This is a genomic window from Acetatifactor aquisgranensis, from assembly GCF_943193215.1.
Taxonomy (GTDB): Bacteria; Bacillota; Clostridia; order Lachnospirales; family Lachnospiraceae; genus Acetatifactor; species Acetatifactor aquisgranensis.
Map to the genome: position 1 here is coordinate 115,127 of NZ_CALPDH010000004.1, position 57,671 is coordinate 172,797.

A 57,671-nucleotide genomic window follows, 5' to 3' on the forward strand; every position below is an offset into this window, starting at 1 on the left:
GTCCCTGAAGGCGGAGGAGGGCTACCGGAGGAACCTGGTCCGTTATATCCGGGAGTGTAGGGAAAGGGGCGCTTTTCCGGTGCTGGTGACGCCGCTTGCCAGAAATACCTGGAAGGGCAGCGATGGAAGCTATAATGACCTGCTGGAGGAATATGCGGCAGTCTGCGTCTCTATCGGGCATCAGGAGGATGTGCCCGTCCTTGACCTTCATAAAAGGAGTATGGACTTTATCAGGGAGATGGGGCTGGAGGCTTCCAAAGCCTGCTTTTTCCCGGGAGACTATACCCACAGCAATGACTACGGCGGGTATTTCATGGCAGGGCTGGTTGCGCAGGAGATTCGGGAGGTTTGCGGCAGGCGGAAAGAAGCGGAATATCGTTTTTTGGCGGACTGCGTGACGGATGGCTTCGGGGCATGGCGGCCTGGGGAGCGCATTGTGCCGCTGACGAGACCGGCGGAGTGCGGGGAGACGCCCGAAGCGAAAGAGTTGCCCATTCTTTCCGATGGAAGAGACTTGTCGGAGCCCTTGGACAGGGTATCTGCCCTGGAGCTGGTAATCAGGACGGCCGGTTTTTTCCCCACCAATGTCTACAATGACATGTTTACCGATGTAGTGGGGCATGAGTGGTATGCGGGAACGGTGGAGTGCGCTTACCAGAACGGGATAATCGACATGGGACTGGTCGAGGACGGGAGGTTCCGGCCATTGCAGCCTGTCACGCTGGAGGAGTTCCTGGTCTTTGCGGTGAACGGATACAGGAGCCGGAAGGCGATTCCTGAGAATGGGAGTATCGGGAAAACATGTGACGGGGAAAGCTGTCGGATACAGACAGACATTTCGGAACCCAGGACCGAAAAAGAGATGTGGGAGCGCGGCCGCGCCTATGACGGGAGATGCAGGGAGGCTGCGCTGCCCTATATACAGGCCGCCTGCAGGCTGGGGTTGATTCCTTGTGATGGCAGTGCAGAGCTGGGGCAGGGAATCACCAGAGGCGCTGCCGTGGAGCTTTGCAGGAAACTGGGAATATAAAATATGAGGGGAAAAAGAGGCTGAAAAGCAGTGCTTTCAGCCTCTTATAATGCGCAGGCCCAAACGGAGGACGCCGCCAAGGCGGTGTGTGGGCTGTATGCCAATCTTTTTCGAAAGAATATGTATGTGAATAAGTATGCGTGAAAAATGTCATGCAAAAAATGTCATGAATGTCTCGCACAGGAACACCACCCCGCAGCACAGCACGGCGATTCCGATCATCTTCATGCCCTTCCAGGCGGCGATGACGCCGACGGCCAGCGCCAGGATCCCGGCCAGGGGCGCCTGGGGCGCGGCGAGGATGGCGGGAAAGGTCATCACCGCCAATGTCACATACGGCACATAGTATAAAAAGGAACGTATGAACGGATTCCTGATCTTCCTGCGGATCAGGGTCAGCGGCAGGATGCGGATCAGGCCGGACACCGCCGCGGCTACCAGTATGTACAGATAAATGTTATGCGTCATGTCCCTTCACCTCCCCTTCCTGCCTCTCGTCTGTCCTGTCCCCTGCCCCGTCCTTTTCCTTTATGGGAAAGAGGAGGGCCGCCGCCCCCGCGATCAGCACAGTGAGCAGGCTGATCTTCATGCTGTCGGAGAGCCTGTCGAATAAGGGGATCCTGGACATGATGAAGCTGGCCAGGAAGCTTGCGGCGACCACGCCCCCCACGACCCGGCTGGCCTTTGCGGCAGGGATGATGATGGCGATGAACATGCCGTACAGGGCTACGCTCAATGCGCTGACCAAGGACACCGGCAGGACATTGCCCGCCACCACGCCCATGGCCGTGCCAAAAGCCCAGCTTGGCAGGGCGATCGTCATGGCCCCGTAGGTGTAGAAGGGGTTCAGCGTGCCCGGCTTGCCGATGCTGATGCCGAAGATTTCGTCCGTGATGCCGAAGCCTACCAGCAGGCGGTGGCCGCAGCGGGCGGCGGAGTCGAATTTCTGGCTCAGGGCGCAGCTCATGAGGAGGTAGCGCATATTGGTGATCAGGATGACGAAAGCCATCTCCAGATAGGGCGCGCCTGCGGAGATGACCGTGAATTCCGCGTATTCCCCGGCGGAGGCGTGGTTCAGTATGCTGGAGAGAAAGCCCTGGAAAGGGGTCAGCCCGGCCTTTCTGGCCACGATGCCCAGGGAAAAGGCCACCGCCAGATAACCCAGGGCGATGGGGATGCCGTCCCGCAGGCCGTTTGTGAAAGCATTTCTATCATAGAATCCAAGAGAGGATTCTGTGATTATGTTTCTATTATGGTTCATGTTCCGGTTCCGTCCTGTGTATTAAAATTCATTAGAGTCAATGCTGGTATTATATCCTTTCTCAGGGCAGGATTCAAGAGGCCGATCCGGAAAAGTCAGGAAAAGCCAGAGAACATAATTTATTTTGGTCCGGGGTCTTTGCCATGATGTATTTCCCGAACCTGGTGGCGAACATAACCAAGGCGGCGGAATTCCTGAAATACATCACGCCTTTCGGCTATGCCGAGGGCGCGGATATCATAGAAGCGGGGCGGCTGGACGGAAAGATGGCGGCCATAGGCCTGGCTTTCGGGGCGGCAGGCATCGCGGCGGCTTATCTGCAATATTGCAGGAAAGATGTACAATGAGATTTTGCCCGTTATGACAGAGAGGGGCAGAGAAAAGCTGATGCGCCGCGCGTTCAGGCCCCGGCACCGGGAAAGGCGATACGGATGCTCAGCCTGTTGCCCTCATACTCCGCCGAAACCGTGCCGCCCATCTGCTCTACGAGGGCTTTCGTGATTGCCAGGCCAAGGCCTGTGGATTTCCTGGCGGCCTCCACGGTGAAGAAGCGGTTGAACAGCCTGCCCACCTGCACCTCGTCCAGTCCCGCGGCAGTGTTGACGAAGATGATTTCCCCGGTTTTGCGGAGAATAATATCCAAATCACCGTCACTGTAATTGATCGCATTGTTCAGGAGATTGGAAAATACCCGGGATAAGGCGGAGCGGTCAAGAATCCGGACGATTCTTTCCTCAGGTATCCGCAGGCCGGGGGTGATATGCCGCTCCTGCAGGGCAGCATAGAACGCCGCGATGCTCTCTTCCAGCACATGGTTGATGACCACGGGCTCTCTGCCCGGGTCCTTTTCGCCGGAGAGAATCACCGAATATCGGAACAGCTCCTCCGTGAGATGCGTCAGCATTTCGGAGCGGTTCCGGATGATGTCGAGATAACGCTCGACATCATCCGGCTTCTCCACCTGCTCCAGCAGGTCCAGATAGCCGCAGATGGCAGTCAGCGGAGTCCTGATATCATGCGAGATATTCGTGACGGCATTCTTCAGCTCGGTGTCTCCCTGCTGGAACCGGTGACGTTCAGAGCGGAGCCTGCGAAGCTGGGTATTGATCGCGGCGGCCAGGCTGCGCATATATCTGTCGTTGCAGGAAATACCGATGGGGGTATTGGTGGAGGTCTGGAGCCTGTCGGCAAAGGCCTCTTCGATTTCCCTGGCGGCTTTTCTCAGAATGTGGATTTTGGTGAGCGCAGCGATGACAATCAATGTCAGGATACCGACTAAGGCCCATAACCATACAACCATGACAGACTCCTTATCTCAAATCTTTATCTTAAATCTTTTTTCTGAAACAGCACACATCCCCCGCCCGTGGCCAGCACAATGATCGCCAGGGAGTAGAGGGGGAGCCTCAGAGGGTGCACAGCCGTCATAATGGCGCATTGGATGGCCTGCCCGCCGGGGAGGATATCGTAAAGAGTCTGGACGATTTCCCGCCTGGTCCCCTCCAGATATTTGGGATTGGCTTCTTCCGTGGAGGCCATGTTGCCGTCTTTGTCCAGGAAATAGACCATATGGGTGGGCGGCGCCTCCAGCATCTGGTTCAATATGGCCGCCGTCATCAATAAGCCAAAGGCGAGCAATATGCAGATTATGTTGGCGGCGGATTTGCTCTGGCATATCATGGCGATGAATGTAAACAGAGAGGAAAAAGCAACCATCAGAAGCAGCGCCGTGACCACCGTCAGCAGAATCAGCTTCCCGTCAGCCGCGAAGAATCCAAACAGCGGTATCCCCACGCAGAGGTAAGGGATAAGGTACGCGGCGCAAATGACAATGCCCGCTGCGGAAGAGACGATGAGATTTGCCAGATAAATCGTCCCGCGCTTCTGCCCCGCCACAATCTTGTTCCGGATGGTCCCATCGCTGTACTCCGTACCGATGAAGCAGCTGCAGAACACTGCCATGATGACGCCGATGAACAGGGTCCAGGCGAAAAATCCGCTGTCCAGGTTCTCGATGTAGTGCGACTGTAAGGTATCCAGATATTTTCTCACGGGGAAAAATACCCCCAGCGCAGCCATGAGGATGACCGCTGCCCAGAAGAGTTTATCCTTTTTCAGGCGCAGAAAATTCGCCGATAATAGTTTAACCATTCTCATTCCCTCCTACCAGACTGATATAATAGCTCTCCAGACTCTCATTCCGCTCCTGCATGGAAAGGACTTCGCAGCTTTCCTCTGCCAGGGCAAGGGTCAGCCTGGACACATGGACCTTTGCGTACACGTCCGCGGCCCTGTCCGAAAGGATGTTGTACTCCACGCCCATCCCGTCCAGCACGCGGGACAGGGCCTGCACATTGGTCACTTCCAGGCGGACGCATTTGCGGCAGGCGGCTTCCAGATCCCCGGCGCTGATCTCCCGGACGATGTGCCCCTTGTCGATAAAGCCGTAATGGGTAGCCAGCCGGGACAGCTCGTCGAGGATATGGCTGGAGATCAGGACCGTAATCTGCTCTTCCCGGTTCAGCTTCAGTATCAGCTCCCGGATCTCGATGATTCCCTGGGGGTCAAGCCCGTTCACGGGTTCATCCAGCACCAGAAAATCCGGCGAGCCCACAAGGGCGATGGCGATCCCCAGCCTCTGGCGCATGCCTAAGGAGAAATTTCGGGCTTTCTTCTTCCCGGCATCTTCCAGCCCCACCAGCTTCAGAATCTCCCCCAGACCGTCATAGGAGGGAAGCCCCAGAATGCGGTACTGCTGTCTTAAATTATCCTCTGCCGTCATGTTCAGGTAGATGGAGGGGGTCTCCACCACGGCTCCCATCCTCCTGCGGGAGTTCATGATTTCCCTTTCCGTGTTCTTCCTGCCGTACAGGGTGTAGTCGCCGGACGTGGGCTCCTGCAGGCCGCAGATCAGCCGGATCAGCGTGGTCTTGCCCGCACCGTTTTTCCCCACGAAGCCATAGATCGCTCCCCTGGGGACATTCATGGACAGCCCGTCCAGTGCTTTATAATGCTTGTAATTTTTGGTTAAAGCGTTTGCTTTCAGAACATAATCCATAAAGCAGCCTCCTTTTGCTTGATGCTGACATTTTAACCGCAAACGGTAAAGAAAGCGGTAAAGGAAGCGGTAAAGAAAGGGTAAAGATTCAATTTGCCCGCATTTTGAAGCCGATGCCCCAGACTGCCTCAATGTAGTCTTTCCCCCCGGCTTCCCGCAGCTTTCTGCGCAGATTGCTGATGTGCATCTTCAGAGAACTGTCCGTGCAGTCCGGCGTATCTTCGCTGATACGTTCCAAAATCACCGATTTGGCGATGACCTGGGAGGGGTTCTGCAGGAGCAGCTTTAAAATGGCATACTCCGTCCGGGTCAGTTTTACCTCTGTGCCGCCGACTGCTGCCACATGTGTATCGGTATTGAGGGTGATATCGTCATAGACCAGTTCGGAAACCACGGGCGCGGCACCCCGCAGATGCACGGCGATTCTGGCCAGGAGCTCTTTCATGGAAAAGGGCTTCGTCACATAATCCACGGCGCCGCCCAGCAGCAGCTCCACCTTGTGGCTGATATCCGCTCTGGCGCTGACCACGATGATGGGAATCCCCTTTATTTTGGGCAGAAGCTCTTCGCCGCTAAGCCCGGGCAGCATCAAATCCAGCAGCACCAGGTCCGGCTTCTCCCCGGACAGCACCAGCAAAGCTTCCGTGCCGGAGTAGGCGCGCCTGACGCCGTAGTTTTCCTTTCGCAGGGCTTCTTCCAACATGTTTCCGATATGCATATCATCGTCGATGATCAGGATATTTTTCATAGAATCAGACAAAGGCCTCCTTATTGCGAACACTGATAACAGTATAGTCAGTCAGGGCAAAAAATGCAATAAAACAGGATGGATTTCAAGAATAGTTAATGACTTAATCTAAAAAATAAGTAAAATAAAGTTACAGGGCAAGAGGAGCCATTGACGAATCCCCGAATGAGGTGTAGCATGAAATGGAAAAAGCTGCCTTGCCCAATAGAAGCGGAAACGGAGAAATGCCATGACAAAAGTGAGGATGCAGGATATAGCCAACCGGGTGGGAGTCAGCACTGTGACCGTACACAACGCGTTGGCAGGACGCAAGGGCGTCAGCGATGAAGTCCGGGAAAAGATTCTGAATACGGCCAGGGAGATGGGGTATTTCCAGGGCCGGAAAAAGGGCGGTCTGAGGAATATCGGCGTGGTGATTTCGGAGAAGTACCTGGCGGACTATATCACGTTCTACTGGAAGATATATATGGAAATCGCCATGGCGGCGCCGGAGAAGAACTGCGCCGTGATGGCCGAGGTCCTGAAGCATGAGACGGAAAAGGAGCGGGAACTTCCCTGCTTTGTGGAGGAGAATGCCATCGAGGCCCTGATTGTCATGGGGGAAGTGGGCAGGGAGTACATCAGTTTCCTGAAAGCCAACGCAGGGATGCCCGTGATATTCCTTGATTTCTATTACAAGGAGATAGCCGGGGACGCGGTGGTCACGGACGGTTTCTACGGGATGTACCTGATGACGGAATATCTCTATGAGCGGGGCCTGCGCCGGATGGCTTATGTGGGATCCGTCCATGCTACCAGCAGTATTATGGACCGGTACTGCGGTTTCCGGCGGTCTCTTCTGGAACACGGCCTCCCGTTTCGGGAGGAGTGGCTGATAGAGGATCGGGACGAGGCAGGGGAGATTATTCTGGAGCTGCCGGAGGAACTGCCGGAGGCTTTTGTGTGTAACTGCGATTTGGTGGCCTACATGCTGATTGATGAGCTGGAAAAGCGGGGCTGCCGGGTGCCGGGGGACTGCTCGGTGGTGGGATTTGACAATTATCTCTATCCGGGGCTGCTGGACCGGGGGATCACCACTTACGAGGTGGATATGAAAGGAATGGCAGAGGCTGCTCTGCGGAAAGTGCTGGAGAGGCTGGACGACTCCGGCGGGGTGAAGCGGATCGATCTGGTGGCGGGACATATCGTGGAGAAATCCAGCGTCAGGGCTTTATAGGGGGTTATGGTATGGCAAAGATTACGATAACCGGGCGTATGCTTGACTTAATAAGGGCTTGCCGGATAAACTCGGCTTGGCTCATTTTGCAGAGGGTGACACGCTCGGAAAACCCGGCGTATTCTTCCTCGGTCAAGCGTGTCTTGATTACCCGGTGGCGGTGGGGCGTGTTGTATCTTTTCATGGCTTTCAGCTCCTTTCTTTTTATGGTTTGCCCTCTCACCAATAGGAGAAAAACAGGGGGCAAAGCGGAAGTGTTTTTTGAAAAATCCGAAAATATTTTTTCGGGGATTTTTCAAGCGGCGCAAGCCGCAAAAAGGCGGGCTTGGGGTGGCAACCCCAACAAGATTCCCATAGGACAAAATGAGCGATTAGCGAAATTTGGTACTGTGGTAGAATCTTGCTCTAAGAAAGTAGCGGCTTCCGCTGTGTGGGCTTCTGCTGATACCCTCGACGGAGAGGGCGGGGTTTCTGGCAACTTTGCGGCGGTATTTCGCTCTCAATATCTTTAGGAACTGCCGGAAAATAATCTACGCATTTTGTTTAGAGTAAACCTGATAAAATCTGTAAATTTTGCAACAGGCTTGCGTAGGTTATTTGGAGGCATTTCCTTAGTGCCGCAAGCGGGGATTTTGCCAAAGCAGCGGCGATATTTCTCCCTCTAATACTTCAAACCAGCAAAAAGCAAAATGAACGTTAATTTGCGGAAATTTCCCCTCATTCCTTACAAAACCACGCAAGCCGGAATAGGCGGGAATTTTCAGAAATTTCTTTCTATCCCCTTTGCACGGCATAATACCGACGATTTTTGAAAATGCCAAAAATGGGCGCAAAAAAACAGGAAACCTTTTCTTGATTTCCTGTCTTGGTGTGCCGTTTTATGTAGCGGCGGTTATTCAGTTTTTAGCTGGCTACAATTCTACAAACTGGAAGTTGTGCAAGGGATTTTTGAAAATGCGCAGAAAACTAGCAACAAAGCCAAACTTTGTTGTCCCCAATCAAACACACCATTGATTATAGCATTAGCAGGTAAAACGGTTGCAACCATAATTGAAATTCCCATAAACAAAAGCGGATTTATCAGCACCCATCTTTTCTTTCCCCATGTTCCTTTTATCGCAACACAAAATATAATAATTGATAAAATTATAAAACTTATTGCAGCCAAAAATGCAACACAGATGAATGTAGTAAAAAAGCGTTCACTAATCCGCTTAGCTAATACTATATTCTCTTCTGCTAGTTGATTATATAGCCACGCGGATATTGCGAATACACAATGGTATAATGTTCCTACAGAGACAAATACAATGGATGCTATAAAAAACAGTTTATCATATTTACCGACTTTTTCTTTGAGTAAAACAGATATAGCGTAAAACCCGCAAAACATTAAAAGAAGTGCAATCACGCCCAATAATCCGCCTATAATGAACCTAATAGACGTAGCATTTGACCATTCTTCTGAAAATGCAGGAAAAAGATGAAAAATCCCCACTTTTTCCATAGGGTAAAAGCAACCCAATAACATATCTCCGCAGAAGCAAAGTACGCTTCCTGCGATTGCAATATAGAACAGCTTTTTTATTGTCATAGCGCCTCCGTTTTTTTAACAAAAATTCATGTTCATCGGATTACTCTGTTTTTTCTTCCTTTTGACTTTTCTTCCTTTGAACCAAAATGTGAAATTAACGTTCCATGCTGAACTTTGTCACTTTGTTAATTACTCCCACTTTATCTGTGCTTTATTATATATCCGTTTTCCCAAAAATGAAAGCGATTTCTTATACTTCCTGTTCATCAAAACGGAACTTGAATAATGCGGCAACAAGCCGGGATTTTATGTTGTCCTCCGTATCTCTGTTGATATGCCCGTTTTCAATGGCGGCAATTCGGATTCGCTTGCTGTAATGACGTAAAACCTCGTCCACGGCTTCCGGCTCTCCGCTGGTCGCCCGGACAATCGTTTCATAGGGTAAAAGATTCGGATTCCCCATGTGAAAGCACCATTTCTTTGTGCAGAAGCTGTAAAGTCCTGCGTATCTGATACCCGGTCGTACTCCGGCAGCGTCCGTACATTTCCCCGATTTCCCGCTGCGTATAATGCCCGAAAAAATAAAGGAAAATGATTTCCCGGTTCTTCTCCGGCAGAGATAACAGGGCGGCGGCAAGCTCCCCATTGGTGAGGATAACTGTCTGACCGCATATCGTAATGGGGTATTCTTCATAAGGTGCTTCAAAATATTCGTCTGTTGTGCCTAAAGGGTAAAACTTTTCTTCTGTGAGGTATTCAGGGGATATTTCTTTTTGCCGCCGCCTGCTCCTGTCACGCCATGCGTTGATAGCCGCAAAGCGTATGACGGTCTTGCAATAGCCATTGAAAGTATACATGATGTGTTCTCTGTATGCTTCTGTGCAAGGCATAGATGATTCCCCCTTTCTCCCACATAGGGCGGTGCATGGTTTACAGTTACATTGTTATAATTCAAAGGACATTTTAATCTATTGTTCCTTGATTATCATTTCCATGTTGCGCTCTTTTATTTTTTTGTTTGGAATAGTGTGATGCTGGTGGTCTATCTTTTGCTTTCTATTTACGCATCTTTACTGTATATATAATTTATAAATTATTATTTAATTTGGCATATACATACGTATCTTTCCAAATTGCATTTCCAGTTTCATCTCTCCAAAAATATACATTCTTTCTAAAATGAGCTTCACGCTGAAATTCTAATGCTTCAAGTAATTTCCATGAATTCTTATTGTTGGGGTCACATTCTGCGTATATCCTATGAACCCCATTTGAAAATGCCTGTTTAATTAAGGCTTTGCAACTTTCAGCAGCATAACCATTTCCCCAATAATTTTGATTAAATACATATCCTATTTCCAGTGCTTCAAAATCACGTTTTCCCATATAAACGTTTCCAATCATTTTGTGCGAATTTTTCAACTCGACAGCAATCATTTCATCTGTACCTATGCGCCATTCAAGATTTTCTTTTGTTTCGTCAAAAGATAGCGGTTTATATGGTTCATATTTCACAACTTCTTTATCAGATAAATATTCAAACAAGTCCTGTATATCTTCTTTTATGTATCTTCTTAAAATCAATCTTTCTGATTCGGCTACGATTATTTTGTTCTCCATGTCATTCTCTCCTTACGCTCCTTATATTGTTCTGTGAAAGTTATAGAAATTTCTATATTCTCCACATGAAATAGTATAATCTATTTTATTACTGATAGGGGAACGATTTGAATTTATAATAAAAGATGTGCCACATTTTTACATGGCACATCTTTTTGTTATAAGTTCTTTGTTTTTTCCTGTCTTACAATTCTTTGAATACTTTTTTCTACAAGAAAATACTTTTGGGAGAGTTGCTTAATTGAAAGCCCGCTAATATATTCCATGTAGATATTTGTATTTCGTATAGATAGTTCTCTTTTTGCCAAAGTATCCACTTTTCGTCCTTTTCTCTTAGGTTCCGATTTAGGGATATAGATAATCTGACCATCTACATAGCATTGTATCTGCTTAATTATCTCCATTGGCAATACATCTTTTGCACTTATATAGTTCATGTGTTGCACCTCCTAAAGAAATTATTTAGGATAAGCATGAACTATCACTTTTTAGTTTTTTGCAATAGCTCATGCTATGCAACTTTTGTTCTACTCATAAATTAATCTTACCTCCCTTGCTGAAAAATATTATATATCTAAAGGCAGTTAAAATCAATGCTCAATTTGTTATACTATCTATCAACATCTGATATATAAAGAATTGGGTGATTCCGTAGTAGTCGGCATTGTGGAAAAATCCCAAAGTTTTGATTTTTCCATAATGCTTGTCTTTGGTTTCTTTGGTTCGGAATAGTGCGGTGCTGGCGGTCTATCTCTTGTTTTCGGTTGCTTGCTTCTTTACCGTACATGAGCATTATCAAAGGGCATATCATCCGCGGAAAGTATAAGGATAAAAAGAGGCCGGTTCTGATTAACAACTGGGAGGCCACCTATTTTGCTTTTGATACGGAAAAGCTGCTGGCCATCGCAAGAGAGGCCTCCGGGCTTGGAATCGAGATGCTGGTGATGGATGACGGGTGGTTCGGCAGGCGGAAGAACGAGTACAGCTCCCTGGGGGACTGGTATGTGAATGAGGAGAAGCTGCGGGGCGGCCTGGGCTATCTGGTAGAGGAAGTCAACAAGCTGGGGATGAAATTCGGCATCTGGTTCGAGCCAGAGATGATTTCGCCGGATTCGGACCTCTACCGCGCCCATCCGGATTGGGCCATCGCGGTGCCGGGGCGGACGCCCTCCATGGCCAGGGGCCAGTATGTGCTGGACTTCTCCCGCAGGGAAGTGGTGGACGGTGTCTGGGAGCAGATGAGAGCGGTGCTGGAAAGCGCAAATATTGAATACGTGAAATGGGATATGAACCGGCCGCTGTGCGATATGGGGAGCTTTGGGCTGCCCCCTGAGCGTCAGGGGCAGGTTCGACGCGGGGATGCTGTACTACAGCCCCCAGATATGGTGCTCGGACGACACGGACGCCATAGAGCGGCTGGCCATCCAGGAGGGGACGGCGCTGATTTATCCTCTTTCCGCCATGGGGGCCCATGTCAGCGACTGCCCCAACCATGCGGTGGGCAGATCTACGCCTTTTGAGACCAGAGGGTATGTGGCGCTGGCGGGGACATTTGGGTACGAGCTGGACGTGACGCGGATTCCGGAGGAAGACAGGGGGATGATACCGGAGCAGGTGGCTCTTTATCATAAATACAATGACCTGGTTCGGGAGGGGGATTATTACCGCATTGCCTCCGCGGCGGAGAACCATCTGTATGATTGCTGGCAGGTGGTGTCCGGGGACAGGAAAGAGAGCCTGGTGACCTGGGTTCAGGTGATGTGCGGGCCGGGGAGGCAGAGCCATATGGTCCGCCTGAAAGGGCTGGACGAAAACGCGGTTTACCGGGTCGAGGGAGCCGAGGGGACGGAGGGGGAGACGGAACTTTTGCTCTCGGGAGACTGCCTGATGTACGCGGGACTTCGGATTCCTGACAGGAAAGGGGATTTCGTGGGGCAGATGTTCCATCTGATTCGGACGGAAGAGGACTGACAGAGAGGATTATGGCGCGGGTTCCTGTTTAATGGGGACCGCGCTGTTTTAATCTCATTGCATGGATATCTTCCAGTCTATTCTATGCTGGAACAGGGATTTATTTCTTTGAACAAAGTTGAATATTTGTTCCGGATTCTCCTTCCGCGTTATTGCGTGCTTTTTTTGTATGTATTAAGATAAAGAAAGGACAGCGATAGAGAAGTGCCATTCATAAATTTTTTGCTTATATGGAAAGCGCATATAAAAAGTCAAGAGGGAGGAAATCTAGTGGAGCAAAAGAAAGAAGATTCTAAACTTACCATTGTCCTCTGGAGTTTGAAAAAAGCCTGGAAAATCTGCCCCGGGAAGCTGGTTTTCTGGGTGCTTATCAATGCCTGTAGTGCGTTGCTGGTCCCCGGTTATCTGGTGCTGTCCTCGTACCTGATTGACGCTGCCACATCTGGCATCGGCGTGGAGGCTTCGGTGGTGTATTTATTGTTTCCCGTTGGCGCGATGACTGCATTTCTGTTTCTGCGGGGCAGTTACAGGCTGCTGATTCAGGTGACAAAGCAGTTGTTTGTCAACGACATGCAGATGGAAGTATCCCGTGAGATAATGAATCAGAATGCCCGTATCCCGGTGGCCACCTTTAATGATGATGAGTTCGTGAAGATGCTGTATCTGTGCGCGGACAGTAATAACGCGGTGAATGTGGCGGTGGTGGCCCAGGGGTTTGTCACGGCGCTGGGGCAGATTGCATCCGTCATTACGCTTCTGGCGATGGCGGCCCGGCTGTCTTTGCTATTCTTGCTGGCGGCCCTGGCCCTGGTGGTCATCAGCGTTGCCCTGTGCATGTGGATGGCAGGCACGCGGTACCGCATTGAGAAAGAAACCATTGTGGACGCGCGATGGAAAAGCTATTATTTCTCCTGTCCCTGCACGCAGGAAAACGGACGAGAGATTCGGACCCTGGGCCTGGAGGATTTTTTTGTAAAAAAATGGCGTAGCGTGGCCGACTCCTTAAGGAAGAGGCTGCTCAGGGTGGAACATGCGAAAAATAACGGAAGCAGACTGATAGATGCGCTGAGCATCCTGCTGTCTGTGGGCATGCTGGTCGGCGGCATCCGGATGCTGGGCAGCGGCATAATTACCCTGGGGACCATGTACCTCATCTGGCAGCTCAGCAACGAATTGCAGAGCTGCGTTCGGAGCTTTGCGAATGAGCTGGTGGAGCCCTATGCGGCGATTCCTAAGGTGCGTGACACAAAGGAATACTTAGGGCTTGCGCTGGAGAATGATTTGGCTTTGTGCGGGAAAGAAGATGAGGTGCCACCCGGTGGGAGTGTGCTGGCTGGCATGGACACCCGGGTGCCTGTCTATCAGCTGAAAGATATCTCTTTCGGCTATAAGGAAAGAAAGGAAATCCTCCATCAGCTTTCCCTGACGCTGAGGCCCGGGGAGATTGTAGCGCTCTGCGGTCCAAATGGCTGCGGCAAGAGCACGTTGATTAATCTTCTGACAGGTCTATATAAAACGAATGAGGGAAGCATTTCCTTTGGCGGTGTGCCTTTCCATAGCATGACGCCTAAGCGGCTTTCCACAGCCATGGGGGTGGCATTTCAGTATACCTGTACTTTCGGTTTCCCGCTGAAAGAGGAGGTGGCCCTGGGGCAGATTGAACGGCTCTCCATGGAAGATGAGATACAACAGGCTGTCAGACGCGGCGGTGCAGAGAAGATACGGGACAGAATCGGACTGGACGGCTATGTGGGTACGGACTTTGACGTAAGCGGATACCGGCTGTCCGGCGGTGAGAAACAGCGGATTGGGGTCAGCCGGGCGTTCATGGGGGACAAACAGGTCCTGATTCTGGATGAGCCTGCCGCAATGCTGGACCCCATTGCCGAATACCAGCAGTTCCAGGAGATCCGGGGCCAGATTGCAGGCCAGACGGCGATTCTCATTTCCCACCGGATTGGGTTCGCCCGTCTGGCAGACCGGATTCTGGTCATGGAGGCAGGACGGATAGTGGAGGACGGCACCCATGAAGAGCTGATGGGGCAAAACAGCGTTTATCGGCGGATGTTTGAGGCCCAGAAAGAATGGTATGACGATGTCGAGGGGGAGGTGCAGGTACATGGGTAGGAAAGTGGAAGCGCAGCAAAGCGGGGGACGCCAGTCCCATATGCGGATTCATGAGGTGCTGGGAGCCTGCATGTCTATCTTGCGGGAGACATTGTCCAGGGGTAAGATGGCGGCGCTGCTTTTGTTTTCCTTGGCTGGTTCCCTGATGCCGGCCGTTGTGGTATACGTGAACAAGTGGATTATCGATGCAGCGGAGGGCTTTTCGCGGCAGGAGGTTTCCATGGAGGGTGTTCTTTGGTGCATCACTCTGTTTGCGGTTATGGGTCTTCTGCTGGCAGGAATTGTTAATGTGAGGGACCGCCTGGCGGCTGCCTGTTTTTCAGGGGTTGCGGATCAGCTTCAGGAGAACATCATGCGCAAGTCTTCTCGAATTCGGCTGGCCTATTATGATGACATCGCCTATCGGAACAAGGTCAGCTTCTCGTCCAGCGATCTGCCGCTGCGCCTGCGGGAGCTGATTGTGTCCTGTGTGTTGCTGGTGCAGGACATGCTGACGATTCTTTCCCTGGTGGCAACGGTGCTGTCCATAAACGGCTGGGTGACTTTGCTTGTGTTTCTGGGATTTCTCCCCATGGTGTGGGTCATTCTGCAGCAGGGACGTGCCAATTTCCGCTTTCTGCAGGAGATTTTTGCCCAGGATAACCAGCGGTATTATCTGCACACGGTCACATACCGGCGGCGCCATCTGGAAAATATGCGCTATTACGGGCTGCGCCAGTTCGTGGAGGACAAATGGGAGGGGATTTCCGGGGAGCTGAATGAAAAGCGGGCCCGGATTGTGATGAAGTTTTTCCGCCTGCGCCTGCTGGCTAACGGAGTGCTGTATCTTAGCGTGGGGGCCGGAATCGTCTTAGTTCTATCCGATATTCTGGAGGGAAAGAACTCCATCGGAAGCATTGCCCTGGTTCTTACTGTCGTCATTTCGCTGACAGGGACGGTGACTGCCTTTTTCGAACGGCTGGGCATCCTGGAGGAGAATGGCCAGTATGTGGAAAGCTACAGGGAACTGATGTTCTTTGAGGATGAGGCACCTGGGATGACGCCCCTAGCGCAGGATATGGAAATCCAGTTTGAACATGTCAGTTTCACTTATCCCTATTCTGACCGGGAGGTGCTGCATGACCTGAACCTGACCATACGCCAGGGGGAGCGCATTGCCATTGTGGGGGAGAACGGCAGCGGGAAATCCACCTTTGTATCTTTGCTATCCGGCTTTTATCCGATTCAGTGCGGACATGTCACGGTGAATGGGGTGACTCTGGAGGAATGCCTGGCGGATTTCCGGGACAAGACCTCCTGCCTGCACCAGTTCAGTGAAAGCTATATCATGACAGTCAAGGAAAATATAGAAATCGGCGACACCAAAAGAGAGATTTCCCGGCAGGAATTAGAGGAACTGGGCCGGAAAGCGGGTGTGCACAGTTTCATCGACACCTTGGAAAATGGTTACGACACTCTGATTGGGAATTTAAGCAACAATAACACCTTTGACTTATCAGGGGGGCAGAGACAGAAGATGTTCCTGGCCAGGGCACTGGCCCGCAGGGACGCCAGGCTGCTTATCCTCGACGAGCCCACCAGCGCCCTGGATCCAATGCCGGAAGCGGAATTGTACCGCAATTTTTCCGAACTTGCCGGGGACAGGACATGTATCCTGATTTCCCACAGGCTGGGAGCCACAAAGCTGGCAGACAGAATTCTGGTGTTCCGGGATGGGCGGATTATTGAGGAGGGTACCCACGAGAGCCTCATTGCCCGGAACGGCTATTACAGGCAGATGTATGCTGCCCAGGCCCAGTGGTATAGGTAAATGGATTTATGTATGACAATGCAGGAAAACCTCGAAGAAGTTATGGTGCATTGCATTGAGGATACTGGTGCAGTATGTGGCTTTTAAGCTATGCTGCACCAGCAGTCTCTTTATGAAAGATCTGTGATTGTACAGAGATGTTCCTTTTTGCCGGTGTCATAGCTTAAGCCCACGGCAAGAATATTTGTGACATTCTCTTTTCTCAGCTTTTCGCAGTATTCCTTGTTTTTTATCTGAGCAATCGCATCCTGGGGCGTGCTGTCTGCTTTTAACTCCAGTATGATTCCCGGCAGGTTATTGCGCCTTGGGTGGAAAATGAAATCCGCAAAGCCTTTGCCGCTTTTTTCTTCCCGCTCTATCCTGTATTTATTTCTTGCGGACAGATAGGCAAGCGTTACCACGCAGGATAAGCTGTTTTCATCGTTATATTTCAGGATGGGCAGCTCGCTGTTATGGATGTCATGGAGATATGATGCTACGGTATCTCCTTTTTTCTCCAATGTGGCATTCAGGATTTGGTCTGAGTTGCGCACCAACTCTGCAACATAGCCGAAATCATCGTCTTCCAGCGCCTCTTCAAATTCCAGCATAAGCTCTTTGTTCGGTATTCTGAGTTCCCCATCATGATACGACAGCAGCCCATATATGATCATTGCGGAATAAATGTCTTTTCTGTTGGCGGGGCTTTTCTGACCGGCATAGTATTCTTTTTTGATATCGATTCTGACAGGGATGTCGTTTACCAGCCTGATGACATCATCCCGCACTTCGCCGATGTTGTATTTCAGGAAAAACAGTACCTCGTCCATTTTTCCTGTTCTGGTCCAGTAGCTTTGGCACATGGAGTCTTCCAGGGCACACACTACGGATCTCGGATTATACAGCCGCGTCCCACCCCCTGCCTGATACCCGTTGTACCAGTCGCTGATTTCATCCATTGTCAACGCAGATTGTCTTTCGCAGAGGGCTTTGACCTCGTTTTCTGTAAAGCCGAAATATTCCTCAAAAAAAGGATCCCTGAGCATGGTGTATTCTTTGAACATATTCAGCGCAGAGCCGGTACTGTATTTCTTGATTGGCAGCACCCCCGTCATGTAAGCCAGAGCCACATAAGGGCGGTCTTTCAGAAGATTTCTCAGAAACTCCAGAAATGCGCTGTGATGTTCCGGGAAAAGTTCATGGCTGAATATATAATCCCATTCATCGATTATAAATATGAACTGATCGCCTGTGGCATCCAGCAATTCGGATATCGTGCGGAATTTCCGGTTCTTAAGCTCCGGATAAGCCTCTTTTATATCATCTGCGATGGACTCTCTTATCAGGCTGATATAATCCTCATAAGTGCTGCCCGCATCCGGCAGATTGTTCAGGCATAAATTGATTACATTATATTGATTCAGGTGGGTCGGATAGGTGCTGCTGTGGTGGATTTTCAGATGGTCAAATAGCTCCTTTGCGTCGTATGCCCTGCAATAGTAGGTTCCGAGCATGTTGAGGACGGATGTCTTGCCGAAACGCCGCGGTTTCGTGATACAGATATATCGGTTTGGCGTATTGATTCTCGCATTTATGATTTCGATTATGTGGGTTTTATCGACAAAATATTTATCATGGGCCAGCATGCTGAAATTTTTATTTGCAGAGCCTGTGTTTAAACAGATAGCCATGGGAGCCTCCTTTTTGCATAATGAGAAACGTTATATCGAATTGTGGCTGCCGGTGCCGCCGTTATGCTTCCCGGAACGCTTCTATTTGGCAGGTATACTTCTTGCTCTTTGCGTCATAATTGATTCCCACCAGGAGCATGTCCCCGCCTTATGGGCTTCTTCGATTGCCGCCGCCACTGCCTCTTCGTCCCCGTTCAGGGTGGCTTCCAGGAGCTGTTCCGAGTCTTGGATGAGCTTGGCGATTTCTCTGTGCTTTCCCGCGTTCACTGCCCGGATCCCTGATATTGGAGGCCCGTGATATGAACAGCGTGATATCCAGGTAAATCACGTTATATCTGTTCAGATACTGCTCGAAAGAGGCATCCCCGGAAATCTCCAGCCTTTCGAACAGCTCCCGGGAGTCGCAGCTCTTGTCATAATACGCGCACAGCATCTGCGCGGCGATGGACTTCCCGAACCTGCGGGGCCTGCTGACGCAGATGAGCTTATCTTTTGTGCCCAATATGCGGTTGGTAAAGGCGATCATCCCGGTCTTGTCCACGTAGGTTCCTTTTCTGACGGACGCAAAGCCGGCGTTGCCGATGTTCAGGTAGTTTCCCGTATTCTGCACGCTCCTATGGTTCTATTTTACTGTACTTTCCCCGAAAGAGCAAGGGACTTCCGCGGGATTGGCCGGATTTAGCGGACGCGTACCTGGCCTTCTGCAAGCCCCCCTAACAATGCCATCAGTTCTGCGTAAAGCGCCGGACAGTTCTTCTTTACCTGCACCACGAAGTCCCCGCCTCCATGATGTCTCCTGTCGCCCCGGCGGCGTAGACAGTCACGGTGCTCCTTTCCATGTCGAGCATCTCCACGAGCATGGGGATTGTGGCCGCCTCGTTCGTCTTCTCCCGGTTGGCAACCTGTCCTGCCACCAGCCTTGATGCAGCGCCTACGGCGATATGGATGTCCCTAGTGTTGGATATTTCCCCTATCCATTGAATATAGTATATTCTACTTGATAGAAAAAAGCCAGCTTTTGGAGATGTATTACTACAAATTCTAAACTGACTTTTGAGCAGAACTCTATTTCATTTTCATGCTTCTTCGTGAAACAGCCCTGTAAAGTAGCAAAAAACACTTTTCAACTACATCTTTTCAGGCTATAATACCCATATAGCCTTAGTATACTATTTACATAGCCTTGGCATCACAATATTGCTCTCGCCACCGGAACATCTGTAGACGATGGCATACATCGGTTATTCGTAAACTGTGCAGTAAATGATGGATCTGATATTGCGGAGCTGATGCAATACTTTAAAAACAGTACTGGTAAAAACAACAAATTTCCCAAGTTATCAGAGCGGGTATTTTATTTTAAGGAATCAAAGGAGGGAGCTGAAGTTATGACACAGGTTGTTGAAGAATATGCAAACAAAAAGGTTCTTGAGCGAGACAAAGAAACGGCCAAATCACTTTTACAGAACGGGGCATCTGTAGAACTGATAAAGAAATCCATTCCAACCCTTTCCGTAGAATTCATTGAAAAAATAAGTCGGCAGCTGACATCTGTAGAACAATAAAAAAGCTTGCGTTTGCCATGAGATATCCTCTTTAACATATTGAAAAGTTGTGGTGAATCTGCTATGATAGGTTAAAATAAATCTGTTTTGGCAGATAGACGAAAGGAGAAATATAAGATGACTGTTTTGTGCGAGGTAATGGAGAGGTAAAACTGAATAGCCGTTTTTAAGTAACCTTTCGTGAATACTATAACTTTCGGTTGCAGCACGCTTTAGGGGTGTGTTATTTTTGTATCCAGAATCAGCCGTAGGAAGTACCTGCCAATAAGGGTTGCTTGCTACGGCATTTTTGTGTCCATTTTTGGATGATGAAAAAACGGAGGTAATAAGCATTGAATATCAATATTAGGAAAGAGACACCTGCGGATTACCGTATTGTAGAGGAATTGACGCGGGAAGCTTTTTATATTCTACAGCTGGCGGAACTGGGAGTGCGCAATCCGGTTTGTTCGCTGATTCGCTCGAAAGCCGGAATCTCTTTGTATCGTGTGGAATGCGTGGAACATGTGGAATCGGAAAGGAAAAATCTTATCCTGAAAGTGTTTGAGAATCAGGAAGATGCGCGGGAAATTGGCAACTACCTGATGCTGTCAGAGCTTGAAATACCGACTTTGCCCCTGTTGGGTTTCACCAAAAACGCAATCCTTTTGCCGGATGTGGAGTCAGGCGATGAATACCGGCTTGGCAGAGAAAGTGATTTAAACAACCCAAAGACGGCAAGAGCCATTGCCAAATGGTACAGAATGCTTCATGAAAAGGGCCGCGGGTATCTTTCCGGCCGCGAGGCTCCTATGTATGATGAATCCGATATGCTCACTGTGGACAATATGGGAATGGTGGCTGAAAAGACCGGCACCGCGGAAAACATGCTTTGGCAGGCAATCGCGGATGACTACAGCACGATTCGCGGCCGGATAGACGCTCTGCCGCGGACGCTGGTCTACAATGATTTTTACTGGACGAATCTGATTGTATCAAAAAACGGCGAAAGCGCTTTCATGTTCGATTACAATTTGCTGGGCAAAGGCACTGCTTATGGCGACATCCGTAATGTGACCAGTTCGCTTTCCCGCGAGGCGGCGGAGGCATTCATGCGAGAATACGGTGATGACATCGATGACGGGCAGAAAAAGGCAGATGCCTTTATTGCGCCTCTTGTCACACTGGTCAGCGCCTGTGGGTATGATGCTTTCCCGTCTTGGGCAAAATCCGCGCTTGAGGAATTGAAGAATGGCGATATATTAAGGCATCTGAAAGAATGGCTGGATATGGAAGCGGATGGATGAATTCGTCTCCGGAATCTGGAAAGCGATATACGCGGGCAGCAACTCAATAAAGGCTTTACGCTTTGAGCATGGATTGTTATAATAAAGATATAGATACAAGTAACCGGTTCCCATAGAAAGCAGGTGGTTATAAGGCGTTATACCGCTTTAAAAGTGATTCTTACGGCTTCTGGTATTAATCTTACAGAAATCGACATTATTAAAGAATAGCCCTGCATCTGAACCGCAGATGAAATGAAAGCGCAAAGCCCTTATTGGATTATCAAGGGTTTTGCGTTTTTTGATGGAGGTAAAGACTTTCATGCGTTTGGCATCTTTTGTTGTAAGCCCCTTGACAGCGGCGCATCGCTTATTGTAAGATAAATACATATAGCAGAGCCTGCCAGCCAGGCTTCTGCTAAATCTTGGAAAGGCGGTACCCTGATGATTATTATTATTCGATAACTTTTAACTGATGAGTCGGCAATCATGCCGGAGGCGCAGGGGGATTTCTGCGCTTGTCAGAGAGATTATCGGATAAGAAAAGGGGCAGGCCTTTTTTGCGTTGCAGGATTTTTTGCCGCGGGAAAATACGGTTTGAACGACTGCTTTGCAGGCGCTTTCTTATGTGCCCGGGGCGCATGTGAAGCCCTCCGGTTCCGGTAATCTCTCCCTTTGGAAATATGGAAAGGAGAGATTTTTTTATGCAGGCAAGACAGCTTATTTTAGCGGAAAACATAGAGATGAAATTCGGGGAGCGGGAGATATTCCGCTTTGACAGAATGACAGTGTACGAGGGAGAGAAGATTGGGCTGGTGGGCGCCAACGGCGCGGGAAAGACCACGCTGCTCAAGGTGCTGGCGGGAGAGCTGGAGCCTACGGACGGCAGGGTGAAGATAGCGGGCGATGCGGCCTTTTTCCGGCAGTTTGCGGAAAGCGGGGAGGACCGTTTTTTGGAGGAAGACCTCTGGGAGCTGAGCGGCAAGGAAGTCAGCGATATGGGGATACAGGACAAGGTCTGGGAGGCATCCGTCAGCGGCGGAGAGGAGACCCGCATCCGGCTGGCCCGGATGTTTTCCAGCGATAAGGCCATTGTCTTTCTGGACGAGCCCACATCGAATCTGGATTACAAGGGAATCGCTGTCCTGAAGCGCAAGTTAGCTGCCCTGGAGACTCTGGTGATTGTCAGCCATGACCGGGCCCTGCTCAATGAGCTTTGCACCCGCATCATAGAGATTGAGGGCGGAAAGCTGACGGAATATGACGGCGGCTATGACGACTATCTGGAGCAGAAGCAGGCTGCCGTGGCCCGGCAATGGACGGAATACGAGAATTACACAGCTGAGAAAAAGCGGCTGGAGAAAGTGTTCCAGGAGAAAAAGGAACATGCCAGACAGATTGAAAAGCGGCCGAAGAACATGTCGCCCCGGGAGGCAGGGCTGCGCAATTTCCTTTCAAAGCATCCCAAGGACGCCAAGGCGCGGAAGATGGAAAAATCGGCAAAAAATGTACGGCAGCGCATAGATGCCATGGAGGTAAAGGAAAGGCCCCGGGAACTGCCGAAAATCCGCCCGGATTTCCGCCTGACAGACCCGCCGGAGAATCGTTTCGTCATCCGGGGCGAGGGAATCCGCTTTGCCTATGAGGGCGGCCCGGAGCTTTTCCGGGATGCCTCGTTTCAGATTGCGAACCACAGCCGCGTGGCCATAGTGGGGGAGAACGGGGCGGGCAAGACTACGCTGCTGCATCTGATTTGCGCTGCAGGAGACGCTCCGCCCGCCTTGGGCGCCGGCGCGATATCCGTGGTGCCCAAGGCCAGAATCGGGCTGTTCGAGCAAAATCTGTCCACAATTGACTACGACCGCACCGTATTGGAGAATGTGATGGAAGTCAGCATCCAGCAGGAGTCGGTGGCGCGCACGGTTCTGGCGAGACTGCTGTTTTTTGAAAAAGATATGAAGAAACCGGCCGGCGTGCTCTCCGGCGGGGAGCGCATCAAGCTTGCTTTCGCCAAGCTGTTCGTGTCCCGGGTAAACCTCCTGATACTGGACGAACCCACGAACTACCTGGACATCCCCTCCATAGAGGCGCTGGAGGCGATGTTTTCCGAGTATGAGGGTACTTTGGTGTTCGTGTCCCACGATGAAGCTTTTATCCGCAGAGTGGCCACGGATGTGCTGGAAGTGGCGGATGGGAAAATCATACATCATGACATGCCGTCCGGGACGCCTCCATGGCGGACGGCACTTTGGCAGTCTATCTGACCTTGGAGGATATCATCGGCAGTGACCGGCTGGCGGAGGGCGCGGACTTCTGCCACAGCTGCCAGGCCGGCAGGCCGGGCGGGACGGATGAGACATCCTATCGGTACCAGTCTCTGGGCTATCACGGGGAAAGCGGCACTTACGGATTCCTGGTCACCATCACACCCGCCAATGAAGACAAATCGGGCGCTTCTAAGGCTGTTTTGCTGGTAAAGTATTCTGTTGACGCTGACAGTTCCGATATCATTCAATACTAACACGGAATCATGCGTGATGAATGAATTTTTCTTGAAATTCCAGGTTTACACAGAACAAATGTTCTGATATAATGAAGCCATGGCACAGGAGGGACATTTGCATGGACGACAGAACAATCTTTCATATTGATGTGAACAGCGCATTTCTTTCCTGGGAGGCGGTGCACCGTCTGCGGGATCTGGGAGAGACGCTGGACTTGCGGACGATTCCATCCGCGGTAGGCGGGGATATGTCCAAGCGGCATGGCGTCATACTGGCGAAATCGATTCCGGCGAAGAAATATAATGTGCGGACAGGGGAGCCTATCGTGGACGCTCTCAGGAAATGCCCGAATCTGACACTGGTGTCACCTGATCGGGAGCTGTACTCCACAAATTCCGCGGCTTTCATGGAAATCCTGCGCAGATACTCCGATGTGGTGGAGCAGTACAGCATCGACGAGGCTTTCGTGGACATGACAGGGACCCGGGCCCTGTTCGGAAGCCCCATGGAGGCGGCTTACAGGCTGAAAGATGAAATCAGAGACACCCTGGGCTTTACGGTGAACGTAGGGATTTCCAGCAATAAGCTGCTGGCGAAGATGGCAGGGGAGTTCGAGAAACCGGACAAGGTGCACACGCTTTTTCCGTATGAGATTCAGGAGAAGATGTGGCCTCTTCCGGTGGGAGAGCTTTTTTCTGTGGGCGGCGCCTCGGAGCAGAAACTGAGACGCCTTGGCATCAATACCATCGGAGATCTGGCCCGGGCGGATTTGGGCACTCTCCGGGCGGCTCTGAAGAAACACGGAGAGGCCATCTGGAATTTCGCCAATGGCAGAGATCTGTCTTTGGTGGAGGCGGAGAGCGCGGATAATAAGGGATACGGGAATTCCACTACCCTTGCTTTTGATGTGACAGATGCAGATACAGCGAAGATGATACTTCTGTCCCTGGCGGAGACTGTGGGCAGGAGGCTGCGCAGGGATGGGGCATGGATAGAGACCGTGTCCGTGGCGCTTCGCTTTTTCGACCTGTCCCGGGCATCCCATCAGTGCGTGCTGGACTATGCCACGAATATCACAGACGAAATCTATCAGGCAGCCTGCAGGCTTTTTGACGAATTCTGGGACGGGACTCCCATCCGCCTGATTGGCATCCAGACCGGGAAAGTGACGAAAGATGGGGACAACAGGCAGATGTCGCTCTTTGACGACACGGACTATGAGAAGCTGGAGCGGCTGGACAAGGCCATGGACAGCATTCGGGAGAAATTCGGCGAGAACGCTGTCAGGCGGGCTTCTCTGACATCGCTTTAGGGGCATTTATAATCAGATGGCCCCGGAGTACATCTTCGTATATTTGCAGGTGTTGCGCATTCCGGAGCCGTGCCGGGGCCAGGGCTGTGATTACCATTCGGACAAAAGCCACATAATGGAATCGTATCTGGGCTGCATTATCCATTTCCTTTTCTGCGGGCGCTTCTGCGCATCAGCCTGCGCGCCAGCTTTATGAGCAGCCAGAGCAAAAGGACGATCAGTGCCAAGAGCAGCAGAATGACACCCAGGATGATGAACGCGAATTTGTTAGGGCTTTTCAGCAAATCTCCGATGGCCCTGCTGTCCTCCACTACCTTGCGGCCCTGGGGGGAGGCATAATATTCCGGCACGTTTGAAATGCCGTCCCCATCCGTATCCTCCAGAGAATCCAGGAAGCCTGCAATAGCGGCCCAGGCCTTTACCTCCCGCCCTCCGTCAGTGATGATGGCATCCTCGATATTCTCGATAGGGGTGCCGTCCGCGAATTTGGGCTGGACAGACAGGATGCCGTAGGACACATCCGTGACGGCCCCCAGCATCTGCCCGCTGTAGAGATCGCATACCACGCGGTAGAGCTTGTCGTCCTCAATCTCCGTGCGGCTGCCCTTTTCATCGGTCATATAGCAGTCAGTGACCTTGTTCAGGATAATCCTGTGGGGATTGTAGGTAAAGTGCAGTCCGCTGATATACAGTCTGGCGGATTTCATGATATCTGACATGGAGGCGTCGATTTCCGCGCCGGTCTTTAACTCCGCGCCGGTCAGATACATGCTGATCAGCGGGTATCCCGGGATACCGTCCGGGCCTATCCCCAGGGAATAGGCGTTGAACACATCCGTCACGGTGATGTCCCCCGTGGCAAAGGTGTCGCGCACGCAGCCGGAGGGCACGATGGCCACATCTACCGGATGGGTGTCAGGGTTGTCCGCATGTTCCGCCGCGTAAGTGAAAGAGTCGGACAGAAGATTGCCCAGATTGTGCTCCGTGTGGATTTCATACAGGTCATCGGAGGCGGCGAATTCCACTGCGTTCTGGGCCAGCACCTGATTCCTGGTGTAGCCGAACTGAGTCAGGTAGGCGGAATCCACTTTTTCCATCAGGCTGTCGATTTTGGCCTGGGCGGTGTCATCCGGTTCGATATCCGGCGTGATGGGCAGCAGGTCATAGGAATCCATGTGCCAGCGTCCGTCAGACTGCCTGGTCATGGACAGGCTGCCCAGACTCCTGCCGTAGGAGCCGCAGGACACGATATAGGTGTTTCCATGCTGGATGGGCTCATAGAGGGAGGTGTGGGTGTGGCCGCTGATGATTAGGTCAAGCTGGGGCACTGCCTTTGCCAGGATTTCGTCCTCGGACTTGTCCGGGTTCTCGCTGGTGCCGCTGTGGGAGACGCAGACGATTATGTCGGCATCTTCCTTTTCCTGAATCACTTTTACCGTGGCGGCCGCAGCCTCGGAGGCATCCTTGAACTTCAGGACACAGGTAGGGGCGCAGGCCAGGGAATCCTCCCCGAAGACGCCCAGCACGGCAATTTTCACGCCGCCTTTATCCAGCATGATATAATCTCTCACGCCGTAGGCGGCGAAAGCATCCTCTAAGAGCTGCTGGTCCGCAGTGAGGCCCTCCGCTTTCATGGTCTCCCAGTCCACGTTGCACAGCGCCAGAGCGGGCATGGGCTCTCCGCTCTGCACGGCTGCCTCCAGGGCCCCGGCCAGCCCCGAAGAGCGGTAGTCGAATTCATGATTTCCCAAAGTGGTGACCTCGCATTCCAAAGCGCCCAGCATCCGAAGCTCCGAAGCGTCCGTGTGGAAGATAGTCTGCACTAATGTCCCCATGGAGAAGTCCCCCGCGTCCAGGACCAGGGCATCCGGGTTTTCCTCTTTCGCCTGGTCGATCAGCGTCTTGATGCGGGCAAAGCCGCCCAGGGTCACATTCGCTCCGTTTTCCACTGTGGGAAAGCTGTCCAGATGGGAATGGGTGTCATGGAGGAACAGGATGTCCACCTGCTGCCCATCTGCCTGCGCGGCAGAAGCGGTGAGGTGAAACAGGGGAAATGAGAGCATGGCCGCCAGACAGAGCGCCGCAAATCGTTTGAAATGTTTCTTCATAGTCAAATTTACTCCTCTTTTTATGAGAATAGCATTGGCAATTACGTGTTTTTACATTATAATATCTGAAAAGGGAAAAGGCAATATTTAAAAAATTTTAAGGTTTCTTTTCGTGACGAAAGCGCCCGGATGTGGTATAGTGCATCATAAGTCAGTGTAAGAGGTGAAACAGTCAATGGACAGTAATGATAGAAGTGACAGAAATGAGATGGAGCAGATTCAGCGGGGACTGGAGGCGTTTCTGGAGAAAGAGATGGACGGCGCCCGGGTTTCGGGGAACCGGAGAGGCGGCCGGAGAGAGGAAGCCGTGGAGGACTCGGAAGAGATTCGCATCATAGGACAGCCCCGGGGCAGGGGGCAGTCCCGCAGACAGTGGGAGGCTGCAGAGCCGTATCCAGGGGACTGGCAGGATGAAGACGAAGAGCCGTTTCGGGGCGGGATGCCGCCGGAGGGCGAAGCGTATGACGAAGAGCCCGATTTGGAAGATTGGGATAACTGGGAGGAGGAAGCCAGGCCGGCCCGCAGGAGGAGAGCGGAATACGGAGGATATGGGGATGAAGAGCCGTATCCGGGGGACTGGCGGGACGAGGAAGAGGAAATTCCCCGGAGGAGGGCAGAATACGGCAGATATGAAGAGGAGCCCCGGAGGAGAAGAGGGGAATACGGCGGATACGAAGAGGAGCCCCGGAGGAGAAGAGGGGAATACGGCGGATACGAAGAGGAACCCTGGAGAGGAAAGCCGGGATATGACACATATGAGGACGAGCCTCCCCGCAGGAAAAGAGCGGAATATGAGACGTATGAAGACGAAGAACCGCGCCGTAGAAGACGGCAGACCGTAGATGCCGCGCCGCCCCGAAAGAGGGGCAGGGACTATGAAGAGGAGGAGGCGTCCCGGGGGAAGAGATATTCTCGGAAGAAAGGGAATTCCAAAGAGAAAGAGCTGGAACCAGAGGAGGAGGATTCCCGGATGTCGAAGAAAGCAAGCAAGGCGCAGAAGAAACGCCGTAAAAGAAAGTCCAGGCTCAGGAGATTCCTGATTGCCGTGGCGGTCATAGTCGCCCTGCTGGGGTTTGGCCTGTACCAGCTGGTAGGAGTGGTATATTCCAAGATGAATTACAAGGAGCTCAGCGCGGAGGCGACAGGGCCCATGAAAGAAGACGGTGTGGTGAACATCCTGCTCATCGGCAATGATTCCCGGGAGAACGGGGAGGACGGCCGCTCCGACGCGATGATTCTCATATCGATCAGCAGCAGGACCAAGACCATCTATATGACTTCTCTGCTGCGTGATATCTATGTGGAAATTCCCGGACATGACGGCAACCGCCTGAACGCCGCATACGCTTTCGGCGGCCCGGAGCTGCTGATGGCGACTATCGAGCAGAACTTCGGCATTCCTGTGAACCGCTATATGCTGGTGAATTTCGAGGCTTTTGCCGGTCTGGTGGACGCGGTGGGCGGTATTGAACTGGAACTGACCCGGGACGAGATAGACTATGTGAACGGCTATCTGGTGGAGTACAACATGCTCACCGGCAGGGAGCAGGGGACGGACAATATGGATCTATCCGTGGCCGACAATGGGCCGGCCGTGGTACATCTGAACGGCCCGCAGGCCCTTGCCTACAGCAGGAACCGCTATCTGGGCACGGACTTCGGCAGGACGGAGCGCCAGCGGAAAGTCCTTACAGCGGTGATAGGAAAGCTGCCCCTGGCCATGCTCACTAATGCCGGAGGGCTGATGGACGGCCTGATGCCGAACCTGACTACGAATCTGACCCAGGCGGAATGCTTTAGTTTAAGCCTGACGGCAGGGAAACTGCTCACCTATGACATTGTGTCTGACAATATTCCCCAGCCGGGCACCTACCGGGATGTGACGATTCGGGAAATGGCAGTGCTGGAAGTGGATTTCGATGCCAATATCAGGTATCTGAAAGAAAAAATATACGGAGAATAGGAGAAAGGTATGAGCTATTTTGTATTTGTGTTCATAGGCTGTACATGTATGTACGCAGGAGCGAAGATTTTAAGCAGCGAGGAGAGGAACAAAGTATTCAACAGATTCCCGATTCAGGTGGAAGATGTGAAGAAATATAATAAATTCTGCGCCATTCTGGTGATAGGCTTTGGCGTGGTGGCGGAGCTTACGATGCTCTGCGCCTACGCCTTAGGCGGCCTGCTCAGCATTGTGTTCACACTTTTCCTGATTGTGGAGGCCCGTATCGTCATGAAGATTTACAGCAAGGGCGAGAAGAAAATGCTGAAAAAAAGATAGCATGTACAGCAAGGAGAATAAGGTTCCAATTTTACCTTGACAAAGCTGCCGCTTGAAAGGATAATGATAAGTGGCGGAGAGGACAGGCTCCGAGGCGGAACGCTGTGGAGATAAGTGGGGGACGGGAGTGTTATTCAATTCCATTCATTTTTTGATTTTTTTTCCGATCGTGGTGTTGCTTTATTTTATTGTGCCAAGGAAGGTAAGATATCTTTGGCTTTTGCTGGCCAGCTATTATTTCTATATGTGCTGGAATGTGAAATATGTCGTCCTGATACTATCGTCCACTCTCATAACGTGGCTGACGGCAGGATATGTACACTCCTGCCGAAAGAAAGCCGCCGGGAGAGCGGCGCTGAGTGTCTGTATTGTCTTTCAATTGGGCCTTCTGTTTTTCTTTAAATATTTTGATTTCTTTCTGGATACCAGCAACAGGATTTTGGGCAGAATAGGCTGGGAGCTGCTGGACAAGCCCTTTGACGTGCTGTTGCCGGTGGGAATCTCATTTTATACATTTCAGGCCCTGAGCTATACCCTGGATGTATACAGAGGAGAGATAGAACCTGAGAAAAACTTTTTCAGATACGCACTTTTTGTATCTTTTTTCCCGCAACTGGTGGCAGGACCCATTGAGCGATCCGGTAATCTGCTGCGACAGATGCGCCGGATAGAGAAACTGGAGTTATGGAATTACGAGAATATCACAAACGGGCTCATGCTGATGGTCTGGGGGCTCTTCCAGAAGATGGTCATTGCGGACAGGGTGGCGATTCTGGTGAACACGGTCTTTGACGGCTATTATATGTACGGAGCGGTGGCGCTGATTGCGGCGGCGGCGGGCTTTGCCCTACAGATTTACTGTGATTTTGCCAGCTATTCTTCTATAGCGATTGGGGCTGCCAGGGTCATGGGCTTTGAGCTGATGGAGAATTTCGATACGCCGTATTTTGCCAGATCCATATCGGAATTCTGGCACAGATGGCATATCTCTCTGAGCACATGGTTCAGGGATTATGTGTATATACCTCTGGGAGGCAGCCGCTGTTCCAAGGTGAAAAGATACCGGAACCTCTTGATTACCTTTGCGGTCAGCGGCCTGTGGCACGGCGGAGGGTGGACCTTTTTGGCCTGGGGGATTCTGCATGGCATGTATCAGGTAATCGGCGATCTGACAAAAGGAATCCGACAGAGGGTGAATGACTTTTTCCATACGAAGACGGAAAGCATCAGCTATAAAATGGCACAGACGGTAATCACTTTCGCCCTGGTAGATGTGGCGTGGATTTTCTTCCGGGCGCAGGGGCTTCGCGCCGCATTGGAATATTGTCTGCGGATTTTTACCAGATGGGATCCATGGTCATTCTTCAATGGAGAGATTTACACGCTGGGACTGGACCGTGCCGAGATGAATATATTGCTTGCAGGATTGATTCTCCTTCTTCTGGTGGATTTGATCCGTTATCTGAAAAAACAGACATTCTCCGAATTCCTGGCGGAGCAGTGCATCTGGTTTCGGTGGGGTGTCCTGTTTGCGATGATGGCGGCGATTCTGGTATTTGGAATCTATGGGATACGGTTTGAGTCCTCGCAGTTCATCTATTTTCAGTTTTAAAAAGATGGGTTGGGGGTGTAAGGATGAACCTTCGCAAGGCGGCGAAAGCAGTTCTTTTTTGTGTGATAGCGGCAGTGCTGTATCTGTATCTTTACAGGGTGCTTTCCTGGAAAGATACGGGCGGGGACTACCAGTCTACTATGGATACCTTTTATACATTGGATGAGGACGTGGTGGATGTGGCTTTCCTGGGGAGCAGTCATTGCTATTGCGCGGTCAATACGGCGATTTTGTGGGAGCAGTATGGGATAGCCGCCTATAGCCTGTCTATCTCGGGCCAGGATATGGCCAGCTCGTATTTTTGTCTGAAAGAGATGCTGAAGACCCAGAGGCCCAGGGTGGTCTGCGTGGAGATGTATTACAGCAATCTGGAGGGATACCAGGTAAAGGGGAATCTGTATAGAAATCTTCTGGGGTATCGAATTTCCCGAAATTTCGCGGATGCTGTGGAAAGCATTGCGGAGGATGAGGAAAAGTGGGATATTTTGTTGAAATGGCCGATAATTCATACACGGTATGCCGAATTGAAGAGACAGGATTTCGAACCGGATCCTCAAATGCGGCTTTACATGGGCTGGGAGACAGGGTTCTCTGATGTGGAGGATATCGGCGGGATATCTGTATACCAGGGAGAGGAAACTTTGGAGATCCCTCAGGAGACAGAAGAGTGGCTCCTGAAGATCATCGCGCTGGCCCGGGAGGAGGATGTGGAACTGTGCTTTTTCCTGGCGCCTTTCGGGGCGGACGAAAGGGCGCAGATGCAGTACAAATATGCGGAGAAACTTGCCCGTGAGAACGGAGTGCCATTCCTGAACATGATTGATCTCCAGGAGGAGCTGCAGCTGGATACTGCCAGAGACTTTTCGGATACGGGACATACGAATTCCTATGGAGCGGAAAAGGTCACGGAATATCTCGGGAAATATCTGGACGGACATTATGATTTGGAGGACAAAAGAGGAGGGGCGCAGTATACTCTGTGGGATGAGAATCTGATGATGTGGAAACATCAGAAGCAAAATCAAATACTGCGGGAAACGACAGACCTGGGGCTTTATCTGGACAGCATATCCGGGCTGGAGGGTTATACTGTCATCATGGCCACGAGGGGAGAATATCTGGCGGGCGATGGGGAAAATCTGGCGGAAAGCCTGGCTGACATGGGGATAGATGAAAGTTTCTTCCAGATGGAGGGAGCCTGGGTGGTTGAGGATGGCGCGTTTCAGTATGGGACAGGGCTGGAGGATGGTTTCCGCCACATGGAAATCGGAGGGAGCGATGCCGTGATTCATGGAAATGACGGGCAGATGCATATCATCATTGAGCGCCAGGAATACATGCGGGCGAATCCGGGAATCGATATTCTGCTCTATGACAATATCCTGGAAGAAGTCGCCGACATAGTGGGATTCCAGGCGGCAGGAGATTATATATGTATCAGATGAGTGAAGGGAAAGGTAAGATGAGAAAACAGATAAAGCGGTTGTGCATGCTCCTTTTTCTGTGGATGCTGACGCTTGGCTGCGGCGGATGCGGCAGCGAAACGGGGGCCAGGCTGAAAAGCTATAAAATCTATCGCGTGGAGGGGAGCGATGCCTTGGAACTGACACAATTTGTGATGGACCTGGCAAAGCAGGAGGCGGATATCCGATTGAAAAATACCGCAGATGAGGAGGAGAACTGGATTTCCCTGCTGTCTGAGGAGGGATCGGCAAACGGGTACGGATACACTGTGGAGGGAATGGGGCCCAATGCGTTCACCATTGCCCGGGACGGAAACCATCTGTTTTTGCTGGCCCGGACCGACGCCGGGCTGAAGCGCGGGTGCAGATACCTTTTCGCTCACCTGGTGGACGGACAGGGGAGACTGCTCCTGGAGGATGGGGAGACCTATGCGGATGCCGGTCAGGATATGAAGGACGGAATCTACATAGGCAGTGCGCCTATTGCGGAATATACTATTTTTTATGGGGACAAAAGCGCAGTGCCCATGTGCGGGGAACTGCAAGAGTTCATTTACCGGACAGACGGAGATCTGCTGTCGGTGGCGGATTCGGAGAACCGTGAGGGAGCAGGAATTGTTCTGTCCATAGACAGTGCATTGGCCCAAGGGACAGGGCAGACTGTGATTGAGAACGGAGAGGTGTCCATAGCGGGGGCTGACGCAGATGCCCTGAGGCAGGAAATGTATCTGTTCGTGAACACCTATCTGGGATGGATGGACGCAGGAGAACCAGATGCCCGTATCAGCAGCACAGCAGGGACGATTTATGTGCCGGATGAGGTCAGGGCAGTGACAAATCCGTGGATAGAGGAGCGGGAGGCAATCGTGACGCTCTGGAATGTGAACTTTACCAGAGGCGTATATATGAATGAAGCCACTAGTCTGAAGAATAATATCCTGGACTATTCGGAAGAACAAATATATGAATACGTAAAAATGTTGAAATACTGTGGCTTCACAGGGGTGCAGGCTACAGATATGTGCTCTGCCTGGGCCGGAACGGACGGCTATGAGGCCACTCATGAGAAAATCCGCATGATGGCGGATGCGGCCCATTCGCTGGGGATGAAGTTCACCTTGTGGGTGTGGGGGGCAAATTTCGATGGGTTTAGCTGGGTGGACGACACGGTTTCCTATGCCCCGGGGGAGAGCGGATTCGCATATGACAATCCGGATACAGTGGCTACTTTTGAGAAATATTATTCCATCTATGCGGAGCTGGCAGATTGCTGCGACCGGGTAATCGCGCATTTTTACGATCCGGGCATGCTTTCCACATCAGAGGATGTGGCCTATTTTGCCAAAATGCTGCGGGGCAAGTTCCTGTCGGTGAATCCGGAAATCGACTTCGGCGTCAGCTGCTGGGTGGATGCTTTTGACAAAGGGACATTCGTGAGGGAGCTGGGCAATGATATCACGCTTTACGAGGGCGTGTTCTACGAAGATGAAAACGAGTATGTGGGTTTCCGCCAGTCTGTGGCGGGACTGGGCACCAGGCTGGGGACATGGGCCTGGGATATCTGCGAGATGGAGATAGACCAGCTTGCCCAGATGAATTTCAATATGGATATCATCCGGGAGACCTATCAGACGGCCAGAAAATATGACGAAATCTGTAAGCCCGCCTATTGGAGCGAGATGGACAGCTATCATGTCCTGAATGCGTTTTCTCTCTATTGTGCGGGTCAGATGCTGATCGATCCGGACATGGATGGAGAGGAACTGTACGCCAGGCTCTCCGCTGCTGTCGTGGGAGAAGAATACGCGGAGGAATTTGCGGAAATACTGCGGCTGATTCAGGATGCAAGGTCAGGAAGCACCTGGGACGAATTCTGGTGGCCGGACGATTCTTACCTGCTAAAGAGCGATGCCTATCCGGCGGAGAGCATTCTGGAACGATGTGAGATTTATATTCCTGTCCTGCAGGAGATGATAGACAAGGGGATAGACAGCCACACCTTTCCGTTTCCCATAGCCCTGGATGAAGTATTCCGGATGATGCTTCCTCATCTGGAGCAGATCAGGGAATATGCTCAGTTCCGGATTGGGCTGGCCGGGCTGGAGGAGGATTGGAGGCAGGGCGCATCCGGGGAAGAGCTGGGAGCCGCGCTGAAAGAAATCGCAGAGCCGGTGCTTTCCTATAATAGCGTCATCGGAATCTGGGGGCAGATAGAGGCCCGGGCCCAGAGAGAGATGGTGCTCGCGTTCTGTGACAAAACAGGGGCAGAGATTCCCGTCTATCCCGTATGGGACAGACAACGCAAGCAGTATATCTATGCACAGCTGGTCACGGATCAGAAAGGAAAGGGAGAGCCTGTCAGGGCTGGTTTCCCCTATTATCAATATGGCCTTGCCTACGGCGAGGAGACAGAGCGGCTGGTTCAGGAGATGGTGGAAGAGGGGCTGCTTGTCCGGGATGCGGACGGCAGCGTATATCTTGCCGACTGGGAGAACTACAAATATCATTTTGATTAAAATATCATAAAATGGAGGACGGAAAAATGGAAAAAAGAAAGATGGAGAAACTTGGTATCGAGACATCGCTGCTGGGATTCGGCTGTATGCGCTTTCCTGTGACCGCAGAGGGCAGGATTGACGAGCCGGAAGCGGAAAAGATGCTGGATAAGGCCATCGCCGCCGGCGTGAATTATATCGACACAGCATATCCTTACCATGACGGGGCCAGCGAGCCTTTCGTGGGCAGGGCCCTGAAGAAATACGACAGACATTCCTTTTATCTGGCTACAAAACTGCCCTGTTGGAAGGTAGAGGCCCTGGAGGATGTGGAGAAGATATTTGAGGAACAGCTAGGCCGTCTGCAGACGGATTACATAGACTTCTATCTGATGCACGCGCTGAACAAGGACAGCTTCCATAAAATGGCGGAGCTGGGCGTGGTAGAGAAGCTTGAGGAGCTGAAAGCCGCCGGAAAAATAAAATATCTGGGATTTTCCTTCCATGACGACTATGATGTCTTCGAGGAAATCATAGGCTGCAGGGACTGGGATTTCTGCCAGATTCAGCTGAACTATATGGATACGGAAGAGCAGGCAGGGATGAAAGGCTACCGCCTCACAGAGGAGAAGAATATCCCCCTGGTCATCATGGAGCCCATCAAGGGCGGTTCCTTAGCGGCTTTTGCGGACGACATCACGGGAAAATTCCGGCAGCTGGATTCGGAGCTTTCCGTGGCTTCCTATGCCCTGCGCTGGGTGGGGAGCCTGCCTAACGTGAAGGTCATCCTGAGCGGCATGAGTACCATGGAGCAGACAGAGGACAATCTGAAGACCTTTGAAAATTTCAAACCTCTTTCAGAGGAGGAGAGCAGGACCATCGAGGACATCGTGGCGCTGATCAAAGGCCGTGTGCAGAATGGCTGCACGGGCTGCCGCTATTGCATGCCCTGTCCCGCCGGCGTGGACATTCCGGGCAATTTCCGGGTGTGGAATACCTACCATATGTACCAGAACTACAATATGGTCAAAGGCAGCTGGGAAAATGGTCTGGGCGACGAAAAACAGGCCAGGAACTGCGTGAAGTGCGGCAAGTGCGAGAAAGCCTGTCCCCAGAAACTCCATATCCGGGAGGATTTGGAGAAAGTGCAGGCGGATATGGACAAAAAGGAATTTGTCCTCTAAAACCTGCACGGACAGGAATCTTTAAAAGCAAGTGGAGAGCCCCCGGCCGCATAAGGCCGGGGGTTTGTGGGCAAAGGGGGGACTTTTGTGGAGAAAGCGTTCAAACTGGATTTTGAAAACGACAAAGTGGGAAGCCTCTATGTGAACTGCTGCGGCTGTTCACAAACAGAGGGGCTCCACAGCTTCGGCCCGGCCTCCAAGCCCCATTATCTGATACATTATGTGCTGAGCGGCAGGGGAATCTTCCGGTTCCATGACAAGGAGTACCGTCTGGAGGCGGGATACGGTTTCCTGATACAGCCCAATGAGCTGGCCTTTTATCAGGCGGATGAAGAGGAGCCCTGGAGCTACCTGTGGGTGGGCTTTGGCGGAAGCCGGGCGGGAGAATACCTGAATTCCATGGGACTGTCCGCCAGGCATCCCATCTTTTCCTGCGACAGGGACCAGGAGCTCTATTCCATCGTGCGGGACATGATGGAGCACAATACGTTTGGCGTGGCGGACGATTTGCGGCGGAACGGGCTGCTGGGGGTCTTCCTTTCGGTGCTGGCCCAGGGGGCCGGGGTGGTGGCCCAGGACGAGGAGGACAAGGGCAATCAGTATGTGAAAAAGGCAGTCTCTTTTATCCAGAGCAATTACTGCAATCCCATCAAGGTGACGGATGTGGCGGATTACGTGTGCATCAACAGGAGCTATCTCTATACGCTGTTCCAGAACTACCTGGGGATGTCCCCCCAGCGTTTCCTCTCCACATTCCGCATCACAAAGGCCAGGGAGCTGCTGGACTCCACTTCCTACCCCATAGAGAGTATTGCCCTGTCCTGCGGGTACAATGACGCGCTGGTGTTCACCAAGGCGTTCCGGGCCATGAAAGGCATGTCCCCCTCCCAGTACCGCAAGCTCAGCCACAGGGAGAAGCGCAAGGAGCAGCTTCAGGAGGTGGAGCACCTCATTGCGCAGCTGCTGCGGCACCAGGAAGAATAGATTCATATAGATTGATAGAAAAGAGGTATTGAAATGAGAATTTTGCTCTTGTTAAGAGGCTCTGCCAGCTGCGGAAAGTCCACATGGATTGACCGGCACGGACTGAAGCCTTATACGCTGTCTGCCGATGATATCAGACTGCTGTGCCAGAGCCCGGTGATGCTGCCGGACGGCACGGAGGGAATCAGCCAGGAAAATGACAGCATCGTGTGGAAGACTTTATTTAATATATTGGAAATCCGTATGCAGAGGGGCGATTTTACGGTAATCGATGCCACCAATTCCAAGACCAGCGAGATGAACCGGTATAAGGAAATGTGCGAGACTTACCGGTATCGGATTTTCTGCGTGGACTTCACCGATGTCCCCATCGAGGAGGTGAAGAGGAGGAATGCTTCCAGAGAGCCTTTCAAGAGGGTGCCGGAGTCGGTGATCGATAATATGTACTCCAGGTTCCGGACCCAGAAGATTCCCTCCGGCATTAAGGTAATCGGGCGGGAGGAACTGGACACGATCTGGACCAGGCTGTTCGACATGTCATCGTACAAAAAGATTCATCATATCGGCGACTTGCACGGCTGCTATACGGCCCTGCAGAAGTATCTGGCTGACAACGGCGGCATAAAAGACGATGAAATGTATATTTTTGTAGGAGATTACATTGACAGAGGCATTGAGAACGCGGAGATGGTGAAATTCCTGATTTCCATCATGGACAGGAAGAACGTGCTGATGCTGGAGGGAAATCACGAGAGATGGCTGTGGCTCTGGGCCAATGACTGCGTGGGCAGATCCAAAGAGTTCGAGCTGATTACCAGACCTGTGCTGGAGGAGGCCCGAATCGATAAAAAGCAGGTAAGGCAGCTGTACAGAAAATTCGGACAGTGCGCTTATTATCGGTATAACGATAATATATTCCTGGTCACCCATGCGGGGCTGAGCACTATGCCGGAGAATCTTTCTTTCGTGGCTACGGAGCAGATGATCAAGGGCGTGGGGAACTACCAGGATTTCGAAAAGATTGCGGAGACCTTTTTTGACACCACCCCGGGGAACTGCTACCAGATTCACGGACACCGCAATACCAAACAGCTGCCGGTACAGGTGAACGACAGGGTGTTCAACCTGGAAGGGCAGATTGAGTACGGCGGCTGCCTGCGCTGCGTACAGGTGGACGGAGAGGGAATCCACTGCGTGGAAGTGCCCAATGAGGTGTACAGGATGCCTCAGATGCAAAGCGAGCAGACGGTGGTGGAGAGCTCCGTGGCAGACACCATCATCGCCCTGCGCCACAATAAGTATATCCAGGAGAAGAAATTCGGCAATATCTCATCATTCAACTACACGGATAAGGCCTTTTACGACAGGGTCTGGGATGCCCAGACTACCAAGGCCAGAGGACTGTATCTGGATACCGTGAAAGGCAAGGTGGCAGCCAGAGCCTATGATAAGTTCTTCAATATCAACGAGCGGCCGGAGACGAAATTTGAGATGCTCCGGCACAAGCTGCAGTTCCCGGTGACGGCCTATATCAAGGAGAACGGATTTTTAGGGATAGCCAGCTACAATGAATACGAGGACGCGCTGCTTCTGGCCAGCAAGTCCACTTTGGACAGCCAGTACGCGGGGTATTTCCAGGAGATGGTGCGAAAGCAGGTGTCGCCGGAGCATCTGGAGGAGATGAAAGCCTACTGCAGGGAGAATGACGTATCCTTTGTCTTCGAGTGCGTGGACATGGAGAACGATCCCCATATCATCGAATATCCGGAGAGCAGGCTGTTTTTGCTGGATATCGTGCATAATCAGATGGAATTTGAGAAATACGGGTATGAGGACATGTGCCATGTGGCGGAGGGCTTCGGCCTGAGGGCCAAGGAACGGGCCAGGGAGCTTGGGAACTGGCAGGAATTCTTCGACTGGTATTATGAAGTCATGGAGGAAGACTACGAGTATCAGGGGAGGAAAATAGAGGGATTCGTCATAGAGGACAGCGCCGGATACATGACAAAGCTGAAGCTGACCTATTACAACTTCTGGAAATTCATGCGGAGCGTGTCCCATGAAGCTATCCGAAAGGGCTACATCGCCAAAACCTCCGCCCTGACCACGCCGCTGGCCAATGAGTATTACGCCTGGGTCAGGAAGCTGCATGAGGCGGAGGACAGGGAGAGCCTGCCTAAGGATATCTGTGCCTTGCGGAGGATGTTCTACAGTGAGAGGGCCTGACAAGGCAGACTGCCCGTTTCGGGTTGTCAAGGTACCTGGAGGATATCGGATTCACGCCAGGTCATTCTTTGAGTGGCTGGATGGGAAAGAAGCTCCGCAGACACCGAAGGGCGATGATGTACCTGGAATGGATAATGTGGCGGCAATGTGAGGCAAGCCTGCACAGCAGGCGAATAATTTTATTGCGCTGAACATTCGTGAAAATTTGGAGAATGATGACGGACGGCTCGGAGAGGATAAACTGTTACAGCTCCTTTCCGAGTTTTTCTGTCCGTTAAATCCGGATATTGATTGCTTTTTGAAACATCCCTAAGTTGTAACTTTTATAAAATTTAGGATAGACAGGTAGTAAAGGAGAATGAAAAATGATATACTGAAAAGTACAGAAGGGAGATTCTATGAAAGAAACTAGATTGGATTTTGAAAAGAACAGGGCAGATTTAATATTTTAGAAAGAATACAATCTGAACGCAAAACCTTTGGAGATTGACTTGCTGGTCATAAAGAAGGAAACTTCCATTCAAATTGCCAGTGAAGGAAAGCTTTTTAAAGAGCATAATAGAACTTGGATTACAGGGTTCGCGAAGCGGTGCCTGTAATATCATGGAGTATAAATCTCCGGAAGACCATTTAATGTAACGGCCTATAGTTCTATATCCTTTTCATTAAATTGTTTCTCAACAATTTTTATATTTCCTTTATATTCTTTGCGAATCATCCGTTCCAAATTAACATATTCCGGACTCGCTTTTAAATTTGGTGTTGAAGATGTCACTATTGCTCTTGCATATACATGTCCAAATTTACGGAAAACATTTTTACACAATAATAAAGTTCCCTTAAGCTGAATCAATGCTTTGGGCACATTAACACCTTTGAGTTCTGTTAAAACAACAGTTGGAGTTGCATCACCAATGACAAACAAATAATCGCATTTGCTCGTATTTAATGGGACAGACTTATCTTCCGCTATTATCCCGCCATCCATTTTATATAAAATCACATGGTTTTTCTTCGTATTTTCAAGCACATATCTCTTTTTATTCTCTTCACACCTTACTGCTGAGCGTCTGTCCGATGACTCAATACAGCTCATCCTATTATTATCACATTTCTCTAAAGAATTACTTTGCAGTTCTCCATTAATACATTCTTCTAATTTTCTGCAAATCATTCATCTATCTCCATGGTAATAAGCTCATCAAGTTCACTATTTGTAATAGACGATACTTCATCAATATAATTTGTATTGATCATATGACTTTCCTCATCTAACAAAGATTCCAACACCTTTTCAGAATCGTCCACTTTATAGGCAGCGAAGTTTTCATAAGACACTCTTAAATTTTTGGGAATAACAATCTTATTTAACTTTGTATGCTGATTCTCCACTTTTTGCGAATACAATAATATATTGGTAGAAGTAAGTATATATGGACTATGTGTTGTTATAATAACCTTACTGTTCGTTGAATTTATCATTAACGAAATGAGACTCATAACATCCTTTTGTGCAATCGGAAATAAGTGTGCTTCTGGTTCTTCAATTATAATAAATGATTTGTTCTTTTCTAAAATTGTTGCAAAGGCAAGCATCAATATCCACAATACTTCCTGCTGACCAGACGAACCATACATCAGTTTAACCCAATGATACTCATCAAAATAAATTTTTTCACCATCGTTCTCGCTTATATAGTCTGCTTTCAGAATTTTCTTAACAAATTCATATGCCTGGTCTACTGCTGCATTATTGATCTGACCTTTAATCGTTTTTACATAATCTGTAATCATTTCCGGAATTTTAGTTCCAAATTTATTTTTTGTTATTTTTATCAGTTTAACAAATTCCTGCATAGTCAAATCCATCTCATCAGTAGAAACATCTTGTAACTGCTCAGACATGGTTGCTAACAAACTTCTTCCGGCTGGAATGTAAATAATTTCATCATTGTTTTCAAATACTAAAAACAACCGCTCATTTAAATGGCGTTTCATTACCCCCACAGCAGTTATATTATCCAAAAGACTCTTTGTATTGAAATTATTTAAAAACATTTCAGAAGCTTCATTTATCAACCCGCAAAGTTCTTCTTTTAATTTAGCATCAAGAGAAAATCGTACATAGCCATCACGGTTTAAGAAAATATTAATATGTTTTCCGGCAAACATATAGGAAACATAAAATTTTTGCATATGCTTAGTTTTACCAAAGCACCCTATAAACTGCTTTGTCAAATATTTCATATAATTATTGAAATACTCATTTTTATGATTTTGTGTAAACTGTGCTGCATCCATCAGATAATCTAAGGTATAATCTCTTATCTTTTGAACAAAATATATAACCTTACAAATTGTACTTTTACCAGAAGCCTGAGCACCTATAAATATCTGAAAATTTTTATTTAAATTTATCTGTGCCTCTTTTACTGGTCCAAAATTTTGTATGACAATTTTATTTTCCATAATCAAAAATCACTTCTCCATTGCTTTTATAGTTCATATCAGATATTAAAATTATAATAGAACAGCCTCTAATTTACAATATATAATTGCTTATAAAATGAAACCTTCAATTTTACGTTTATTTTCAGAATACCGGCAACTATGACGAAAGGTGCAGCCAGATGTCCCGTTTTTACATATTATTCGGGACAGTTTAAGCGCTCGGCAGATAAATCCAGTCGTGCATTAGAACTCGATTGAATTCCTTATCTTCCGAACTGCTAACCACATTTATTTTTTGTCGTTAATTCAACATTCTCCTTTATTCGATGATTTTTTGTTGTTTTTCAAATCTGGAAAAGGAATTGAATGGACAATGACAAATGCTGAAACTTCTTGAAAAATAAGGCTTTTTCTGTTTGTCATTATTATACCGTAATAGCATTCCTGCGCGTCAATGCTTATAAACAGAAATTGGGACATTAAGCAGCTTCAGTACTGGTTAGGACACGCCGATTCTGAGACCACGTTAAAAATATATTCCCATTATAACAGGCAGCGTCTTAACGCGACAGAGAATGACCTTAGCGAGATTTCGCGAGTGGCGGCAGGATTGTTTTAGCGAGCCCGTTGTTTTGTAGAACATTTTGTAGAACAGCCTCAAATAAGAGAAAAACTCGGGATTGTGCTGTAAAGAAAAAAGCCCAAATCCCTTGAAAACTGTGGGAATCTGAGCTTTTTTACAATAGTCGGCGCGACAGGATTTGAACCTGCGACCTCTGCGTCCCGAACGCAGCGCTCTACCAAGCTGAGCCACGCGCCGCCAGCTGTTGAAACGGAATATATCAATAATAAATAAAAAAAGATATTTTGTCAAGAGAAAAACAAAGATTCTGGAAAATCAAAAAATAGTTAATCAAAATGCAGTCCTGTGCTATGATAATAGATAGCAAAGGAGGCGTTCAAATGGCAAGGATCAAGGCAGAGTCGGGCGAGAAAGTTCACAGGCTGGAGGAGAAGGTGGCGGCGCAGGAGAAAGAGAACGCGCCGCTGAAGGAGAGCAACAGGTTCCTCACAGATAAGAACGCACGGCTGAAGAGCATCCCGGACAACGACAGCTTGAACACGTTCCTGCCCCATCCACCGACCAGAAGCCTGCTGAGAAAAGGGAGAACGAATACAACGAGCGCACAGCCGCGAAGAGGGAAAGTCGGTGCCCGGGCGAGGCACAGGGAAAGGATTGTGACGACCGACGAGATAAGGGAGAGGATAAGGACGGGCAGGCGCCGCCATGCGGCAAGGGAGATAGGCAACGTGACCTCCGGGAGGCAGGCGGCAGCGAGATCTGCCATGAAAGGATGGTATGGGATTGGAGAAAGGGTATAGGGAACGCATGAAAGTCATTGTAGTGGATGACGAGATTCCGATTCGGGATGAAATAAGGACAATGCGCCTGGCGGAGCATGGGTATGAAATCATTGGGGAGGCAGCCAATGGCAGAACCGCTCTGCAGCTTTGCAGACAGCTGCAGCCGGACATCGTGATTACGGATATTACCATGCCTGTGATGGATGGGCTGGAGCTGATTCGGATTCTGCAGAGGACGATGCCATTGACCAAATATGTGCTCCTGACCTGCCATCAGGATTTTGCCTATGCCAGTGAGGCCATCAGACACGGTGCGCTGGATTACATCATTAAGGCGGATATCTCACAGGAGGGCATCCTGAGAGTTCTGGATCGGGCCAGAAGCATTATCGAAAGGGAGCAGGAGAACCTGAGAAAGCTGGAGAACGAACAAAGGAACAGCTTTTCCAGGTATGCGCTAAAGAATGTGTGGGATGCGGGAGAAATCGACAGGGAACTGGAGCGGATTCACTTCCGGATTCACTATAACGGGCCCAATTATTTCCTGGTGGTGGAAAACCGTCTGGGCTCCTGGGCTTTCATGGAAATGATGGTCGGCAGTACCCTGGAGGCGGATAAATCCATTGAATGCCCCATAATCGCCAAAGCGGACGTAGTGGTGGCAGGCTCCGGGCCCGCAGGCGTCTCCGCCGCAATTGCGGCGGCGCGGGAGGGAGCGTCTGTGGTGCTGGTGGAGCAGATGGGCAACGTGGGGGGAATCGCCACGGAGGGGCTGATGAGTCATTGGACGGGAAACACAAAAGGAGGTTTTTATGAAGAACTGTTAAAACGCTCTGCCGATATAAAATCTTCGGAGAACCGGCATATCATCAATCCCGAGCGCCTCAAGACTGTATTGCTGGAAATGCTGGAGGAGGCAGGCGTCAGGCTGATGCTGTATACGTTTGCCTGTGGGCCGGTGATGGAGGGAAACTGTATTCGCGGCATCATTGTGGAGAACAAATCCGGCAGAGGCGTCATTTATGGCAAAATCGTCATAGACGCCAGCGGAGACGGCGACATTGCGGCCCGGGCGGGAGTTCCTTTCTGCCTGGGCCGGGAATCGGACGGCAGGATGCAGCCGGCCACGATTATGTTCAAGGTGGCGGGGGTGGATGTGGACAGAGGCGTCTTCCCGGGCTTTTTCGAAGATCACCTTGAAATTCCCGCCGGTGACATCCAGCAGATCGGACGGGAAAATCTGCCCTTTCCGGCAGGACATGTATTGCTGTACCGCACAACGCTCCCCGGCGTGGTCACCTGTAACATGACCAACTGCATCGGAATTGACGGCACAAAGGCGGAGGATTTGACAAAAGCCACCATTGTATGCAGAAAGCAGATGGACAGTATCGTGGATTTCCTGCGAAAGTTCGTGCCGGGATTTGAGGAATGCTATCTGATCAGCTCCGCTTCCCTGATCGGCGTGCGGGAGACCAGGCACTTTGAGGGGGAGTATGTGCTGGGTCAGGAGGACATCGTCTCAGCCAGAGTCTTTCCGGACTGGGTGGTGACCAGGGCGCACTTTAATTTCGATGTCCACAATATGACCGGGGACGGACTGGACGAGACAGGCGTGCAGAAAGGTTTTGCCCAGCCCCGGGGCTATACCATTCCCTATGGCTGTTTCGTGCCCAAAAAGGTGGACAATCTCTACCTTGCGGGAAGAAATATCAGCGGTACCCATATGGCGCATTCCAACTACAGGGTGATGCCGATTTGCGCGAACATGGGACAGGCTGTGGGGATTGCGGCGGCTATCTGCGCTGCCTCGGGCTGTATGCCGCGGAATTTGGATGTGAGGGCCGTACAGAAAAGGCTGGAGGAAGTCGGCGTATCGGTATAGGACGGAGAATACAAATTATAATCAAAAAGCAGCCGGCAAGAGGATAAGGGATATTCTCTTGCCGGATTTGCTTTTTTCTGCTTTTGTGCTATACTGAAAAGCAGAAAAGTTCGGAGGAAGCCGCCGAGTGCGGGCAAGGGGGAACTATGTATCAAACGATTGTGACATTGAAAAAGGGGGAGGGCCGTACCCTGAAAGCCGGCGGCATGTGGGTGTATGACAACGAGATTGCTTCCGTCACAGGGGATTTCGAGAACGGAGACGTAGTGGAGATCCACGATTTTGACGGCTATTGTATGGGGGCGGGCTATATCAACACGAAATCCAAGATAACTGTGCGTATGCTGTCCCGGAAAAAGGATGTCCTGATAGATGCGGCTTTCATAGAGAGGCGGGTGAGGGATGCCTGGGAATACCGCAGGCAGACCATCGACACCTCCAGTTGTCGTCTGATATTCGGCGAGGCGGATTTCCTGCCGGGAATCGTGGTGGACAAATTCGCCGATGTGCTGGTGGTGGAGTCCCTGGCGCTGGGGATAGACAGATGGAAAGAGACTATCGTGGATGCGCTGAAAAGGGTGCTGGCAGAGGACGGAATCAATATCCGGGGAGTCTATGAGAGAAGCGATGCCAAGGTGCGCCTGCAGGAGGGAATGGAGCGGGTCAAGGGATTTCTGGGGGAGCCCTTTGACACCAAAGTAGAGATTGTGGAAAACGGCGTAAGATATATCGTGGATGTGGAGGACGGGCAGAAGACGGGATTTTTCCTGGACCAGAAGAACAACAGGGCAGCAGTGGGCAGGCTCTGTAAGGGGAAAAGTGTGCTGGACTGTTTCACCCATACGGGCTCCTTTGCCCTGAACGCCGGGGCGGCGGGGGCGGAGAGCGTACTGGGGGTGGACGCTTCCGGGCTTGCCGTGGAGCAGGCCCGGGAGAATGCGAAGCTGAACCATCTGGAGGAAAAGGTGCGTTTCGAGTGCGCGGATGTGTTCGAACTGTTGCCCCGGCTGGAGCAGGGAGGGGAACGGTTCGACGTGGTCATCCTGGATCCTCCTGCATTTACGAAATCACGCAATTCCGTGAAAAACGCGGTGAAAGGATACCGGGAGATCAATCTGCGGGGCATGAAGCTGGTGCGGGACGGCGGCTTTCTGGCCACCTGCTCCTGCTCCCATTTCATGGAGCCTGAGCTTTTTGCCAAGACCATCAGAGAGGCGGCCTCGGGCGCCCACAGACGGCTGCGGCAGGTGGAATTCAGCACACAGGGGCCTGACCATCCCATCCTCTGGGCGGCGGATCAGTCCTATTATTTGAAATTTTACATTTTCCAGGTGGTCAGCGAACGCTGACTGCCTGTCCGGGAAAACATTTTTGGCCATGGAATCTTGATACAGACAGGAGCAGAAAGAGAATCAGGTTATGAGAAAGAAAAGAAGAAAAAAGAGATATGCCCTGCGGGTAATGCTTTTCCTGCTGGCTGCGGTCATCGCGGGCGCCGGACTTTATCTGTATCCGGCATGGAAAGCGGCGAAAATCCTGCGGGATAGAATGGCGCTGCCCTACAGTTCCTTTGAGATAGAGGTGGAGCTTGACAGGGAAAGGGTGCCAGAGGAGCAGAAAGAGATGTTCGGCACGCTGGCAAGGCTGACAGGGCTGCGTGAGGAGGCGGTGTACCGGCTTTCCGTCAGGGGAGCCGCGGTGGAGGACAAGGTTCACCTGATGATATACCCGGATGGGGAGGAAGAGCCTCTGCTTGAATTTTATCTAAGCAATGACATGAGTGTCATAAATGAGACGATACTGTACAATGCCATCCGCAGCAATCTGACAGGGCAGTTCGGTCTACTGGAATATCTGATGCCCGGCCAGGAGGAGACGCAGTATATGACGCTGGAGCAGGCAGAACAACTCTTCGGCGTGGAGATAAGCGGGCTTGACCGTTTCCGGCTGTCTGGGGCGGACAGGAGTATTACAGCAAAAGGGTATTTCCTGATGCTGGCTGTCATGTCCAGAGAGGAATTGGCAGACGGATGCCGGTTCGCGCTGGAGACAGAGCAGATTGTGCTGGGGTTCGACGTGGCAGAGGAAGAAAGGGATGGGGCTGCGACGAGGATGCGGCTTCAGATAAAGAATCTTCCTGAAGTTCTGGCCCGGGGGGACAGATTGCTTTCCCTGTTGGGGGACTGGCTGCCCTGGGAGAATCTGCAGGGCCTGAAAAGCCTTTCTATGACCCTGACGCGGTCAGATGAGGGGACGATATCGGTGCCCGCGAATCTGGTGAACCAGGAGACGATAGAGACGCTGTCCAAAATCCGCGCCTGGATACAGGAGACCTTTGGCTGAAACTATAAATGTGTTTTGGACTTGCGGAGAGGGGAGCCGAAAGAAGTATGTTTTCGGACATGGAAATGGAAGCCGGGAGGACGGTCAGGGGGAGAGAATGATTACAGGCGCGAGAGGCAATTGGAAAGAGGGCTGGAAACAGGACCTGGCAAAGATGCTGGTGTGGTTCGTGATCGGGGGCCTGTGCATAACGGGATTTGGCCTGCTGTCGGGCAACGTCAGGAATTTCTGGATAACTCTGAAGCGCGGATATGATGTGGAGTATCTGATGGAAAACGGCGGCGCGAAAGAGGGGATGCACGTGACAGGGAAGGTGCCCTATGTCTATGACTGCTTCGCGAATCTGTCGGATTTTGAGGATACAAATGTCAGTGCCTACTATTATGCCCTGCCCTGCGGGGATGGTATGATGATACTGAGCGTTCCCGCGAAGCAGTATGACGATATGGAACAGCTCTGGGAGGAGACATGGCAGTACGCGGAGAGCGGAATCAGACCCTCTTCCCCGGTGCCCGTAGAGGGATATGTGACGAAAGCGAAAGGCAGGCTTCCGTATCTGCTGTCGGAATATATGGTGGATGTCATGGGATACTCCCGGGAGGAAGTGGATGCTATGGGAGAGCCGCTGGTAATCCAATATGCCATGGAGGCGCTGCAGAGGGCCAGGATATACGCGCCGGTGGGCATGATATTGCTGTGTTCGGGGATACTGCTGCTGATATTGCGGCTGTTTCTGGGAAAACGCCGCATGGAAAAGGAGGGGAGAAAGTAGGAAATAGGTAGGAAATTAGAATTTTTTAAATTTTTTTAAAAAATTTTAAAAAAATGCTTGCATTTTTGAATGCAGTGTAATATAATTAATTTCGTTCTTGTGAGAGATATCGGACAGTAAAAACTGTGCGGCACATAAGAGATGCGCCACTAGCTCAGTTGGTAGAGCACCTGACTCTTAATCAGGGTGTCCAGGGTTCGAGCCCCTGGTGGCGCACTAGAAGGACTGTTTTTGAGGACATATGAGCCTTGGGGACGGTTCTTTTTTTGTGCCCGGAAAGCAGGGCGGTACTTGAATTATAGTCCTGTTTTCTGTATAATATTTAGACAGAAAAAGATATCAACCGAAAGGAAGACAGAGATGAAAAAGATACGCAATATCGTGACGATGGTGTGCGCGCTGGCGGCGGCCGCCGCTCTTTGGATGCAGGCGGGTTCCGCGTTCATGAAGCTGCAGGCGGGAGCTGAGCCCCTGGATTCGGAGACGGAGTTTGGCCAGGTCCGGGGAGAGTACATATCCTATGAGGCGGCATATCCGGTGGGAGTCTGCGTGGAGGAGTATTATTCCGGGGATCCGGACCGGGTGAGGACTTACGGGTATGTGGTGTACGATATGGAAAGGCAGACTTTCCTTTACATCGTGGTGCCGGAGCAGTATGACGGGCGCTATTCAAGCCTGCTGTATAATCTGCAGCTGGCAGTGGAGCTGCGGGCGGGAAAAGATATGACCCCGGCCCGGGAGGAGGGCTCGCTGGAACTCATGGACCAGGCTGCAATAGACCATGCCATGGCCGCGCTGGAGGAGAGCGAGATTGTGGAGCTCTATAATGATGTGAAAGACGATAAAGTGTACAGCGACACTTATTTTGGGGATGAATACGGCGAAATCATGGCGGCTGTGAGCCAGGAGATTTCCCGGGGCGTATCGCAGTCGGAATGGTACCGGATAGACAGCGGGAGCATAAACGGTATGACGATACCCGACATCTGGATCTGCATTCTGGCGGCGGGGCTGAGCGCTCTGATTGCCGTGGGCAACCTGATTTCCCTCTTTACCGGAGGCAGGGCGAAACAGGGCGGAAAAGCATCGGATTCCGCCGGCGCGATGGAGCGGTTCCTGGACGCCCAGAGGGGATGGGTGGAGGAATGGTGCCAGTACTGTCTGGCGCGGGCAAGCCGTTCCGCCTATCTGTCAGTGGCAATCTGGGTGGTGATTCTTGTGGGCATCGGCTATTTCGCCAAGACGCCGACGGAGAGAATCTTTACTTTCTCCCTGCCCTTGGGACTGCTTTTGGGAGAGCTTACGGGGCTGTTCATAATATGGGTGCAGAGAGGCCAGGCCAAGCCCCGCAAGATACTTAAGAGAATGGAAAAGGGTGTGAGGAAAGCGCTTCCCTCAGCCGGCGCCCAGGAGGAATTCGCGGAGGATTTCCTGAAAGCGGGAGAGGAATGGGCGTTCCGGGAGAGGAAGAAGAACTCCATGCTTTATGGGAGGCTGGGGAGCCGTTATTGGAGCGCCTTTTTCGGCACTGGAGTCGTCACTATAGTGGAAGTGGAGAAGCTGGAAAGAGTGGAGCCGGAGACCATATCCGGTTCGTACCGCAGCGGCAAGGTCAGAGTCTCCTATGAGTCCTATGTGGCCAAATTCTATTATCAGGGCACGCCGCTCTGGGAGAATGGGGATAAGGCATTCTCTTTCGAGACTACAGGCGGCCGGGACGCATTCCTGGCTCTGGCGGTCAAAAGGGGCGTGGACGGCGTAAAGATAAGGGAAGCGTGAGAAAGTGGAGATATATCTTTTCAGACATGGGGAGACGGATTGGAACAAGGCGCGCAGGCTTCAGGGGCACAGCGACATCCCGCTGAATGAATTTGGCCGGGAACTGGCGGTAGAGACGGCAAAGGCTCTGGCCGGGATATCCTTTGACAGGGCATTCAGCTCTCCCCTGAAGAGGGCTTTTGAAACGGCGGAGATTCTTCTGGCCGGGCAGGATGCCTCTCTGGAGACGGATGAGCGGCTGATGGAGATGGGGTTTGGCGAGTGCGAGGGCGGAGACTTTGACCGGCCGAAGCTGGATTCGGAGCATCCTCTGCATGATTTCTTCTGCAGGCCCCAGTGCTTTCAGCCCCGGGCAGGCGCCGAGTCCTTTCAGGAGGCTTTTGGCCGGGGGCAGGCGTTTCTGCGGGAGCGGATTGTTCCCCTGGAGGGAAGCTGCAGCCGTGTGCTGATTGTGGCCCATGGGGCCTTTAACAGATGCCTGCTGAGCGCCATAGGGGAAATTCCTCTGGAAAAGTTCTGGGAGATAGGCCTGCCTAACTGCGCGGCATCCATTCTTTCTCTGGAGGACGGCAAGTTCCGGATTCTCGAGATGGGGAAAGTCTATTATGGGACGCCGGTGAACGCCAGACCGTGAAGGGGGCGGAAGCCGGCGGCAGAATATGTGCTGCCGGGAGCGGCGCTGTCTGCGTTTTGCAAAACCGGCTTGGAGGCAATATGACACAATCGACAGACATTTTTGACACACATGCCCATTATGACGATAAAGCCTTTGACGGGGACAGGGAGGCTCTCCTGAGCCGCCTGCCCGGGGAGGGCATCGTCAGAGTGGTGAACGTCAGCGCCAGTTTGGAGTCCTGCAGGCGGACTATGGCGCTGACAGAACGGTATGACTACATTTATGGCGCCATAGGCGTACATCCCGGCGAGACCGCGGAGCTCGACGAGGCGGGCTATGGCTGGCTGAAAGAGATGTGCGGACAGGATAAGTGCGTGGCAGTGGGCGAAATCGGGCTGGACTATTACTGGGACGAGCCGGGGCGGGAAATCCAGAAGAAATGGTTCGCCCGCCAGCTGCATCTGGCAAAAGAAGTGGTTCTTCCTGTCATCATACACTCCAGGGACGCGGCCAAGGACACGATAGACGTCATGAGGGCGGAAAAAGCGGAGGAGACGGGAGGCGTGGTCCATTGCTTTTCCTATACGAAGGAGACGGCCAGAGCTTTTCTGGACATGGGATTCTTCTTCGGCATAGGGGGCGTCCTGACTTTCAAGAACGCCAGGAAACTGAGAGAGGCGGTGGAGTACATCCCGCTGGACCGGATTGTCCTGGAGACGGACTGTCCGTATCTGGCGCCTGTGCCTTACCGGGGACAGCGCAACAGTTCCCTGTACCTGCCTTATGTGGTATCGGCTCTGGCCCAGGCAAAAGGAATCGGTGAAGAGGCTGTGCGCAGGGCGGTCTGGGAGAATTCCGTCAGGCTGTACCGCATGGAGGGCAGGTGAGCCGGACAGAGAGACGGGTTCGGTCCGGATGGAGCCCGGGGAGCCGTGGTGTTAAAAGCGGAAAGAAGCCTTTTGAGGATTTGGGGATAGGAATCTTTCCGGAATGGGAGGGAGCGATGCCATCAGGCGCTTTTTGGAGCGCCTGGTGGATTTTTTTATGTCTTATCGGAAAGTATTGTTTAGAAATAACAATAAATAATTATTGAAAAACGATAAATATATATTGACAATCGTGATTCCGAGTGATATATTGTCTGGTAAAGGAAAAACAGGATATGAAAAATATCTGTTGGATTTCATGTTCTATTCGGGAATCGCGGTCACGCTGACCCTGCCTTTCAGCATTAAGAAAATCGGGGAGCTGTTCCCGTACATGGTGGAGCACTATGAGGAGACGGTCATCATCTATTTTGTGCTGGGGGTGTCGGCGCTGGTACTGCTGGGGGAGCTGAGGAGGATTTTCCGGACGGTACTGGAGGAGAATTGCTTCGTACAGGAGAATGTGGCCAGTCTGAACAAGATGGGCAGCTGGAGTTTCTTCATCGCGCTGATGTCCGCGGTTCGCAGCATTGTATATATGACCATCGCCATGTGGGTGGTCATCTGCGTGTTCATCATTGCGGGTCTGTTCAGCAAGGTGCTGGCCTATGTGTTCGAGCAGGCCGTGCAATATAAGGAAGAGAACGATTTGACTGTTTAGTGTGCGCCAATTGTTTGTGCCGGCTGCGTCGGCATAGTTGGGAGTATGAGGAGCGGATATGGGAATCATAGTGAATCTGGACGTAATGATGGCGAAGCGCAAGAAGAGTCTGACAGAACTGGCGGCTGAGGTGGATCTCACCCTTGCCAATCTGTCCATCTTGAAGAACAACAAGGCAAAGGCGGTGCGCTTTACCACTCTGGCGGCAATCTGCAGAGCCCTGGACTGCCAGCCGGGAGATATCCTGGAATATGTGGATGATATGGACGGCGGAGAGTGAACTGATTTGTGACCGACAGGAGGATGACAGGATGGGACGGGGAAAAGAAAAGGCGGTATGGGTTTTGGGCATTTTTGGGTCTTATAAAAGGAAGGAAAGGAGCGAGAGACAGCTATGGAAATGAAAGAGCAGAGCGTATGGGCAGATGGCACAGGTAGCGTCCGGCAGACGGCCGCACAGGCGGATAAGGATGCAAAGGGAGCGGGAGGAGCCGCCGCAAATGCGGATTGGGCGGCGGGCAAGGCTCCGGACATTATTAAAGGAAATTCTGACACTCATGTCAGCCTGTACCTTTATCATGATTGCTTCCGTATCTGCAGAGCCTGAGCGCGGACGCGGGGCCTGTGCTGGTGCCCTATCTGGAGGAGCTGGGCTATCATACGGAGGCGTTCTGGGAGGATTTCCCCATGGAATACGCCATGAACATGATGGAAAGCGATGGCAGCGGCCAGAGGGACCTGTCCTCACGGGAGACTTTTGGCTATTACTGGATGGCCAGACAGAAAAGCGGGATAGAGAACCTGGGGATTCGGACTTTCAACCTGTCGCGATTTCTGACCATGCGGAGTCTGAGCAGATAGGCGGGAAGTTTATAAAAAGTTTATAATGTAGGAACGCGGCGCTATTGACTCTCCTGCCTGCTGAGGAGTACAATGAATAATTACGGTGCGGCGGCAGCAGGCCGCCGCCGGCGGAAATAACAAAAACAGCAGGCCCCCGGAGCGGGCAAGGGGTGTAGATATGAAACAAAAGAAATTTTCTCTGACTCCGTACATACTGGAATACAAATGGTATTATCTGGGAGGCGTCATCGTCCTGTTGCTGGTGGATCTGGCGAACCTCTATATCCCCCAGTATACCGGCGAGATTATCGACGGTCTGACAGTGGGAGCGATAGACTACGACGGAGTGATAAAACTGGTCTTGAAGCTGTTTGCCGCAGGGGCGGTGATGACGCTGGGACGGTTCGGCTGGAGATTCTTCATAATCGGCGCGTCCCGGGGAATCGAATACCGGCTCCGGAACGATATGTTCCGGCATCTGGAGACCCTTTCCGCCCGGTATTTCAACAGCCACAAGACAGGGGATCTGATGGCCCGGTTCACCAATGATCTGCAGGCCATCCGCATGGCTGTGGGAATGGCTGTGGTGACGGTATTCGACGCGGTTGTGATGACCGCCATGGTCCTGGTGAAGATGGTGGTGTATGTGGATTTCAAGATGACGATTCTGGCCCTCATACCCATGATACTGATTTCCATAGGCTGCTATTTTTACGGAATCGAGGCCAAAAAGCGTCAGACCAGGAGGCAGGACGCTTTCTCGGAACTGTCCGACAAGGTGCAGGAGAGCCTGGCGGGCGTGCGGGTGCTGAAAGCGTTCGTGCAGGAGGAAGAGGATTTCAAGGCCTTTGAGAAAGCCAGCCGAAACAGCATGGAGAAGAACCTTTCCATGGTGAAGCTGTGGGCGCTCTTCGGGCCTGCGCTGGACACGGTCATAGGCGTGAGCCTTTTGATGACGCTGCTGTTCGGCGGGCGTCTGGTATTGAACGGGGGCATATCCATCGGTAAGTTCGTGGCTTTCAACTCTTACATCGGCATGCTGGTGTGGCCCATGATCGCCTGTGGTGACTGCATCAATAACTTCAGTCAGGCGGCAGCGGCGTTCCAGAGGATTGCCGCCATTTTCCGGGAGGAACCGGATATCGTGGATCAGAGTCCGGAATCTCTGGCAGGCAAGGATGTACATATCGGAGGGGACATTACCTTAAAGAATCTGACTTTCACTTATCCGGACGGCGAGGAGCCTGTGCTCAGGAACGTGAGCCTCCACGTAAAGGAGGGCGAGATGCTGGGAATCCTGGGGCGGACGGGCAGCGGGAAGTCCAGCCTGGCGGATTTGCTTCTGCGGGTCTATGACTGTGAGAAAGGCTCGCTTCTTCTGGACGGCAGGCCTATCACGGATTATCCCCTGGCAGTGCTGCACCGGGACATGGCCTATGTGCCTCAGGACAATTTCCTGTTCTCGGATACTTTGGAGGAAAATATCGCGTTCGGGCTGGAGGAGCGGATCAGTGACCACCCGGAACTGCGTGCCGGCATCCGGAAAGCGGCCCGGGCGGCCTGTATCCATGACAATATCGTGGAATTCCCGGATGAGTACAGGACGCTGGTAGGCGAGCGGGGCGTGACCCTGTCCGGAGGGCAGAAGCAGAGGAGTTCTATCGCCCGGGCGCTGCTGATGGACGCTTCGGTATTGATTTTGGATGATTCCCTGTCTGCGGTGGACACGGATACGGAGGAGCAGATACTGGAGAACCTGATGGAACTGCGCAGAGGCAAGACTACGATTGTGATCGCGCACCGCATCTCCACCCTGCAGAAAGCGGACCATGTCGCGGTTCTGTCGGAGGGGGAGCTGACGGAGTACGGCACCCACGAGGAGCTTTTGGAACTCCATGGTTTCTATGCCCATATCTATGAAAAGCAGCAGCTGGAGCAGGAATTGACTTCATTATAGGTCAGTTGGTAAAGTCGCGAAGGCGCACGAGAGGAACTTTCATGAGTGTATTTACGAATGAAAGCTCCTCTCATGAGATGTGCGCCAAAGGGACTTTACTCTTTAGTGCGTCGCGCAGCGACTTTAATAGGAGGATTTGAGAATGAGCGATTTGACGGATGATAAGATTGAATCCAATTATAAGGGAAATGCTTTGCTGCATCTGCTTTCTTATATGAAGCCTTATATTGGCTGGATGGCTGTTTGCCTGGTGCTGGTGCTGGCTTTGACGGGGTTTGACTTGTATCGGCCTATTTTGATCGGCGATGCCATTGATTTGTTCGAGGCGCAGGGGGATTATGGCGTCATCGTGGACACTGCTATCAAGTATGGGATTGTTCTGGCTTTGAGCTTTGTTTTCAATGTCACTCAGACATGGCTTCTGCAGAAGACCGGGCAGAGCATCATCCTCACAGTCCGGAAAGAGCTGTATGCCCATATCCAGTCTCTGAGCAGCCGCTATTTTGATCTGACGCCGGTGGGAAAGCTTGTGACCAGGGTCACCAACGATGTGGAGGCGCTGAATGAGATGTATTCCGGAATATTGGTTCGATTGTTCCGGAATATCGTGAAGATTATCGGATTGGCCGCTGTCATGCTGATGCTGGACTGGAAACTTTCCCTCATTTCTTTTGTGCTGCTGCCGGTGGTGGCGGTGCTGACAGTGGTGTTCCGCAAGATTGCAAGGGAGACTTACCGCATCACCAGGACCAGGCTGACGGACATCAACACTTTCCTGTCCGAGAATATATCCGGCATGCGCATCATCCAGATTTTCGGCAGGGAGAAAAGGAAGTTCGAGGAGTTCAACGGCAAGAATTATAAGCTGTACAAGGCGTTCTACAGGGAGATGATGGTGTTCGCCGTTTTCCGTCCCCTGATGTTCATTCTGAGTATCTTGGCGCTGATGACCGTGCTGGGAGTGGGCAGCAGGGATGTGCTGAACGGCACGATTTCTATCGGTACGTTGTATATTTTTGCACAGTATATCCAATCTTTCTTCGAGCCTATCCAGGAACTGGCGGAGCAGTTCTCCACCCTGCAGTCCTCCATCGCCTCGGCGGAGAAGATTTTTACCATCATGTCGGAGGAGCCCATGGTGAAAGAGGACGAGAATCCGGTGATTCTGCCGGAGATCAAGGGGCGCATCGAATTCTCCCATGTGTGGTTCGCTTACGACAATGAGAACTATGTGCTGCGGGACGTGTCCTTTGTGATAGAGCCCGGGGAGAGGGTGGCTTTCGTGGGCGCTACCGGCGCAGGGAAGTCCTCTATATTGAATCTGATTGGACGGTATTACGATATCCAGAAAGGGAATATTTATATTGACGGGGTCGATATCAGGAGGCTGAGCAAAAAACAGCTGCGCAGCGCCATCGGGCAGATGCAGCAGGACGTGTTCGTGTTCGAGGGGAATGTGGAATACAATATCCGCCTGCACAATGAGGACATTTCTCTGGAGGAGATTAAGGAGGCGGCGGAGTATGTCAACGCCTCTCACTTCATAGAGAAGCTTCCCGCAGGCTACAGCGAGCCTGTGACGGAGCGGGGCTCCACTTTTTCCGCGGGGGAGAGGCAGCTGCTGTCCTTTGCCAGGACTCTGGCCCACAAGCCCGGCATCTTGGTCATGGATGAAGCCACGGCCAATATCGACACGGAGACGGAGCTGCTGATTCAGGAGGCGCTGGAAAAGCTGATGCAGGGCCGCACCACTATCATGGTGGCCCACCGCCTGTCCACGATTCAGCATGCGGACTGCATCATGGTCATGCACAAGGGCAAAATCAAGGAGCAGGGCACCCATCAGGAGCTGCTGGTTCAGGACGGCATCTATAAGAAGCTGTATGAGCTTCAGATTCACCATGAGGCCACGGCGTAAAGGCAAAGGGGCAGGGAAGCAGGGAGGACGACGATGTTAAAGGATGCGGTTCAGGGAAATCAACTTGAGAATGTGAGAAAGCTGTACGAGGCGTCTTTTCCGGAATCAGAGAAGAAGCCCTTTGCTTTCATGCTGAAAAAGCAGAAAGAAGGCTGTTTCGATATCCTGGCAATCGAGGATGAGCAGGGTAAGTTCTGCGGGCTGGCAATCATGATGCTTTCCGGGGGCCTGGCCTTGCTGGACTATCTTGCCATCGAGCCCGACTGCCAAAGCGGCGGGATAGGCAGCCGTACTCTGGGAGAATTGTGCGGGTGTTATGGGAAAGAACGGATTGTGGTGGAGATCGAGAGCACGGCTGAGGAGAATCCCGTCAGCAGCAGAAGCGAGCGGCTGCGCAGAAAGGCTTTCTATCTCAGGAACGGCATGGTTCCCATGGATTTTCTTGTGGAGCTGTTCGGGGTGGAGATGGAGGTGCTCACTTTTGGCAGCGAGATTACATTTGAGCAATATTACGCTATATACGCGCAGGTCTTGCCGGCATCGCTGACAGAGAAGATACGATTGCTGGCTTAGGCCTTTATGAAATCATTTCCGGCACAGGTAAATATGCACATACTATATATTGTATCATGCAACTTGTTTTCTTTGGATGATGCCAATATATAGTATGTGTTTTTAATATCTGCATATTTTGGATATCCGCCGCAGTCGCCACTCCCATTGAACGGTGAAGCTTTATGAACAGTATCGTGATAATTGCCACCCCTTGCGAGTTAGTCAGGTCTTATGATAAAATAGGATTCTCGGCAGAGCATGTCTCGGAGATATGTGGCAGGGAGCCGGATATTACAGGACGATAAAGTGGACGAGAGATTATGGGAGTGGTGCTGAAATGGCAAGAAAAAGAAAGGTGCTGATCGCGGAGGATGAGATTCTGGTGCGGGAGGGCCTGAAAGGTATTGTAGATTGGGAACGGCTGGACATGGAAATTATAGGATGCGCCGTCAACGGAAAGCAGGCGCTGGAACTTTATGAAAAAGAGCATCCGGACATCCTGCTGACAGATATCCGCATGCCGGTCATGGACGGGCTGGAGCTGATTGCGCACATC

Annotated in this window: 53 protein-coding genes, 2 tRNA genes and 3 pseudogenes (2 of these 58 running past the window's edge); 39 read left to right on the forward strand and 19 right to left on the reverse strand. The window is 51.3% G+C overall.

Features of this window, described 5'->3' with window-relative positions; all coding sequences use genetic code 11:
• Positions 1 to 1,030, forward strand: partial view of a GDSL-type esterase/lipase family protein gene (locus NFS35_RS04930; protein ID WP_251206034.1) — the 3' portion only. It extends 995 nt beyond the left edge of the window; 1,030 of the gene's 2,025 nt are visible here — the last part of the coding sequence; its start codon lies off the left edge, out of view; it ends in the stop codon at positions 1,028 to 1,030.
• Positions 1,031 to 1,180: 150 nt separating this feature from the next.
• Here the strand turns inward: NFS35_RS04930 and NFS35_RS04935 are convergent, their stop codons facing one another.
• Together NFS35_RS04935 and NFS35_RS04940 are read right to left on the reverse strand one after the other, a co-directional pair.
• A complete protein-coding gene (locus NFS35_RS04935; RefSeq protein ID WP_251206035.1) occupies positions 1,181 to 1,498 on the reverse strand; it encodes an AzlD domain-containing protein in 318 nt (105 codons plus the stop codon).
• Positions 1,488 to 2,291 carry an AzlC family ABC transporter permease gene (locus NFS35_RS04940; protein WP_251206036.1) on the reverse strand — a complete coding sequence of 268 codons (804 nt, stop codon included), beginning with the start codon at positions 2,289 to 2,291 and terminating at the stop codon, positions 1,488 to 1,490. The genes NFS35_RS04935 and NFS35_RS04940 overlap by 11 nt, the downstream gene beginning before the upstream one ends.
• Before the next feature lie 143 nt (positions 2,292 to 2,434).
• Here NFS35_RS04940 and NFS35_RS04945 point away from each other — a divergent pair, with 143 nt between their 5' ends.
• Positions 2,435 to 2,638, forward strand: a complete 204-nt coding sequence (locus NFS35_RS04945; protein WP_251206037.1) for a hypothetical protein — start codon at positions 2,435 to 2,437, stop codon at positions 2,636 to 2,638.
• A 53-nt stretch (positions 2,639 to 2,691) separates the two neighbouring features.
• Here NFS35_RS04945 and NFS35_RS04950 read toward each other — a convergent pair whose 3' ends face one another.
• From NFS35_RS04950 to NFS35_RS04965, 4 genes are all read right to left on the reverse strand, one after another.
• Entirely contained in the window at positions 2,692 to 3,591 is a 900-nt protein-coding gene (locus NFS35_RS04950) for a sensor histidine kinase (protein ID WP_251206038.1), read from the reverse strand.
• Positions 3,592 to 3,614: 23 nt separating this feature from the next.
• Complete coding sequence (locus NFS35_RS04955; RefSeq protein WP_251206039.1) at positions 3,615 to 4,442, reverse strand: ABC transporter permease subunit; 828 nt, start codon at positions 4,440 to 4,442, stop codon at positions 3,615 to 3,617.
• Complete coding sequence (locus NFS35_RS04960) at positions 4,435 to 5,349, reverse strand: ATP-binding cassette domain-containing protein (protein WP_251206040.1); 915 nt, start codon at positions 5,347 to 5,349, stop codon at positions 4,435 to 4,437. The genes NFS35_RS04955 and NFS35_RS04960 overlap by 8 nt, the downstream gene beginning before the upstream one ends.
• 88 nt (positions 5,350 to 5,437) lie before the next feature.
• Entirely contained in the window at positions 5,438 to 6,097 is a 660-nt protein-coding gene (locus tag NFS35_RS04965) for a response regulator transcription factor (protein ID WP_251206157.1), read from the reverse strand.
• A gap of 229 nt (positions 6,098 to 6,326) precedes the next feature.
• Between NFS35_RS04965 and NFS35_RS04970 the strand changes: the two genes are divergently transcribed.
• A complete protein-coding gene (locus NFS35_RS04970; RefSeq protein WP_251206041.1) occupies positions 6,327 to 7,313 on the forward strand; it encodes a LacI family DNA-binding transcriptional regulator in 987 nt (328 codons plus the stop codon).
• A gap of 19 nt (positions 7,314 to 7,332) precedes the next feature.
• Here NFS35_RS04970 and NFS35_RS04975 read toward each other — a convergent pair.
• Positions 7,333 to 7,497: pseudogene (locus NFS35_RS04975) on the reverse strand (plasmid mobilization protein); the annotation flags it as partial.
• Between the two features lie 70 nt (positions 7,498 to 7,567).
• Between NFS35_RS04975 and NFS35_RS04980 the strand changes: the two are divergent.
• On the forward strand, positions 7,568 to 7,825 hold the full coding sequence (locus NFS35_RS04980) for a hypothetical protein (RefSeq protein WP_251206042.1): 258 nt from the start codon (positions 7,568 to 7,570) through the stop codon (positions 7,823 to 7,825).
• 407 nt (positions 7,826 to 8,232) lie between these two features.
• On the opposite strand, the gene NFS35_RS04985 is transcribed toward NFS35_RS04980, so the two are convergent.
• The 5 genes from NFS35_RS04985 to NFS35_RS05005 all read right to left on the reverse strand — a co-directional run bounded on the left by NFS35_RS04985 (position 8,233) and on the right by NFS35_RS05005 (position 10,904).
• Complete coding sequence (locus tag NFS35_RS04985) at positions 8,233 to 8,907, reverse strand: DUF6796 family protein (RefSeq protein WP_016307559.1); 675 nt, start codon at positions 8,905 to 8,907, stop codon at positions 8,233 to 8,235.
• A gap of 190 nt (positions 8,908 to 9,097) precedes the next feature.
• Positions 9,098 to 9,310 (reverse strand): helix-turn-helix domain-containing protein, encoded by a 213-nt coding sequence (locus NFS35_RS04990; RefSeq protein ID WP_022742258.1) that lies wholly within the window; start codon positions 9,308 to 9,310, stop codon positions 9,098 to 9,100.
• Positions 9,282 to 9,737: an RNA polymerase sigma factor gene (locus NFS35_RS04995; protein WP_251206043.1), complete on the reverse strand. Its 456-nt coding sequence runs from the start codon at positions 9,735 to 9,737 to the stop codon at positions 9,282 to 9,284. Before NFS35_RS04995 ends, NFS35_RS04990 begins: the two co-directional genes overlap by 29 nt.
• A gap of 196 nt (positions 9,738 to 9,933) precedes the next feature.
• Entirely contained in the window at positions 9,934 to 10,467 is a 534-nt protein-coding gene (locus tag NFS35_RS05000) for a GNAT family N-acetyltransferase (RefSeq protein WP_251206044.1), read from the reverse strand.
• Positions 10,468 to 10,625: 158 nt separating this feature from the next.
• The gene (locus NFS35_RS05005) at positions 10,626 to 10,904 is read right to left on the reverse strand and encodes a CD3324 family protein (protein WP_251206045.1); all 279 of its coding nucleotides are present in this window, start codon (positions 10,902 to 10,904) and stop codon (positions 10,626 to 10,628) included.
• A 345-nt stretch (positions 10,905 to 11,249) separates the two neighbouring features.
• Between NFS35_RS05005 and NFS35_RS05010 the strand changes: the two are divergent.
• The 3 genes and pseudogenes from NFS35_RS05010 to NFS35_RS05020 form a co-directional block, all read left to right on the forward strand.
• Positions 11,250 to 12,438: pseudogene (locus NFS35_RS05010) on the forward strand (alpha-galactosidase); the annotation flags it as partial.
• A gap of 270 nt (positions 12,439 to 12,708) precedes the next feature.
• A complete protein-coding gene (locus NFS35_RS05015) occupies positions 12,709 to 14,565 on the forward strand; it encodes an ABC transporter ATP-binding protein (protein ID WP_251206046.1) in 1,857 nt (618 codons plus the stop codon).
• Entirely contained in the window at positions 14,558 to 16,375 is a 1,818-nt protein-coding gene (locus tag NFS35_RS05020) for an ABC transporter ATP-binding protein (protein WP_251206047.1), read from the forward strand. The genes NFS35_RS05015 and NFS35_RS05020 overlap by 8 nt, the downstream gene beginning before the upstream one ends.
• A 110-nt stretch (positions 16,376 to 16,485) precedes the next feature.
• On the opposite strand, the gene NFS35_RS05025 is transcribed toward NFS35_RS05020, so the two are convergent.
• The 3 genes from NFS35_RS05025 to NFS35_RS05035 all read right to left on the reverse strand — a co-directional run bounded on the left by NFS35_RS05025 (position 16,486) and on the right by NFS35_RS05035 (position 18,959).
• Positions 16,486 to 18,045, reverse strand: a complete 1,560-nt coding sequence (locus tag NFS35_RS05025; protein WP_251206048.1) for an AAA family ATPase — start codon at positions 18,043 to 18,045, stop codon at positions 16,486 to 16,488.
• Positions 18,046 to 18,193: 148 nt separating this feature from the next.
• Entirely contained in the window at positions 18,194 to 18,655 is a 462-nt protein-coding gene (locus tag NFS35_RS05030) for an AAA family ATPase (RefSeq protein WP_251206049.1), read from the reverse strand.
• Positions 18,656 to 18,803: 148 nt separating this feature from the next.
• A complete protein-coding gene (locus NFS35_RS05035; RefSeq protein WP_251206050.1) occupies positions 18,804 to 18,959 on the reverse strand; it encodes a hypothetical protein in 156 nt (51 codons plus the stop codon).
• A gap of 474 nt (positions 18,960 to 19,433) precedes the next feature.
• On the opposite strand from NFS35_RS05035, the gene NFS35_RS05040 reads away from it, so the two are divergent.
• From NFS35_RS05040 to NFS35_RS05060, 5 genes are all read left to right on the forward strand, one after another.
• Complete coding sequence (locus tag NFS35_RS05040; protein ID WP_251206051.1) at positions 19,434 to 19,610, forward strand: hypothetical protein; 177 nt, start codon at positions 19,434 to 19,436, stop codon at positions 19,608 to 19,610.
• Between the two features lie 332 nt (positions 19,611 to 19,942).
• Positions 19,943 to 20,896, forward strand: coding sequence for a hypothetical protein (locus tag NFS35_RS05045; RefSeq protein WP_251206052.1), 954 nt, complete (start codon positions 19,943 to 19,945; stop codon positions 20,894 to 20,896).
• 683 nt (positions 20,897 to 21,579) lie between these two features.
• Entirely contained in the window at positions 21,580 to 23,139 is a 1,560-nt protein-coding gene (abc-f, locus tag NFS35_RS05050; protein WP_251206053.1) for a ribosomal protection-like ABC-F family protein, read from the forward strand.
• A complete protein-coding gene (locus NFS35_RS05055; protein ID WP_251206054.1) occupies positions 23,109 to 23,396 on the forward strand; it encodes a hypothetical protein in 288 nt (95 codons plus the stop codon). The genes abc-f and NFS35_RS05055 overlap by 31 nt, the downstream gene beginning before the upstream one ends.
• Before the next feature lie 101 nt (positions 23,397 to 23,497).
• Positions 23,498 to 24,691 (forward strand): Y-family DNA polymerase, encoded by a 1,194-nt coding sequence (locus NFS35_RS05060; RefSeq protein WP_251206055.1) that lies wholly within the window; start codon positions 23,498 to 23,500, stop codon positions 24,689 to 24,691.
• Between the two features lie 137 nt (positions 24,692 to 24,828).
• Here the strand turns inward: NFS35_RS05060 and NFS35_RS05065 are convergent, their stop codons facing one another.
• Complete coding sequence (locus tag NFS35_RS05065; RefSeq protein WP_251206056.1) at positions 24,829 to 26,799, reverse strand: bifunctional metallophosphatase/5'-nucleotidase; 1,971 nt, start codon at positions 26,797 to 26,799, stop codon at positions 24,829 to 24,831.
• A gap of 175 nt (positions 26,800 to 26,974) precedes the next feature.
• Here NFS35_RS05065 and NFS35_RS05070 point away from each other — a divergent pair, with 175 nt between their 5' ends.
• The 9 genes from NFS35_RS05070 to NFS35_RS05110 all read left to right on the forward strand — a co-directional run bounded on the left by NFS35_RS05070 (position 26,975) and on the right by NFS35_RS05110 (position 39,195).
• The gene (locus NFS35_RS05070; protein ID WP_251206057.1) at positions 26,975 to 28,762 is read left to right on the forward strand and encodes an LCP family protein; all 1,788 of its coding nucleotides are present in this window, start codon (positions 26,975 to 26,977) and stop codon (positions 28,760 to 28,762) included.
• A 9-nt stretch (positions 28,763 to 28,771) separates the two neighbouring features.
• Positions 28,772 to 29,080: a hypothetical protein gene (locus NFS35_RS05075; protein ID WP_251206058.1), complete on the forward strand. Its 309-nt coding sequence runs from the start codon at positions 28,772 to 28,774 to the stop codon at positions 29,078 to 29,080.
• 70 nt (positions 29,081 to 29,150) lie between these two features.
• Positions 29,151 to 30,692: an MBOAT family O-acyltransferase gene (locus NFS35_RS05080; RefSeq protein WP_251206059.1), complete on the forward strand. Its 1,542-nt coding sequence runs from the start codon at positions 29,151 to 29,153 to the stop codon at positions 30,690 to 30,692.
• A 23-nt stretch (positions 30,693 to 30,715) separates the two neighbouring features.
• On the forward strand, positions 30,716 to 32,137 hold the full coding sequence (locus tag NFS35_RS05085; protein ID WP_251206060.1) for a hypothetical protein: 1,422 nt from the start codon (positions 30,716 to 30,718) through the stop codon (positions 32,135 to 32,137).
• Positions 32,125 to 34,671, forward strand: a complete 2,547-nt coding sequence (locus NFS35_RS05090) for a hypothetical protein (RefSeq protein ID WP_251206061.1) — start codon at positions 32,125 to 32,127, stop codon at positions 34,669 to 34,671. The genes NFS35_RS05085 and NFS35_RS05090 overlap by 13 nt, the downstream gene beginning before the upstream one ends.
• Before the next feature lie 26 nt (positions 34,672 to 34,697).
• Positions 34,698 to 35,834 carry an aldo/keto reductase gene (locus NFS35_RS05095; protein ID WP_251206062.1) on the forward strand — a complete coding sequence of 379 codons (1,137 nt, stop codon included), beginning with the start codon at positions 34,698 to 34,700 and terminating at the stop codon, positions 35,832 to 35,834.
• 87 nt (positions 35,835 to 35,921) lie between these two features.
• On the forward strand, positions 35,922 to 36,818 hold the full coding sequence (locus tag NFS35_RS05100; RefSeq protein WP_251206063.1) for an AraC family transcriptional regulator: 897 nt from the start codon (positions 35,922 to 35,924) through the stop codon (positions 36,816 to 36,818).
• 33 nt (positions 36,819 to 36,851) lie between these two features.
• Positions 36,852 to 39,044: an RNA ligase gene (locus NFS35_RS05105; protein WP_251206064.1), complete on the forward strand. Its 2,193-nt coding sequence runs from the start codon at positions 36,852 to 36,854 to the stop codon at positions 39,042 to 39,044.
• The gene (locus NFS35_RS05110) at positions 39,031 to 39,195 is read left to right on the forward strand and encodes a hypothetical protein (protein ID WP_251206065.1); all 165 of its coding nucleotides are present in this window, start codon (positions 39,031 to 39,033) and stop codon (positions 39,193 to 39,195) included. The genes NFS35_RS05105 and NFS35_RS05110 overlap by 14 nt, the downstream gene beginning before the upstream one ends.
• Positions 39,196 to 39,687: 492 nt before the next feature.
• On the opposite strand, the gene NFS35_RS05115 is transcribed toward NFS35_RS05110, so the two are convergent.
• The gene (locus NFS35_RS05115) at positions 39,688 to 40,218 is read right to left on the reverse strand and encodes a hypothetical protein (protein WP_251206066.1); all 531 of its coding nucleotides are present in this window, start codon (positions 40,216 to 40,218) and stop codon (positions 39,688 to 39,690) included.
• On the reverse strand, positions 40,215 to 41,513 hold the full coding sequence (locus tag NFS35_RS05120) for an AAA family ATPase (protein WP_251206067.1): 1,299 nt from the start codon (positions 41,511 to 41,513) through the stop codon (positions 40,215 to 40,217). Before NFS35_RS05120 ends, NFS35_RS05115 begins: the two co-directional genes overlap by 4 nt.
• A gap of 433 nt (positions 41,514 to 41,946) precedes the next feature.
• On the opposite strand from NFS35_RS05120, the pseudogene NFS35_RS29865 reads away from it, so the two are divergent.
• Positions 41,947 to 42,114: pseudogene (locus NFS35_RS29865) on the forward strand (hypothetical protein); the annotation flags it as partial.
• A 127-nt stretch (positions 42,115 to 42,241) separates the two neighbouring features.
• On the opposite strand, the gene NFS35_RS05125 reads toward NFS35_RS29865, so the two are convergent.
• Positions 42,242 to 42,315, reverse strand: a tRNA-Pro gene (locus tag NFS35_RS05125).
• A gap of 143 nt (positions 42,316 to 42,458) precedes the next feature.
• Between NFS35_RS05125 and NFS35_RS05130 the strand changes: the two genes are divergently transcribed.
• The 17 genes from NFS35_RS05130 to NFS35_RS05210 form a co-directional block, all read left to right on the forward strand.
• Positions 42,459 to 42,878, forward strand: coding sequence for a hypothetical protein (locus NFS35_RS05130; protein ID WP_251206068.1), 420 nt, complete (start codon positions 42,459 to 42,461; stop codon positions 42,876 to 42,878).
• Positions 42,862 to 44,745 (forward strand): FAD-dependent oxidoreductase, encoded by a 1,884-nt coding sequence (locus NFS35_RS05135; protein WP_251206069.1) that lies wholly within the window; start codon positions 42,862 to 42,864, stop codon positions 44,743 to 44,745. The genes NFS35_RS05130 and NFS35_RS05135 overlap by 17 nt, the downstream gene beginning before the upstream one ends.
• 146 nt (positions 44,746 to 44,891) lie before the next feature.
• Positions 44,892 to 46,094, forward strand: a complete 1,203-nt coding sequence (locus NFS35_RS05140) for a class I SAM-dependent rRNA methyltransferase (RefSeq protein ID WP_251206070.1) — start codon at positions 44,892 to 44,894, stop codon at positions 46,092 to 46,094.
• A gap of 70 nt (positions 46,095 to 46,164) precedes the next feature.
• On the forward strand, positions 46,165 to 47,088 hold the full coding sequence (locus tag NFS35_RS05145) for a hypothetical protein (RefSeq protein ID WP_251206071.1): 924 nt from the start codon (positions 46,165 to 46,167) through the stop codon (positions 47,086 to 47,088).
• Positions 47,081 to 47,860: a DUF6709 family protein gene (locus tag NFS35_RS05150; protein ID WP_251206072.1), complete on the forward strand. Its 780-nt coding sequence runs from the start codon at positions 47,081 to 47,083 to the stop codon at positions 47,858 to 47,860. The genes NFS35_RS05145 and NFS35_RS05150 overlap by 8 nt, the downstream gene beginning before the upstream one ends.
• 143 nt (positions 47,861 to 48,003) lie before the next feature.
• Positions 48,004 to 48,076, forward strand: a tRNA-Lys gene (locus tag NFS35_RS05155).
• Between the two features lie 144 nt (positions 48,077 to 48,220).
• Positions 48,221 to 49,639 carry a DUF6709 family protein gene (locus NFS35_RS05160; protein WP_251206073.1) on the forward strand — a complete coding sequence of 473 codons (1,419 nt, stop codon included), beginning with the start codon at positions 48,221 to 48,223 and terminating at the stop codon, positions 49,637 to 49,639.
• Positions 49,640 to 49,643: 4 nt separating this feature from the next.
• A complete protein-coding gene (locus tag NFS35_RS05165; RefSeq protein ID WP_251206074.1) occupies positions 49,644 to 50,273 on the forward strand; it encodes a histidine phosphatase family protein in 630 nt (209 codons plus the stop codon).
• 80 nt (positions 50,274 to 50,353) lie between these two features.
• On the forward strand, positions 50,354 to 51,142 hold the full coding sequence (locus NFS35_RS05170; RefSeq protein WP_251206075.1) for a TatD family hydrolase: 789 nt from the start codon (positions 50,354 to 50,356) through the stop codon (positions 51,140 to 51,142).
• Between the two features lie 298 nt (positions 51,143 to 51,440).
• Positions 51,441 to 51,842: a DUF2975 domain-containing protein gene (locus NFS35_RS05175; RefSeq protein ID WP_251206158.1), complete on the forward strand. Its 402-nt coding sequence runs from the start codon at positions 51,441 to 51,443 to the stop codon at positions 51,840 to 51,842.
• Positions 51,843 to 51,900: 58 nt separating this feature from the next.
• Positions 51,901 to 52,122: a helix-turn-helix domain-containing protein gene (locus tag NFS35_RS05180; RefSeq protein WP_251206076.1), complete on the forward strand. Its 222-nt coding sequence runs from the start codon at positions 51,901 to 51,903 to the stop codon at positions 52,120 to 52,122.
• A 114-nt stretch (positions 52,123 to 52,236) separates the two neighbouring features.
• Positions 52,237 to 52,449, forward strand: a complete 213-nt coding sequence (locus tag NFS35_RS05185; protein ID WP_251206077.1) for a hypothetical protein — start codon at positions 52,237 to 52,239, stop codon at positions 52,447 to 52,449.
• Positions 52,450 to 52,466: 17 nt separating this feature from the next.
• Entirely contained in the window at positions 52,467 to 52,703 is a 237-nt protein-coding gene (locus tag NFS35_RS05190) for a hypothetical protein (protein ID WP_251206078.1), read from the forward strand.
• Positions 52,704 to 52,863: 160 nt separating this feature from the next.
• A complete protein-coding gene (locus NFS35_RS05195; protein WP_251206079.1) occupies positions 52,864 to 54,642 on the forward strand; it encodes an ABC transporter ATP-binding protein in 1,779 nt (592 codons plus the stop codon).
• Positions 54,643 to 54,784: 142 nt separating this feature from the next.
• The gene (locus tag NFS35_RS05200) at positions 54,785 to 56,560 is read left to right on the forward strand and encodes an ABC transporter ATP-binding protein (RefSeq protein ID WP_251206080.1); all 1,776 of its coding nucleotides are present in this window, start codon (positions 54,785 to 54,787) and stop codon (positions 56,558 to 56,560) included.
• A gap of 33 nt (positions 56,561 to 56,593) precedes the next feature.
• The gene (locus NFS35_RS05205; protein WP_251206081.1) at positions 56,594 to 57,133 is read left to right on the forward strand and encodes a hypothetical protein; all 540 of its coding nucleotides are present in this window, start codon (positions 56,594 to 56,596) and stop codon (positions 57,131 to 57,133) included.
• 319 nt (positions 57,134 to 57,452) lie between these two features.
• On the forward strand, positions 57,453 to 57,671 hold the 5' end (the start) of the coding sequence (locus NFS35_RS05210; protein WP_251206082.1) for a response regulator. 1,317 nt of this gene lie beyond the right edge of the window; only the first 219 of its 1,536 coding nucleotides appear in the window; the start codon lies at positions 57,453 to 57,455; its stop codon lies off the right edge, out of view.

Excerpts from the sequence above, each read along its gene's own strand:
- NFS35_RS04935 (WP_251206035.1), bottom strand. The coding sequence starts at position 1,498 with ATGACGCATAACATTTATCTGTACATACTGGTAGCCGCGGCGGTGTCC.
- NFS35_RS04940 (WP_251206036.1), bottom strand. The coding sequence starts at position 2,291 with ATGAACCATAATAGAAACATAATCACAGAATCCTCTCTTGGATTCTAT.
- NFS35_RS04945 (WP_251206037.1), top strand. The coding sequence starts at position 2,435 with ATGATGTATTTCCCGAACCTGGTGGCGAACATAACCAAGGCGGCGGAA.
- NFS35_RS04950 (WP_251206038.1), bottom strand. The coding sequence starts at position 3,591 with ATGGTTGTATGGTTATGGGCCTTAGTCGGTATCCTGACATTGATTGTC.
- NFS35_RS04955 (WP_251206039.1), bottom strand. The coding sequence starts at position 4,442 with ATGGTTAAACTATTATCGGCGAATTTTCTGCGCCTGAAAAAGGATAAA.
- NFS35_RS04960 (WP_251206040.1), bottom strand. The coding sequence starts at position 5,349 with ATGGATTATGTTCTGAAAGCAAACGCTTTAACCAAAAATTACAAGCAT.
- NFS35_RS04965 (WP_251206157.1), bottom strand. The coding sequence starts at position 6,097 with ATGAAAAATATCCTGATCATCGACGATGATATGCATATCGGAAACATG.
- NFS35_RS04970 (WP_251206041.1), top strand. The coding sequence starts at position 6,327 with ATGACAAAAGTGAGGATGCAGGATATAGCCAACCGGGTGGGAGTCAGC.
- NFS35_RS04985 (WP_016307559.1), bottom strand. The coding sequence starts at position 8,907 with ATGACAATAAAAAAGCTGTTCTATATTGCAATCGCAGGAAGCGTACTT.
- NFS35_RS04990 (WP_022742258.1), bottom strand. The coding sequence starts at position 9,310 with ATGGGGAATCCGAATCTTTTACCCTATGAAACGATTGTCCGGGCGACC.
- NFS35_RS04995 (WP_251206043.1), bottom strand. The coding sequence starts at position 9,737 with ATGCCTTGCACAGAAGCATACAGAGAACACATCATGTATACTTTCAAT.
- NFS35_RS05000 (WP_251206044.1), bottom strand. The coding sequence starts at position 10,467 with ATGGAGAACAAAATAATCGTAGCCGAATCAGAAAGATTGATTTTAAGA.
- NFS35_RS05005 (WP_251206045.1), bottom strand. The coding sequence starts at position 10,904 with ATGAACTATATAAGTGCAAAAGATGTATTGCCAATGGAGATAATTAAG.
- NFS35_RS05020 (WP_251206047.1), top strand. The coding sequence starts at position 14,558 with ATGGGTAGGAAAGTGGAAGCGCAGCAAAGCGGGGGACGCCAGTCCCAT.
- NFS35_RS05025 (WP_251206048.1), bottom strand. The coding sequence starts at position 18,045 with ATGGCTATCTGTTTAAACACAGGCTCTGCAAATAAAAATTTCAGCATG.
- NFS35_RS05040 (WP_251206051.1), top strand. The coding sequence starts at position 19,434 with ATGACACAGGTTGTTGAAGAATATGCAAACAAAAAGGTTCTTGAGCGA.
- abc-f (WP_251206053.1), top strand. The coding sequence starts at position 21,580 with ATGCAGGCAAGACAGCTTATTTTAGCGGAAAACATAGAGATGAAATTC.
- NFS35_RS05055 (WP_251206054.1), top strand. The coding sequence starts at position 23,109 with ATGGCGGACGGCACTTTGGCAGTCTATCTGACCTTGGAGGATATCATC.
- NFS35_RS05060 (WP_251206055.1), top strand. The coding sequence starts at position 23,498 with ATGGACGACAGAACAATCTTTCATATTGATGTGAACAGCGCATTTCTT.
- NFS35_RS05065 (WP_251206056.1), bottom strand. The coding sequence starts at position 26,799 with ATGAAGAAACATTTCAAACGATTTGCGGCGCTCTGTCTGGCGGCCATG.
- NFS35_RS05070 (WP_251206057.1), top strand. The coding sequence starts at position 26,975 with ATGGACAGTAATGATAGAAGTGACAGAAATGAGATGGAGCAGATTCAG.
- NFS35_RS05075 (WP_251206058.1), top strand. The coding sequence starts at position 28,772 with ATGAGCTATTTTGTATTTGTGTTCATAGGCTGTACATGTATGTACGCA.
- NFS35_RS05085 (WP_251206060.1), top strand. The coding sequence starts at position 30,716 with ATGAACCTTCGCAAGGCGGCGAAAGCAGTTCTTTTTTGTGTGATAGCG.
- NFS35_RS05090 (WP_251206061.1), top strand. The coding sequence starts at position 32,125 with ATGTATCAGATGAGTGAAGGGAAAGGTAAGATGAGAAAACAGATAAAG.
- NFS35_RS05095 (WP_251206062.1), top strand. The coding sequence starts at position 34,698 with ATGGAAAAAAGAAAGATGGAGAAACTTGGTATCGAGACATCGCTGCTG.
- NFS35_RS05105 (WP_251206064.1), top strand. The coding sequence starts at position 36,852 with ATGAGAATTTTGCTCTTGTTAAGAGGCTCTGCCAGCTGCGGAAAGTCC.
- NFS35_RS05115 (WP_251206066.1), bottom strand. The coding sequence starts at position 40,218 with ATGATTTGCAGAAAATTAGAAGAATGTATTAATGGAGAACTGCAAAGT.
- NFS35_RS05120 (WP_251206067.1), bottom strand. The coding sequence starts at position 41,513 with ATGGAAAATAAAATTGTCATACAAAATTTTGGACCAGTAAAAGAGGCA.
- NFS35_RS05130 (WP_251206068.1), top strand. The coding sequence starts at position 42,459 with ATGGCAAGGATCAAGGCAGAGTCGGGCGAGAAAGTTCACAGGCTGGAG.
- NFS35_RS05140 (WP_251206070.1), top strand. The coding sequence starts at position 44,892 with ATGTATCAAACGATTGTGACATTGAAAAAGGGGGAGGGCCGTACCCTG.
- NFS35_RS05145 (WP_251206071.1), top strand. The coding sequence starts at position 46,165 with ATGAGAAAGAAAAGAAGAAAAAAGAGATATGCCCTGCGGGTAATGCTT.
- NFS35_RS05160 (WP_251206073.1), top strand. The coding sequence starts at position 48,221 with ATGAAAAAGATACGCAATATCGTGACGATGGTGTGCGCGCTGGCGGCG.
- NFS35_RS05170 (WP_251206075.1), top strand. The coding sequence starts at position 50,354 with ATGACACAATCGACAGACATTTTTGACACACATGCCCATTATGACGAT.
- NFS35_RS05175 (WP_251206158.1), top strand. The coding sequence starts at position 51,441 with ATGTTCTATTCGGGAATCGCGGTCACGCTGACCCTGCCTTTCAGCATT.
- NFS35_RS05180 (WP_251206076.1), top strand. The coding sequence starts at position 51,901 with ATGGGAATCATAGTGAATCTGGACGTAATGATGGCGAAGCGCAAGAAG.
- NFS35_RS05185 (WP_251206077.1), top strand. The coding sequence starts at position 52,237 with ATGGAAATGAAAGAGCAGAGCGTATGGGCAGATGGCACAGGTAGCGTC.
- NFS35_RS05195 (WP_251206079.1), top strand. The coding sequence starts at position 52,864 with ATGAAACAAAAGAAATTTTCTCTGACTCCGTACATACTGGAATACAAA.
- NFS35_RS05200 (WP_251206080.1), top strand. The coding sequence starts at position 54,785 with ATGAGCGATTTGACGGATGATAAGATTGAATCCAATTATAAGGGAAAT.
- NFS35_RS05205 (WP_251206081.1), top strand. The coding sequence starts at position 56,594 with ATGTTAAAGGATGCGGTTCAGGGAAATCAACTTGAGAATGTGAGAAAG.